At 45.8% G+C, this 57,671-nt stretch carries 44 protein-coding genes, 4 tRNA genes and 1 pseudogene (2 of these 49 running past the window's edge); 12 read left to right on the plus strand and 37 right to left on the minus strand.

The window, feature by feature from the left end:
- The 12 genes from holB to yceD form a co-directional block, all read right to left on the minus strand.
- A protein-coding gene (gene holB / locus ACTRWF_RS01095) for a DNA polymerase III subunit delta' (protein ID WP_462834967.1) crosses the window boundary here: on the minus strand, window positions 1-199 show its start. The gene continues 689 nt to the left of window position 1, outside the view; 199 of the gene's 888 nt are visible here — the first part of the coding sequence; it begins with the start codon at window positions 197-199; the stop codon falls past the left edge of the window.
- Window positions 199-867, minus strand: coding sequence for a dTMP kinase (gene tmk, locus ACTRWF_RS01100; RefSeq protein WP_020743429.1), 669 nt, complete (start codon window positions 865-867; stop codon window positions 199-201). Before tmk ends, holB begins: the two co-directional genes overlap by 1 nt.
- Before the next feature lie 66 nt (window positions 868-933).
- Window positions 934-1,953 carry an endolytic transglycosylase MltG gene (gene mltG, locus ACTRWF_RS01105; protein ID WP_287150230.1) on the minus strand — a complete coding sequence of 340 codons (1,020 nt, stop codon included), beginning with the start codon at window positions 1,951-1,953 and terminating at the stop codon, window positions 934-936.
- Window positions 1,954-2,045: 92 nt separating this feature from the next.
- Window positions 2,046-2,894, minus strand: a complete 849-nt coding sequence (gene pabC / locus ACTRWF_RS01110) for an aminodeoxychorismate lyase (RefSeq protein ID WP_287150228.1) — start codon at window positions 2,892-2,894, stop codon at window positions 2,046-2,048.
- A gap of 155 nt (window positions 2,895-3,049) precedes the next feature.
- Window positions 3,050-4,288: a beta-ketoacyl-ACP synthase II gene (gene fabF / locus ACTRWF_RS01115; RefSeq protein ID WP_012518212.1), complete on the minus strand. Its 1,239-nt coding sequence runs from the start codon at window positions 4,286-4,288 to the stop codon at window positions 3,050-3,052.
- Window positions 4,289-4,368: 80 nt separating this feature from the next.
- Window positions 4,369-4,608 (minus strand): acyl carrier protein, encoded by a 240-nt coding sequence (gene acpP / locus ACTRWF_RS01120; RefSeq protein WP_012518211.1) that lies wholly within the window; start codon window positions 4,606-4,608, stop codon window positions 4,369-4,371.
- Window positions 4,609-4,807: 199 nt separating this feature from the next.
- Entirely contained in the window at window positions 4,808-5,548 is a 741-nt protein-coding gene (fabG, locus tag ACTRWF_RS01125; protein WP_012518210.1) for a 3-oxoacyl-ACP reductase FabG, read from the minus strand.
- A 9-nt stretch (window positions 5,549-5,557) separates the two neighbouring features.
- The gene (gene fabD / locus ACTRWF_RS01130; protein ID WP_012518209.1) at window positions 5,558-6,487 is read right to left on the minus strand and encodes an ACP S-malonyltransferase; all 930 of its coding nucleotides are present in this window, start codon (window positions 6,485-6,487) and stop codon (window positions 5,558-5,560) included.
- Between the two features lie 71 nt (window positions 6,488-6,558).
- Entirely contained in the window at window positions 6,559-7,524 is a 966-nt protein-coding gene (locus ACTRWF_RS01135) for a beta-ketoacyl-ACP synthase III (RefSeq protein ID WP_012518208.1), read from the minus strand.
- A complete protein-coding gene (gene plsX, locus ACTRWF_RS01140; RefSeq protein WP_012518207.1) occupies window positions 7,521-8,546 on the minus strand; it encodes a phosphate acyltransferase PlsX in 1,026 nt (341 codons plus the stop codon). Before plsX ends, ACTRWF_RS01135 begins: the two co-directional genes overlap by 4 nt.
- Window positions 8,547-8,561: 15 nt before the next feature.
- Window positions 8,562-8,732, minus strand: coding sequence for a 50S ribosomal protein L32 (gene rpmF / locus ACTRWF_RS01145; protein ID WP_012518206.1), 171 nt, complete (start codon window positions 8,730-8,732; stop codon window positions 8,562-8,564).
- A gap of 3 nt (window positions 8,733-8,735) precedes the next feature.
- Window positions 8,736-9,269 carry a 23S rRNA accumulation protein YceD gene (gene yceD, locus ACTRWF_RS01150; protein WP_041702713.1) on the minus strand — a complete coding sequence of 178 codons (534 nt, stop codon included), beginning with the start codon at window positions 9,267-9,269 and terminating at the stop codon, window positions 8,736-8,738.
- A gap of 154 nt (window positions 9,270-9,423) precedes the next feature.
- Between yceD and ACTRWF_RS01155 the strand changes: the two genes are divergently transcribed.
- Window positions 9,424-10,044 (plus strand): Maf family protein, encoded by a 621-nt coding sequence (locus tag ACTRWF_RS01155; RefSeq protein WP_012518204.1) that lies wholly within the window; start codon window positions 9,424-9,426, stop codon window positions 10,042-10,044.
- Between the two features lie 18 nt (window positions 10,045-10,062).
- Here ACTRWF_RS01155 and ACTRWF_RS01160 read toward each other — a convergent pair whose 3' ends face one another.
- Entirely contained in the window at window positions 10,063-10,767 is a 705-nt protein-coding gene (locus ACTRWF_RS01160) for an HAD-IA family hydrolase (protein ID WP_012518203.1), read from the minus strand.
- Window positions 10,768-10,774: 7 nt separating this feature from the next.
- Window positions 10,775-11,716 carry a 23S rRNA pseudouridine(955/2504/2580) synthase RluC gene (gene rluC, locus ACTRWF_RS01165; protein ID WP_012518202.1) on the minus strand — a complete coding sequence of 314 codons (942 nt, stop codon included), beginning with the start codon at window positions 11,714-11,716 and terminating at the stop codon, window positions 10,775-10,777.
- Window positions 11,717-12,509: 793 nt separating this feature from the next.
- Here rluC and rne point away from each other — a divergent pair.
- The 3 genes and pseudogenes from rne to ACTRWF_RS01180 form a co-directional block, all read left to right on the plus strand.
- A complete protein-coding gene (gene rne, locus ACTRWF_RS01170) occupies window positions 12,510-15,914 on the plus strand; it encodes a ribonuclease E (RefSeq protein ID WP_012518201.1) in 3,405 nt (1,134 codons plus the stop codon).
- Between the two features lie 132 nt (window positions 15,915-16,046).
- Window positions 16,047-17,141 (plus strand): phosphotransferase, encoded by a 1,095-nt coding sequence (locus ACTRWF_RS01175; protein WP_012518200.1) that lies wholly within the window; start codon window positions 16,047-16,049, stop codon window positions 17,139-17,141.
- A 115-nt stretch (window positions 17,142-17,256) separates the two neighbouring features.
- A pseudogene (locus ACTRWF_RS01180) lies at window positions 17,257-17,712 on the plus strand (HAD-IA family hydrolase); the annotation flags it as partial.
- Window positions 17,713-17,763: 51 nt separating this feature from the next.
- Here ACTRWF_RS01180 and ACTRWF_RS01185 read toward each other — a convergent pair.
- Window positions 17,764-18,219, minus strand: a complete 456-nt coding sequence (locus tag ACTRWF_RS01185; RefSeq protein WP_012518198.1) for a GNAT family N-acetyltransferase — start codon at window positions 18,217-18,219, stop codon at window positions 17,764-17,766.
- Window positions 18,220-18,603: 384 nt separating this feature from the next.
- On the opposite strand from ACTRWF_RS01185, the gene ACTRWF_RS01190 reads away from it, so the two are divergent.
- Window positions 18,604-20,943 (plus strand): FdhF/YdeP family oxidoreductase, encoded by a 2,340-nt coding sequence (locus tag ACTRWF_RS01190; protein WP_012518197.1) that lies wholly within the window; start codon window positions 18,604-18,606, stop codon window positions 20,941-20,943.
- Here the strand turns inward: ACTRWF_RS01190 and fdhD are convergent.
- The 5 genes from fdhD to topA all read right to left on the minus strand — a co-directional run bounded on the left by fdhD (window position 20,876) and on the right by topA (window position 26,921).
- Window positions 20,876-21,682 (minus strand): formate dehydrogenase accessory sulfurtransferase FdhD, encoded by an 807-nt coding sequence (gene fdhD, locus ACTRWF_RS01195; protein ID WP_012518196.1) that lies wholly within the window; start codon window positions 21,680-21,682, stop codon window positions 20,876-20,878. The genes ACTRWF_RS01190 and fdhD overlap by 68 nt on opposite strands.
- Entirely contained in the window at window positions 21,672-22,298 is a 627-nt protein-coding gene (gene mobA, locus ACTRWF_RS01200; RefSeq protein WP_232363035.1) for a molybdenum cofactor guanylyltransferase, read from the minus strand. Before mobA ends, fdhD begins: the two co-directional genes overlap by 11 nt.
- A gap of 100 nt (window positions 22,299-22,398) precedes the next feature.
- Complete coding sequence (locus ACTRWF_RS01205; RefSeq protein WP_012518194.1) at window positions 22,399-23,208, minus strand: leishmanolysin-related zinc metalloendopeptidase; 810 nt, start codon at window positions 23,206-23,208, stop codon at window positions 22,399-22,401.
- 365 nt (window positions 23,209-23,573) lie between these two features.
- Entirely contained in the window at window positions 23,574-24,125 is a 552-nt protein-coding gene (locus ACTRWF_RS01210) for a DUF2058 domain-containing protein (RefSeq protein WP_012518193.1), read from the minus strand.
- Window positions 24,126-24,260: 135 nt separating this feature from the next.
- On the minus strand, window positions 24,261-26,921 hold the full coding sequence (gene topA, locus ACTRWF_RS01215) for a type I DNA topoisomerase (RefSeq protein WP_020744912.1): 2,661 nt from the start codon (window positions 26,919-26,921) through the stop codon (window positions 24,261-24,263).
- A 397-nt stretch (window positions 26,922-27,318) separates the two neighbouring features.
- Here topA and astB point away from each other — a divergent pair, with 397 nt between their 5' ends.
- Window positions 27,319-28,659 (plus strand): N-succinylarginine dihydrolase, encoded by a 1,341-nt coding sequence (astB, locus tag ACTRWF_RS01220; protein WP_015067035.1) that lies wholly within the window; start codon window positions 27,319-27,321, stop codon window positions 28,657-28,659.
- Window positions 28,660-28,714: 55 nt separating this feature from the next.
- On the opposite strand, the gene ACTRWF_RS01225 is transcribed toward astB, so the two are convergent.
- Window positions 28,715-31,252, minus strand: a complete 2,538-nt coding sequence (locus ACTRWF_RS01225) for an Ig-like domain-containing protein (protein WP_462834968.1) — start codon at window positions 31,250-31,252, stop codon at window positions 28,715-28,717.
- Window positions 31,253-31,366: 114 nt separating this feature from the next.
- Between ACTRWF_RS01225 and ACTRWF_RS01230 the strand changes: the two genes are divergently transcribed.
- A complete protein-coding gene (locus tag ACTRWF_RS01230) occupies window positions 31,367-32,713 on the plus strand; it encodes a dicarboxylate/amino acid:cation symporter (RefSeq protein ID WP_023559637.1) in 1,347 nt (448 codons plus the stop codon).
- A gap of 175 nt (window positions 32,714-32,888) precedes the next feature.
- On the opposite strand, the gene ACTRWF_RS01235 is transcribed toward ACTRWF_RS01230, so the two are convergent.
- The 9 genes from ACTRWF_RS01235 to dnaQ form a co-directional block, all read right to left on the minus strand.
- On the minus strand, window positions 32,889-34,115 hold the full coding sequence (locus tag ACTRWF_RS01235) for a lipoprotein-releasing ABC transporter permease subunit (RefSeq protein WP_023559636.1): 1,227 nt from the start codon (window positions 34,113-34,115) through the stop codon (window positions 32,889-32,891).
- Window positions 34,102-34,812, minus strand: a complete 711-nt coding sequence (gene lolD, locus ACTRWF_RS01240) for a lipoprotein-releasing ABC transporter ATP-binding protein LolD (protein WP_015067031.1) — start codon at window positions 34,810-34,812, stop codon at window positions 34,102-34,104. The genes ACTRWF_RS01235 and lolD overlap by 14 nt, the downstream gene beginning before the upstream one ends.
- A gap of 90 nt (window positions 34,813-34,902) precedes the next feature.
- Entirely contained in the window at window positions 34,903-36,453 is a 1,551-nt protein-coding gene (locus ACTRWF_RS01245) for an EAL domain-containing protein (protein ID WP_462834969.1), read from the minus strand.
- 284 nt (window positions 36,454-36,737) lie between these two features.
- A tRNA-Asp gene (locus ACTRWF_RS01250) sits at window positions 36,738-36,814 on the minus strand.
- A 31-nt stretch (window positions 36,815-36,845) separates the two neighbouring features.
- A tRNA-Asp gene (locus ACTRWF_RS01255) sits at window positions 36,846-36,922 on the minus strand.
- 30 nt (window positions 36,923-36,952) lie between these two features.
- Window positions 36,953-37,029, minus strand: a tRNA-Asp gene (locus ACTRWF_RS01260).
- Window positions 37,030-37,059: 30 nt separating this feature from the next.
- Window positions 37,060-37,136, minus strand: a tRNA-Asp gene (locus ACTRWF_RS01265).
- 216 nt (window positions 37,137-37,352) lie between these two features.
- Window positions 37,353-38,855, minus strand: coding sequence for a TIGR03503 family protein (locus tag ACTRWF_RS01270; RefSeq protein ID WP_278385878.1), 1,503 nt, complete (start codon window positions 38,853-38,855; stop codon window positions 37,353-37,355).
- Window positions 38,856-38,923: 68 nt separating this feature from the next.
- The gene (gene dnaQ / locus ACTRWF_RS01275) at window positions 38,924-39,643 is read right to left on the minus strand and encodes a DNA polymerase III subunit epsilon (protein WP_012518185.1); all 720 of its coding nucleotides are present in this window, start codon (window positions 39,641-39,643) and stop codon (window positions 38,924-38,926) included.
- Between the two features lie 97 nt (window positions 39,644-39,740).
- Between dnaQ and rnhA the strand changes: the two genes are divergently transcribed.
- On the plus strand, window positions 39,741-40,211 hold the full coding sequence (gene rnhA / locus ACTRWF_RS01280) for a ribonuclease HI (protein WP_015067028.1): 471 nt from the start codon (window positions 39,741-39,743) through the stop codon (window positions 40,209-40,211).
- Between the two features lie 75 nt (window positions 40,212-40,286).
- On the opposite strand, the gene ACTRWF_RS01285 is transcribed toward rnhA, so the two are convergent.
- Window positions 40,287-41,264, minus strand: coding sequence for an NAD(P)H-quinone oxidoreductase (locus ACTRWF_RS01285; protein ID WP_015067027.1), 978 nt, complete (start codon window positions 41,262-41,264; stop codon window positions 40,287-40,289).
- A gap of 151 nt (window positions 41,265-41,415) precedes the next feature.
- Here ACTRWF_RS01285 and ACTRWF_RS01290 point away from each other — a divergent pair, with 151 nt between their 5' ends.
- Window positions 41,416-42,609: a class I SAM-dependent rRNA methyltransferase gene (locus tag ACTRWF_RS01290; RefSeq protein ID WP_012518182.1), complete on the plus strand. Its 1,194-nt coding sequence runs from the start codon at window positions 41,416-41,418 to the stop codon at window positions 42,607-42,609.
- A 98-nt stretch (window positions 42,610-42,707) separates the two neighbouring features.
- On the opposite strand, the gene ACTRWF_RS01295 is transcribed toward ACTRWF_RS01290, so the two are convergent.
- The 6 genes from ACTRWF_RS01295 to ACTRWF_RS01320 all read right to left on the minus strand — a co-directional run bounded on the left by ACTRWF_RS01295 (window position 42,708) and on the right by ACTRWF_RS01320 (window position 51,738).
- Entirely contained in the window at window positions 42,708-42,959 is a 252-nt protein-coding gene (locus ACTRWF_RS01295) for a DUF2061 domain-containing protein (RefSeq protein WP_012518181.1), read from the minus strand.
- A gap of 270 nt (window positions 42,960-43,229) precedes the next feature.
- Window positions 43,230-43,532, minus strand: a complete 303-nt coding sequence (locus ACTRWF_RS01300; RefSeq protein WP_012518180.1) for a PilZ domain-containing protein — start codon at window positions 43,530-43,532, stop codon at window positions 43,230-43,232.
- A 221-nt stretch (window positions 43,533-43,753) separates the two neighbouring features.
- The gene (gene hrpA, locus ACTRWF_RS01305; RefSeq protein WP_462834970.1) at window positions 43,754-47,782 is read right to left on the minus strand and encodes an ATP-dependent RNA helicase HrpA; all 4,029 of its coding nucleotides are present in this window, start codon (window positions 47,780-47,782) and stop codon (window positions 43,754-43,756) included.
- 100 nt (window positions 47,783-47,882) lie between these two features.
- Entirely contained in the window at window positions 47,883-49,229 is a 1,347-nt protein-coding gene (locus ACTRWF_RS01310) for a Na+/H+ antiporter NhaC family protein (RefSeq protein ID WP_462834971.1), read from the minus strand.
- Window positions 49,230-49,503: 274 nt separating this feature from the next.
- Window positions 49,504-50,778 carry an AraC family transcriptional regulator ligand-binding domain-containing protein gene (locus tag ACTRWF_RS01315; protein WP_462834972.1) on the minus strand — a complete coding sequence of 425 codons (1,275 nt, stop codon included), beginning with the start codon at window positions 50,776-50,778 and terminating at the stop codon, window positions 49,504-49,506.
- A 48-nt stretch (window positions 50,779-50,826) separates the two neighbouring features.
- A complete protein-coding gene (locus ACTRWF_RS01320) occupies window positions 50,827-51,738 on the minus strand; it encodes a diguanylate cyclase domain-containing protein (RefSeq protein ID WP_462834973.1) in 912 nt (303 codons plus the stop codon).
- Between the two features lie 441 nt (window positions 51,739-52,179).
- Between ACTRWF_RS01320 and ACTRWF_RS01325 the strand changes: the two genes are divergently transcribed.
- The 3 genes from ACTRWF_RS01325 to ACTRWF_RS01335 form a co-directional block, all read left to right on the plus strand.
- The gene (locus ACTRWF_RS01325) at window positions 52,180-54,885 is read left to right on the plus strand and encodes a TonB-dependent receptor (protein ID WP_462834974.1); all 2,706 of its coding nucleotides are present in this window, start codon (window positions 52,180-52,182) and stop codon (window positions 54,883-54,885) included.
- Between the two features lie 78 nt (window positions 54,886-54,963).
- A complete protein-coding gene (locus tag ACTRWF_RS01330) occupies window positions 54,964-56,073 on the plus strand; it encodes a metallophosphoesterase (protein ID WP_462834975.1) in 1,110 nt (369 codons plus the stop codon).
- Between the two features lie 14 nt (window positions 56,074-56,087).
- Window positions 56,088-57,671, plus strand: the 5' portion of a protein-coding gene (locus ACTRWF_RS01335) for a phytase (RefSeq protein WP_462834976.1). It continues 741 nt past the right edge of the window; the window shows 1,584 of its 2,325 coding nt (coding positions 1-1,584); its start codon is at window positions 56,088-56,090; its stop codon lies beyond the right edge, outside the window.

Consider the following 57,671-nt stretch of genomic DNA (forward strand, 5'->3'; position numbering starts at 1 on the left):
AGTGACAACTTTGACACTGCTCACATGGGCCATCAACACTTGGGTGCTTGCACAGCAACGTATTACTTAAGCCTAGTGCAAGTTGGTTTTTGCCTATCCCACTCACCCCCGTTAGCAATAAGCCATGGTGCAGTTTTTTTGCTAAGTAACGGGAAATTAAAGAGGTATAGGTAGCTGTAAACCAAGGCAGCACTGGCATTAGTTATTCCCCTGATCGGTTTTGTGCGACTCGCTACCTTCGTCAATGTGCTGGCTTACATAATTAGCAATAATGGAAATGACATCTTGATGCACTTGTTCCATGGGCTGCATAGCATTAACAACAATGATGCTCTCATCATTTTCAGCCAAGGATAAATATCTGGCCCGCGTGCGCTCAAAAAAGCCTAAACCCGCTTGCTCAATTCGATCAAGCTTGCCGCGACCACGCGCTCTTTCTAAACCCACGGCTGGGTCTACGTCTAGATAAAGGGTTAAATCTGGCTTGAACCCGTTAAGAGCAATATCGCTAATTGCGGTCATGGTTTTTTCACTGACACCTCGGCCTCCGCCTTGATAAGCCTGCGAAGAAAGATCATGCCTGTCTCCCACCACCCAAGCACCTGCGTTAAGCGAAGGGTAAATTTTATTGGTCAGTAACTGAACGCGAGCCGCATACATAAGCAGTAATTCGGTTTCTTCGCTTACTGTTTCGTCCCAGTCGTGCTTAACACACTCTCTAATCGCTTCAGCCATTGGGGTACCGCCCGGCTCACGAGTTTGCTCCACGCGCATTCCAGCGTCTGTTAACGCTTTTACAATCAACCCGATTACCGAGCTTTTTCCTGCCCCTTCAAGGCCTTCTACTACAATAAACTTTCCGCGCATTGCTTTAAATCAACTCTGTTCTTTCTTTAGATTAAAACAGCAGGTATCTATCCACTACCCACCCGATTAACGCTTTAATTGATATTTTCTAACCGCCGCATTATGCGCTTTTAACGTGTTCGAAAACTGGTGACTGCCATCGCCTTTAGCCACAAAATATAAGGCGTCGGTCGCTAATGGATGAAGAGCTGCATGTATTGCCGCCTTGCCTGCCATTGCAATAGGCGTGGGTGGAAGCCCTTTAATAACGTAAGTATTGTATGGCGTAGCCGTACGTAAGTGCTTACGAGTAATATTGCCATCAAACTCTGACCCTATACCGTAAATGACAGTAGGGTCGGTTTGAAGTCGCATATTTTTATTAAGCCTATTTATGAAAACACCGGCTATCATATCGCGTTCTTTAGGTACCGCGGTTTCTTTTTCAATAATACTCGCCAAAATCAGTGCATCGTACGGTGATGATAAAGGCAGGTCTTCAGCCCGTTTCTCCCATTCTTGGGAAACGAATGTTATCAGTGCCCTATGTGCTCTGTTTAACACGTCACTCGCTTTCGTGCCCTTCGTGAAAAAGTAAGTATCTGCTAGAAACGCACCTTCTGTATGCTGTGCATTTTCACAACACCAATCAACACCGTTGCCCTGTGTTAAGTTGCTGAGGGTTTGCTCATTTACATCAAAAACCAAATCTTGATTCGCCCGTAGCGCCTCAAGCCACTGCGCGAGTGTCAGGCCTTCTACTAAACTTACGGCAAATAAATGCTCGTCGCCTTGTGTAAACAGAGTAAAGGCATCAACCAGTGATTGGCCAGGGCGCAACATGTAGCTACCAGATTTTACCGACGTACTGCCGGCAAAAAACTTAAGCCATACTTTGGCGATAAAAGGAGAAACGTCAACCATACCCGCGTTGCGAAGCTGTTTAACCGTGCGGTAGGCGTTACTGCCATTTTCAATGGTAAATAGCGTATCGTCCTTCAGCTTTATGGGGGCTGTCACTTGCGACGATACGTACATCACACAAGACGCACCCACAATTACGACGATGAATACAAGTGATAACATAAATACGACAGTACGCTTCATACTTGCGCGTACCCAATGTGCTGATTTTTAAATAACACGTCCATTTTTACTCTTTACTACATTGATTAAAATTAGTTAAACCGCTGTACACATTAACGTAGGGCGCGTGCCAACAAATTACTTAATTCAAGAACGCTTTCACTTGCCACGTCAAATTCTAACTTGCTGTGATCTGGCATACGCACGCTTTTCACCGGCATCACGCCCATCAACGCATTGGTGATCACCACGGCACTAGCATTGCCAATATGTGAAAGCTGATACTCACCTACGTGTAAGGTGTGATTATTGTTTAGCAGCGAATCAATCAAACACTGTCTGACCACGCCATTCACCCCACTTCCTTTGAGCGAAGGGGTATACCACTCACCCTGCGAATAGAAGAAGACGTTACCGGCACTTGCTTCAATTAAGTTATCGTTGGTGTCGCATACAAGGGCATCATCGGCATGTGCTTCATTAACTTCATGCTTTATCAGTACCTGCTCTAATCTATTCATGTGCTTTACACCTGCAAGCAACGGCTGAATAGCCAGTCGGGTTTGTGCACAAATTAATGACATACCTTGCTTAGCCATCCCCTCGTAATGTGCAGGATAGGGATGCTGACTGAACCTGACCAAAGGCACACTGTCTTCACTTCGTGCATAGCCTCTGCCCGCTTGTCCGCCCGAAACATGTACTTTTAATACATATTTTGATGGGGAAATATCATTCGACGAGTTACTGAACGCCGCTATCTGTTCGTTAATAGCGGTTTCCAAGGCACAGGTATCGACGGTAATTTTTATCGCGGCCGCATCGTGTTCTAACCGAGAAAGGTGATAAGAATACAGTTGTGGCTTTTGGTTGTGCACCAATAGAGTAGAAAATACACCATCACCATAATTGAAGGCCCTATCACTCGGTGAAATAGGCGTAGCGCTAGGGATTATTCTCACAGCCTACTCTTTTATGTCTTTTTATCGTGGGAGAAGTATACCAACTTGTACTAGCCAGACAACTTATAGCGTAAGGGCCATATCAAGCCGGTACAAAAAAAGGCAGCGAGTTGCTGCCTTTATATTTGAAATTACAACTACGTTTGAAACGCGTTTTATATACGCTTAAATATCAACGAGCCGTTAGTACCGCCGAATCCAAAAGAGTTACATAGCGCGTAATCTTCGCTGAAGGCTTTGGCTTTATTTGCCACGAAGTCTAGGTCACAGCCTTCGCCCGGCTCATCTAAGTTGATGGTCGGTGGCGCCATTTTGTCACGCAGTGCCAAAATAGTGAAGATGGCTTCAACTGATCCTGCAGCACCAAGTAAATGACCCGTCATCGACTTTGTTGAGCTAACCAGCAGTTTGTATGCGTGGTCGTTAAATACGCGTTTTACCGCGGCGACTTCGGCAATATCACCGGCAGGGGTTGAGGTACCGTGTGCGTTAACATAACCAATTTCGCTCGCATCTAACTTGGCGTCGTTAATTGCATTTTGCATTGACGCCGCGGCACCTTCGCCATCTGCTGGCGGTGATGTCATGTGATAGGCATCGCCACTCATACCGAAACCAACAAGCTCAGCATAGATAGTCGCACCACGGGCCTTAGCGGCTTCGTATTCTTCAAGCATAACTACGCCAGCGCCCTCACCCATGACAAAACCATCACGGTCTTTATCCCATGGGCGGCTTGCGGCTTGTGGATCGTCGTTGCGCGAAGACAGGGCTCGCGCAGCGGCAAAACCAGCCATTCCTAGCGGCGTAATTGACGCCTCTGCGCCGCCTGCAAGCATGGCATCAGCATCGCCGTAAGCAATGGTTCTTGCGGCAATACCTATATTGTGAACACCTGTAGTACAAGCAGTCACAATGTTCAAATTCGGTCCTTTCAACCCTTCCATGATAGACAAAAAGCCTGAAATCATATTGGTAATGGTTGATGGCACAAAAAATGGCGACACGCGCTTAGGACCGCTATTTGTCAGTTTTAAGTGGTTTTGTTCAATTTGCTCTAAACCACCAATTCCTGAACCAATAGCTACGCCTACACGGTGCGCATTGTCTGGTGAAACAGTAAAACCAGAATCGACCAAGGCTTGTTTGCCGGCAGCGATACCCAACTGGATAAAGCGGTCCATTTTCTTGGTTTCTTTCTTTTCTATGTATTCCTGCGGATCAAAGTCGTTAATTTGACCTGCGAAACGGGTTGAATAGTTACTGCAATCAAAATGGGTGATTTCACCGATGCCGCTCTCGCCCGCGAGCAATTTGCGCCATGTGTCTTCGCTATTAAGACCTAATGGTGAAAGCATTCCAAGACCAGTAACCACTACGCGACGTTTTGTCACAAAAAGCCCTCGCTTTGGAACTAAAGGTAGGAGATACAAAAACGGCTCTGTAGAAGAGCCGTTTTGTCGCTATTTAAGACTTAAGCGTCTTTGTTAGCGTTGATGTAATCAATGGCTGATTGAACAGTAGTAATTTTTTCTGCTTCTTCGTCTGGAATTTCAGTATCGAATTCTTCTTCCAAAGCCATTACTAGTTCAACTGTGTCAAGTGAATCAGCGCCTAAGTCGTCAACGAATGAAGCTTCTGCTTTTACTTCTTCTTCTTTCACGCCAAGTTGTTCAACGATGATTTTCTTAACGCGTTCTTCAATGTTACTCATAATTCTAGGTTTCCCTTAAACGTCACTAGATAATAAAAGTGCCGCTAGTTTATTTTGCAAGGTTGATCCTTGCAAGCACCAGTTTAAAGAAATTTTCTGGTCAAACCAGCGACATTCGAAATTCGTAAAATACTATTTTTACATCCAAGTTCGGGTAAATACCACCCCAAACTAGGGAAAATTCGCAATTTTTGCGAATTTACCCCATATACATACCACCATTTACATGGATAGTTTCGCCTGTAATATAGGCTGCGCCATCGCTTACTAAGAAAGCAACAGTGGCTGCAATTTCATCAGGCTCACCCAAACGGTTGGCCGGAATATCTTTAAAAATGGCTTCTTTTTGGTCATCGCTCAGCGCTTTTGTCATATCGGTATCAATAAAACCTGGCGCAACAACGTTGATAGTAATGCCACGAGAAGCCACTTCTCGCGCCATTGACTTAGAAAATCCAATGACCCCTGCTTTAGCGGCGGCATAGTTAGCTTGACCCGCATTACCCGCGCTGCCTACCACAGAGCCAATATTAACAATGCGACCAAAGCGCTTCTTCATCATACCGCGAAGTACGGCTTTTGACAGCGTAAATATCGATGTTAAGTTGGTATCAATAATATCTTGCCACTCGTCATCTTTCATACGCATTAGCAGATTATCACGTGTAATACCGGCATTATTGACCAAGATGTCGATACCACCATGTGCTTCGTTAATGGCTTTAAGTGTTGCATCAACGCTGTCTTTATCAGTCACGTTTAACGCGAAACCCTGTCCGCCGAACTCAGAAAGATAGTCGCTAATGGCTTGCGCACCGTTTTCACTGGTCGCCGTACCGATAACTGTTGCTCCTTGCTGAGCAAGCTGGGTTGCTATCGCTTTACCTATACCTCGGCTTGCACCGGTAACCAGCGCAATTTTACCGTCTAATTGACTCATTGCGATTCCTTATTGTTTTAATGCTTCAACACCGTCTGGTGTATTCACTGCAAGCGCTTCTAAGCCCTTACTAATACGTTTATTCAAACCTGTTAGCACTTTGCCAGGCCCTACTTCAATAACACGCTCTACGCCTGCTGCCGCTAAGTACTCAACGGTGCGGGTCCATTGAACCGGGCAGTAAAGCTGACGCACCAATGCATTTTTGATAGCGTCACCCTGAGTTTCAATGGTGACATCAACATTGTTTACTATGTTGATTGCAGGTTCATTAACGTTCAAAGAAGATAGTGCATCTTCTAATTTATCTGCTGCGGGACGCATAAGTTCGCAGTGAGAAGGAACGCTTACCGCAAGAGGAAGCGCACGCTTTGCTCCCGCGTCTTTACAGGCGCTCGCCGCTTGTTCTGCCGCATGTTTCTCACCAGCAATAACCACTTGACCCGGAGAGTTAAAGTTTACCGGCGCGACTACGTCGCCTGTGGCAATGGCAGTTTGCTGACAGATATCTGCTATAGTCGCATCGTCTAACCCAATGATGGCGTACATCGCCCCCGCGCCTGCTGGCACGGCTTCTTGCATGTATTTACCGCGGGCTTCAACAAGTTTAATGGCATCAGCAAAGTCCATTGCGCCACCGCATACAAGCGCCGAATACTCACCAAGGCTGTGTCCTGCCAGGTAATCTACGTCTATACCTTGTTCACGAATAACGCGCCAAATGGCAACACTTGCTGCAAGTAGCGCAGGCTGCGTGATATGCGTTTCGTTTAGTTTTCCATCTGTATCGTTTTGCACTAAGTCCCAAAGGTCATAACCGAGTACGTCAGAGGCTTCTTTGAACGTCGCTTCGATAATAGGAGAAGTCTCAGCGAGTTCTTTAAGCATGCCTACGCTTTGAGAACCCTGCCCTGGAAATACACAGGCTGTCTTTGTCATGTCGATTCCTTATTATTTTTCTTTACTAGAAACGAGAATACGTTAAAAAATTACAGTGAGAAAAGCAGGGCTTAATAGCGAACAAGCGCTGATGCCCAAGCAAATCCTCCTCCGAATGCTTCTAGTAATAAATGCTGTCCACGTTGAATACGTCCGTCTCTAATAGCCGTGTCTAGCGCGGTTGGCACTGTGGCTGCAGATGTATTACCGTATTGCTCTAATGTAAGCACCACCTGGTCAAGGGACATATTTAGCTTTTTCGCCGTAGCCTTGATAATTCTAAAGTTTGCTTGGTGTGGCACTAACCAGTCAAGATCAGATTTTTCCATACCGTTTGCCGCAAGCGTTTGCTCAACTACTTCAGAAAGTTTGGTTACCGCCACCTTAAATACTTCGTTACCACGCATTACGCCCCAATTTTCGTGAACGGATTGTTCATCACCTCGGGTTGGATTACCTACAGCCAATAAATCGCCATAAGACCCTGCAGCGTGGATATGCGTTGATAAAATGCCTGGTTCGTCACTGGCTTCTATAATGGTCGCGCCAGCGGCATCGCCAAATAGAATAACCATGGTCCTGTCTGCCGGGTCTATAAGACGGCTAAGGCAATCAGTACCCACCACTAGAATGCGTTTTGCCATCCCCGATTTTATATATTGATCGGCAACGCTCAACGCGTAGCAATAACCTGCACAGGCCGCCGCTACATCGAATGCTGGAATACCATCTAAATCGAGAATGCGTTGAATTTCACATGCTGTGCTGGGTAGCGCGTAGCGACCGCTAGTGGTTGCGCACACAATCATGTCGATAGATTTGGGGTCGATACCCGCCATTTCAATGGCTTTTTTACTGGCTTCTGCCCCCATAGTAGCAGCGGTTTCATCTGCTCCAATAATACGTCGCTCTTTTATCCCGGTACGGTCAGTGATCCATTCGTCACTGGTGTCCACCATTAGCTCTAAATCTGCGTTTGTACGCACGTCGCTGGGATAATAGCTACCTGTTCCTATAAAGCGTGAATATTTGCTCAAAGCTGCTCCAACAATACCGTTTCTATCTTCGTCTTTATCTTTTCAGGCAAATGCATCTTTGCTTCTTTCATTGCTTGCACGATGGCGTAATAAAAGGCGTCTTTTTGTGCATTTCCGTGACTCTTGATAACAATGCCGCGCAATCCTATCAGACTCGCACCGTTATACTGGTCGGGGTTCACGCTGTTATAGATAGATTTCAGTAATGGGAAGGCAATTTTTGCTAATAAGCGGGTATAGAAATTCTTTTGAGACTGGCGTTTTACTTCATTTATCACTAACTTAGCCAGTCCTTCACTCGATTTAAGTGCAACGTTTCCCGTAAAGCCGTCTGTCACGACAACATCCGCATAGTCGGTGAAAATGTCGTCACCTTCTACATAGCCAATGTAGTTAATACCTGGGGCGTCTTTGAACAATTGGTCGGCAGACTTTACTTGTGCATTACCCTTAATATCCTCTTCACCTACATTCAATAACGCTACACGAGGAGAAGGGATTCCTGCCACTTCTTGAGCTAAAACTGACCCCATTACGCCATATTGAAAAAGTATTTCAGGCGTACAATTCACGTTTGCGCCTAAATCTAACAAAAATACATTGTGATGGCTGGTAGTTGGCATCATGTTTATGAGTGCTGGCCTATCAATACCGGATAAGGTTTTTAACAGGTAAAACGATAGCGTTAATAGCGCACCGGTGTTCCCTGCACTTACGCACGCATCTGCCTCGCCGCTTTTGACAAGTTCAATAACGCGACGCATTGAAGAGTCTTTTTTATTTCGCAGTGCCGAGGTGGGGACTTCGCCCATTTCAACCACTTGTGAACAATGCTTAATTGTAACGCGACTGCGCTCTGCATCAGTGAGAGGTTGAAGGCCTGACTTGATAGTGTTTTCGTCACCGCACAACGTGAAGTGCACATCGGGATGAAGTTGGATAGCCTTGACGGCTGCAGAAAGGATAACAGGGGGACCATGATCGCCCCCCATGATATCTAACGCGATGGTTAGTGTAGACAAAATGTAGTCGCCGTATTACGCGCCGATTACTTTCTTGCCTTTGTAATAACCGTCAGCGGTCACGTGGTGACGACGGTGAGTTTCGCCTGACGTTGAATCGACAGACAAAGTCGCGCCTGTCAATGCATCGTGTGAGCGACGCATACCGCGCTTAGAACGCGTTTTACGATTTTGTTGTACTGCCATAACTTACTCCTGGTCTCGCTTAAGTTCTTTCAAAACCGCGAAAGGGTTTTGTCGCTCTTGTTCCGGTTCAATCTTTCCAAACGACATATCGTCTTGCTTCACTGTACACTCCGACTCTGCATGAAGGGGCACAATTGGCAAAGATAACAGTAGCTCGTCTTCAAAAATTTGAAGCAGATTAACTTCTCCGTGGTCGTTGACCTCTACCGGTTCATAAGCCTCGGGAATGATGTCGTCGCTTTCCTGCTCTTCTCCCTGCACTGGAGTAAAACAGAATTCCGCTTCCACGGGATAATCGAGTTCACCATTACACCTTTGACAGATAAGTGTTACCTGCGTGGCTAGATGGCCGTGAAAAACAGTAAGACCCTGCGCGTCTTTTTCGAACTGTACTTCTGCGTCCACGTAGTCATTGCATCGGACAACCGTCTCGCTCAATCGTTCCATATCTTTAGACACAATCACACCCCGATAATCGGAACGTTTCATGGCGCTTTTAGTCGGTTCAACCGAATGAGGGAGTTTCACTTTCTGCATAGGGCGCGCATGATATAGCGTCGCCCCCTTTCTGTCAAAGCAAAATTGTGATTTAACACACATTATAAGATTATGTGCCTCACAAGGTGATAATGTTACATTGCGCGATATAATGATGCTTTGCAACATATTGATTTTTAAATAAGGAGTATTTGTGGCTCACCTTATCTTGGCCTCCTCATCGCAATACCGGAAAATGCTGCTTGCAAACATCGGTATTCACGTCGATACCCACGCCCCCGATATCGACGAAACCCCTTTCAATAACGAAGCGCCTACCGCATTAAGCGTTCGACTTGCCGAGCAAAAAGCACTTAAGGTTGCCAGTGAGCTCGTCAATGTGCCCCGCGACACCCTTATTATCGGTAGCGATCAAGTCGCATTGGTTCAATCGGACGATGGACCACAGTTACTAGGAAAACCAGGGAATAGTGACAATGCGGTTAAGCAGCTTAAAGCATGCCAAGGAAAAGAAGTCACGTTTTATACGGCGCTTTGCCTTCATCAGCCCGCGACCAATAAAACCGTTACTCAAGTAGATGAAACCCGGGTGTACTTTCGCCAAAATAGCGAAGCTGCCCTTACCGCTTACGTGCAAAAAGAACAGCCCTTAGATTGTGCAGGCAGTTTTAAAAGCGAGGGTTTAGGAGTCTTGCTATTCGATAAAATTACAAGTCGAGATCCTAATAGCCTTATTGGTTTACCCATTATGCTACTTAACGAACTATTGGATGTGCACTTTAACGTTGACTTGCTGGCCATAGCAGCGCAATAAGCAATGCGCCGTTTTATTTTAAAACAGCGTCGCTTCTAACTCGCTAACTGAGTGAACCAATGCAACGGGGTTAAGTGCCTCTAAATGTACTTGGGCATGGACCCCATAAGATACCCCTATTCTATCCATGCCGATGGCTTTAGCCATTTGCATGTCATAGGTCGTATCCCCAACCATTACGGCATCTTTTACTTCTACACCGAGCTCGTCAAGAAGCTGCAACAACATATCTGGCGATGGTTTTGATTCAGCTTCATCAGCGGTTCTCGACGCGCTAAAATACACGCCTGTACCTGTTTGCGTCCAAGCGCGGTCTAAACCTCGACGTGCTTTGCCAGTTGCAACCGCTAGAATACACCCCGCCGCTTTTAAATTGGCCAACATGGTATTAACGCCGTTGAATAATGGACAAGGCGTTGTATCTACAGTAACAAACGCCGCTTTATAGGCCTTAACTAGACGCTCTGCCAATTCATCATCTTGAATATTGAATAACTGTTTAATAGCAGGCTTTAAACTAATTCCAATTATATGACCCACTTGTTCATAAGATGGTATGGGCATATCACACTGCTTAGCGGCAATTTGCATGCAGCTAACAATTTTATCTGCCGAGTCCATCAAGGTGCCATCCCAGTCAAAAATGACTAATTTATAACGAGGCAATTTACTGCTTGTATCCGCTGAGGTGACGTCCTCGGCTAGCGTTTTTTGTGAATGCATAAATTAATTACAGTGCGTTAAGCGTATTTGAAAGTATAGGGTCTAAAGGTGCAGAAAATGTCACCCGTTCTTCTGTTGCAGGATGTAACAACGAGATGCTGCGTGCATGAAGGAACAATCTATTTAGCCCCTTTTGTCTCATTGAAGCATCAAAATCCGCATCACCGTATTTAGGGTCACAAGCAATCGGATGGCCAGCATGTAAGCAATGAACACGAATTTGGTGTGTTCTGCCTGTTATCGGCGAAGCTTCTACCAATGTCGCCCCCGCATACTCTTCTAAAATGCGGTAGCGCGTTTCTGAGGGCTTACCATCGTCGCTCACGCTAACCATTCGCTCGCCAGATTGAAGCACATTCTTGCGAAGCGGCGCTTTCACCTTAAAACGATTCTTAGGCCATTCACCCGCAACAAGGGCGTTGTAGCGTTTGTCCATTTTCCCCGTGCGCAGTTGCTCGTGCATATGACGAAGTGCAGAACGCTTTTTTGCAATTAATATGCAGCCCGAGGTATCTCTGTCTAATCTATGGACCAGTTCCATAAACTTGGCGTCAGGGCGTAACGCACGTAAACCTTCTATTAAACCGAAACTTAAACCGCTGCCGCCGTGCACGGCCATACCTGATGGTTTATTCATCACCAGGATACGATCGTCTTCAAATAGAATATGAGACTCTAACGCAGCAATTTTGTCGAGTTTAGGCGAAGGCGCGGGCGCCCCTTCCGACACACGAACAGGCGGAATTCTAACAATGTCATCAGCTTGTAACTTGTATTCAGGCTTAACGCGGCCTTTATTCACACGCACTTCGCCTTTGCGCAAAATGCGATAGATCATGCTTTTCGGCACGCCCTTTAGCTGGGTGCGCAAAAAATTATCGATACGTTGACCAGCCAAATCGGCGTCAACCGTTACAAAACGTACTTTTATTGGGGCTTCTTCTTTCATGGGCCAAGTATACCCCATTGCTAATTCCCCCTGCTAACTGAAACGCACAAAATATTGAAAAAAGCATATTTCGCTGCAATTTTAGGCAAACCTAGCGTTTTGAACGCAGACCAGTTTGGAAATGCAGAGATATACACAATTTATTCACTTGCTTTCCTTGCTAAAATTGGGATTTTGGTGCGATAATTACCAACGTTTTTTGCACGGTAAAATTCACAGATTAGATTTTGGTAGTAAGCGGCTTTTTGTGCCCCTATCCAAAAAAAGTGAAACGCAGCGTTAGAAAAACAACAAACAAGACCGAATCAGCGAAAAATGACGATGCTGTTCAAACTTGTAAACGATAAAGCATGGCGCAGCGTTGGTAGCATCCGCAATGAAAAAGTGATTTTCATACCAACCTAGCTAGAGAGGCAACGACTACACTGCCGTAGAAAAGCAACCGCCATTGCTTGCGAACATAAAATAAGTTTGCCGTTAACTAACAGAATTAAATGACACGCGAGCAACAATGTTTGCTCGTATTAAAGAATACAGTAATAAGGGCTAGTCGCTCCCGACATCCTTAAAGCAGTGTGACCATAGAGATTTACTTACAGGTTCGTTTACATAACAAACGCAAGTAACATCCAGTAATTAGGGCGCTAAAAACGGCGCTAACATGGTCAACCACCAAGGATAATGCGACGTAACAACAAGGTCCCCGTCCAGCCGTGAGGTTGCGCGGTGAGGGTTTGCACATGTCACTTTAATTTTGTGTCTTAACGGCTGTACGAAAACAGAGTTAGATACAATGAAAAGAATGTTAATCAATGCAACTCAACAAGAAGAGTTGCGCGTTGCCCTAGTCGATGGGCAACGGTTGTACGATTTAGATATAGAGAGTCCAGGACACGAACAAAAGAAAGCAAATATCTACAAGGGTAAAATTACCCGTGTTGAACCCAGCTTAGAAGCAGCGTTTGTTGACTACGGCGCAGAGCGTCATGGATTCCTACCCCTTAAAGAAATAGCCCGCACTTACTTCCCTAAAGGTTACAAATTCGAAGGCCGCCCTAACATCAAAGATGTGATTAAAGAAGGCCAAGAAGTTATCATCCAAATTGATAAAGAAGAGCGCGGCCAAAAAGGCGCGGCACTAACCACATTTTTATCGCTTGCGGGAAGTTACTTAGTGCTTATGCCAAACAACCCTCGTGCTGGCGGTATTTCTCGCCGAATTGAGGGTGATGAGCGCACTGAGCTTAAAGAGTCACTAAGCAAACTTGACCTTCCAGATGGCATGGGCCTTATTGTTCGTACCGCTGGTGTAGGTAAATCTTACGAAGAATTAGAGTGGGATTTAAAAGTTCTTCTTAAGCACTGGGAAGCAATTTCAGAGGTTGCTGAAGGTCGTGAAGCACCGTTTTTAATTCACCAAGAAAGCAACGTTATTGTTCGCGCTATCCGCGACTATCTACGTCGTGATATTGGCGAGATTCTTATCGACAAGACCAGCATCTACGAGCAGGCACTACAGCATATTCAGCTAGTCCGTCCTGATTTCGCAAGCCGTGTAAAGCTTTATCGCGGTGAAGTTCCACTATTTAGTCACTATCAAATTGAAAGCCAAATCGAGTCAGCCTTCCAACGTGAAGTTCGCCTGCCGTCTGGTGGTTCAATTGTTATTGACCCAACGGAAGCGTTGACTTCCATTGATATCAACTCTGCCCGTGCTACTAAGGGTGGTGATATCGAAGAAACAGCCCTTAACACTAACCTAGAAGCGGCTGATGAAATTGCCCGTCAATTACGCCTTCGCGATCTAGGTGGTCTTGTTGTTATCGACTTCATTGACATGACCCCCGTTCGTCATCAGCGTGAAGTTGAAAACCGCATGAAAGATGCGGTAAGAAGCGACAGAGCGCGTGTACAGTTAGGGCGTATTTCACGCTTTGGTCTATTAGAAATGTCACGCCAGCGCCTGCGCCCTTCTCTCGGTGAGTCTGCGCATCACGTGTGCCCTCGCTGTTCAGGCCACGGTACTATTCGCGGGACTGAGTCTTTGGCGCTGTCTATTCTTCGCATACTAGAAGAAGAAAGTATTAAAGAAAATACAGGGCAAATTGAAGCGCAATTGCCTGTACCCGTAGCAACCTACTTACTGAACGAAAAACGTAAGTCTATTCAGCTACTAGAAAAACGTCACGGTGTAGATTTGCTGCTCATTCCAAACGCGAACCTAGACACACCGCACTACCAAGTATTGCGTCGTCGCCCTGACGATGTGGTATCTGAAGCCAGCTACGACGTTGAGTTAATGCCTGCGGTAGAAGCAGAAACTGAAACGACGACTACGACGCCAGTTAAACGCGAAGAACCTGCGCTTAAGGGCCTAGTTGCACCAACGGCTGCACCGGTTGTTGCACCTAAAGAAGAGCCAGCGAAGAAAGCTGAAGACGTGCCTTCATTATTTGCGCGTATTGGAAAGTGGATCAGCGACTTGTTTGGCTCTGAAGGTGAAGAAGAGAGCAACAAAGACAAGAAACAGCAATCTACTGACACAAATAAGAATAGAAACAATCGCAGCCGCAATAACGACGACCGTCGTCGTAAGCCACGCAATAAAAACCAGCGTCGTAATAACTCGTCTCAAAACAGAGACCAGAATAAAGACCAAGGTCGTGACGAGCAGCAGGATAATCGCAAAGCACGCGGTGATCAGCGCCAAGACCAGCGTCAAGATCAAGACGACAAGCGCAACAACAAAGGTCGCAAGCCACGTAAGGCGCAGCAGCCTCGCGACGAGCAACAAAAGCCCAAACACGAGAAGCAAGAAGGCGAACAGCAAGAAAACCAAGCGCAGAAGAAGCGTGAAGTTGCTGAACGCAGAAAGCGCCGTGACAAGCGTCGTAGCGTTCGTGTAAAGAAAGATGACAATACGCCAAGCATTGTAGAGCAAACAGAAGCGCAAGCGGTACCTGCCCAGAAGGGCAACGAAGCTGTAAAAGCACCTCAACAGGATGCAAAAGCGCAAAGTAAGCCGAAAGCTGACGCAAAGCCTCAAAAAGCGGTGAAAGCCGATGAGGTAGAAGCACAGTCAGGCAATACGGCTGCTCAGAAACAAGAAACGAAAAAACCAGCTAAAAAGCCTGTAGACAAAGCGTCTGAAGAAAAATCTGCACGAGAAGCCGACAAGGTTGAAGGCAGCCAAACAGATAGCGCTGACGCTACAGAGGCGAACAGCGAAGAAAACGGGCAAAAACGCGAAGGACGTGGTCGTTCGCGCCGTTCTCCTCGTCACGTACGTGCAGCTGGTCAGCGTCGTAAGAAAGAGTCTCAGCAAGTTGATGAAGCTGAAACACAAGCGAAGCAACCTGGCGAACTTGAGCCTCAAGAGCCAGAGACAAGCACAGTAGCTACGCAAACAGAAGCGCCGGCTGTTGAAGAAACTCAAGCACAGGAGCCCGGAAAGCTAGCGCCATCTGAAGAGCAACCAGCATCTAATCAAGAAAAGCAAGACACCGCGAACCTTGACGTTGAAGCGGTTCAAGACGAACTTCAGTTTGATGTAGAGCCTTCAGCGGGTAAGAAGCCTTTAGCGGAAGAACAGCCTTCAGCGGAAGAACAACCTTCAGCAGAAGAGACTCCTGTAGGAGGCAATACAACTTCAGCTGATGAGAACTCTGTCGCTAAAGCAGCCCCTCTTTCACAAGAAGAGGCGGTTGCAAAAGCGCAGGCTTCCACCGAGAGCAGCACCTCATCTGATGAATTAGCGTCTGAAGAGGCTGCCCCTTCTGAAGTGAAAGCGACGTCTGACAACGCGTCAGAACAAGCCGCAGAGGAAAGCGCTTCAGCATCGCCAGAGCAGGTTGAAATCAACCTTGCAGAAACAACCGAAGCAGCAGTAGAAACTAAAGCGAACGCACCGGTAGCGAAAGCGCCTGCTAAGCAACAGGTTTCAGAAACGTCAAGCTTAGCTGCAAGCGGTAAGGGTAAGCGCGGCGCATCTCATCCGATGGCGCTACCTGCTGAAGTTAACGACGCCTTTGTAGATCTTGCGTTAACGGCTAAAGCCGATAACGAACGTCCAGCGCTGGCCGTTTCGGGTAAAACAGCCGCAATGGCTCAGGCAGGCTCTCGAGCATCAGCGCCAACAACACTACCTAAGTCGGTTGACGCTAACGCAGAACCAAACGCCGACGCAGTAGCGCAATAGCTAACCCGTTTACGCTAACAGTTTGTTAGCGTTCAATTAGTAAAATGCATTAAAAGCCGCTTTCGAGCGGCTTTTTCATTAGCTAAATTATTTTGGAAAGTTGATTTTTTAATTTACTTCTTAAGGCGTGTAATGAGCGAAGTGGTAAGCGAAGCGTTTGTTCGGTGGTTAAGCGACGTAAGTGGCTGCGATGTGATAAACACCAGCATGATCCAGCCCCTATGGAGTGGCTACGGCGCATGCTTTAGGGCCCAACTAGCGACGAATTCAGCTGCCAAGCTTAAAAACGTCGCCGGCAATCATCACATTAAAGTGCCAGGAGACAACGGTATTAGGCATGTAGTGGTAAAATGCGCCACACCCCCTGATACCCTTGCTCACCCCAAAGGTTGGAATGGACAGGCCAGTGATGAGCGCAAACGCCACTCATTTCGTGTGGAAAATAGCTTTTATAGTGCATTACAGACGCTCACCGATGACACGTGTCGCACCGCCACTTGCGTAGCTGATGACCAAAAAGGCGATTCAACATTGCTTGTTATGGAAGACCTCGCCCAAAGCGGTTATACCCACACGACAATGTCACTTTCAGTAGAAAGCGCCAAAACCGTTTTAAAGTGGCTAGCCCATTTCCATGCGCGCTTTTTGAACATAAAGTTCGAGGAAAATAAAAAGCGAGTGTTGCTATGGCATGAAGGCTCCTATTGGCACCTAGCAACAAGAGAAGAAGAATATCAGGCAATGCCTGATAGCCGACTTAAGCAAAGTGCTAGGGCCATAGCTAACCGGCTTGCCAACGCACGCTATCAAACCGTAATTCACGGCGATGCAAAAGTAGCGAACTTTTGCTTTACTCCAGACTACGCCGCTTGCGCCGCCGTTGATTTCCAATATGTCGGCCATGGCATAGGCGTAAAAGACGTCGCTTACTTCTTAGGAAGTGCCCTCCCTACCCAAGCGCAAATAACACACCGTGACGCTTTGCTAGGCACGTATTTCGGTGCGCTTGAAAGCGCGCTAAATACTCGCTTATCGACAAACGATACCCTTTGCTCTTTCGACCGTGATGATATCAAGCACGTTATAGAAGAATGGAAAACCTTATACCCGTTCGCCTGCGCCGATTTCTATCGCTTTTTATCAGGGTGGAGCCCAACGCACTGGAAGATTGATGAGGAACTTCAGTATCAGACAGATATTGCATTATCTGCACTCGCAAATACGTAGTTCACCTCAATCACTCTACCTATAATAACAAGAAACATGTATAGCATCCCTTGTTTTGAAAACCTCTCGTGCTCCCTCCTATCTAGGTCAAGTGGAATACAAATAAATTGAAGGTATCGAATTAACCAAAGAGCAGGCTAAAACGGCTATTGTCACACCGCTACGTAGCCTTCCCCCACACCCAGACGTACGCGATGGCTTGCAGGCCCTAAAAGACAAGGGCTATAAACTGGTAAGCCTTACCAACTCTTCTAATGAAGGCGTGTATACCCAGTTTAAAAATGCAGACCTACTGTCTTACTTCGACGAGCGACTTAGCGTTGAAGACATTAACTTGTACAAGCCCGATACACGTACCTATGAGTGGGCTATTGAAAAAATGGGCATAGCAGCAGAAGACGCTATGTTAGTCGCGGCTCATGGTTGGGATATTGCTGGCGCTAAACAGGCCGGCTGGCAAGCTGCGTTTATCGCTCGCCCGGGTAAAGTGCTTTATCCATTGGCAATTGCACCAGATACCGTTGTAGGTGGTTTAGATGAACTGGTAACTCAACTGCCTGATGCCCAATAAATCGTTAGAACATCGACATACCGACCAGTCTAGCTAGATAAAGCCAGGGGTTTATGCCCCTGCCCTTTTCATATCAATATGGGGAATACCGTCTTCCAAGTACATCGTCGATGTGGCTTTGAATCCAAAGCTCTCGTAAAAGCGTCTTAAATACTCTTGCGCGCCAATTTCAATATCACAGCCCGGCCATAGCGCCTCACAGTGCTTAATAGCTTCGCACATAAGGGCCTTACCCGCTCCTTTCCCCCGAAAGGCTTCACTGGTCGCCACGCGGCCAATACTTACCGATGGATAACTTACGCCTTCGCCAAGTAACCGCGCACACGCCACTAGTTGATTATTTTCAAAGCCCATTAAGTGATGGGTTTGCGAATGACGGTCTTTTTCATCAAGTTCCGGATAGGGGCAGTTTTGCTCAACAACAAAGACATCGACGCGTAGCTTAAGTAGGTCGAAGAGTTGATGAGTAGTGAGTTCATTAAATGTAAGAGACTGCCAAGAAACCATGTTACCTCAATGGAATATTATCTTTAAAACGCTTATGTGCTGCGTTCATACAACTACTGCTTAGCCTTTGATGCACTAACCTTTCATCTGATTTTTCAACGAACGCTAAGCAACGCTTTTTGTACATAGTAAACAAATACATTGAGCGGGAACATACATTCACGTCTCTTTTTTATTAGGGCAGTGAAATTTAAATCGTTATTTTTGGCAACGTGCTAGTTTAGTTAGGCGATAAAAATTTTAACTTTTAAATAGCCTCGCAATATATCCGTATAGATCCTCGTTTAATCGAATTCAGAGTTTTAGGCTATAGCTTTCATCCGTTTGAATCATTAATGTGTATCTACACTATGTATTGACTAAACGACAGGTCCACCGAAGAGTATGAGCGATAAACGGAATATTAAGCAATACGGCAACCCTGCTGGCGGATGGGGTGCATTAAAAAGCGTAACCCAAAGTTGGCTCCAGAGTGAAAAGCCGCTCAAAAACCTTCGGGCCATGCTAAAAACCAATCAAGATAAAGGCTTCGACTGTCCGGGTTGTGCATGGGGTGAGTCGCCAGAAAGCGGTTTAGTCAAGTTTTGTGAAAACGGGGCGAAAGCCGTAAATTGGGAGTCAACCGGTCGCTACGTAGGCCCGGAATTTTTCGCTGACTATACGGTGAGTGCGTTGAAAAAACACACTGACTACTGGCTTGAGTCTCAAGGCAGACTAACCCACCCGGTCCGTTACAATAACCAAACCGACCGATATGAAGCCATTAACTGGGATGACGCGTTTGGCCTAATCGCTCAACACCTGAACGGGCTGAGTTCACCACATCAAGCCGAATTCTATACCTCAGGGCGGGCAAGTAACGAAGCTGCCTATCTCTACCAGCTATTCGTTCGCGCATTTGGCACCAACAACTTCCCAGACTGCTCAAACATGTGCCACGAAGCATCGGGTCAGGGAATGAAGCCCACCATAGGCGTAGGCAAAGGTACAGTCACGTTCGATGATTTCGAAAAGGCAGATACCATCTTTGTTATTGGACAAAACCCGGGCACTAACCACCCGCGCATGTTAGAGCCACTGCGCGATGCGGTGCGAAGAGGCGCCCAAGTCGTTTGCTTAAACCCGCTAAAAGAGCGGGGGCTAGAAAAGTTCCAACACCCTCAGCACCCTATTGAAATGCTCACCAATGGTTCAACGCCAACCAATACCGCTTACTTCAGGCCTGCCCTTGGTGGCGACATGGCAGTCATGCGCGGCATAGCTAAATGGCTGTTAGCCTGGGAGCAGGAAGCAAAAGCGAACAATGCCCCTCCCGTATTCGACCACGACTTTATCAATGCACATACGAATGGCATGGATGACTATTTAACTGCTGTTGAAGCGACCAGCTGGGAGCATATTGAAGCGCAGAGTGGTTTATCGAAAGAAGACATCCGCCACGCGGCAACTATGTACAAGCGCGGAGAACGGGTAATCATGTGCTGGGCTATGGGAATTACACAGCACAAACACTCTGTTGCTACGGTTCAAGAAATCGTGAATGTGCAGCTATTGCGAGGCAATGTTGGCAAGCCTGGCGCCGGTCTGTCGCCTGTTCGAGGCCATAGTAACGTTCAGGGTGACAGAACCGTGGGTATTAACGAAGTGCCGCCTAAAGCGTTACTCGACGCGCTGGAAAACAAGTTTAACTTTGTGGTACCACGAGAGAGAGGTCACAACACTATTCAAGCCATTCAGGCCATGGAACGTGGCGATGCCAAAGTCTTCATTGGCTTAGGTGGTAATTTCGCACAAGCCACACCGGATACGCCGCGCACCCACGCCGCATTATCAAAATGCGATTTAACCGTGCATATCGCCACTAAATTAAACCGTTCTCACTTAACGACGGGAAAAGATGCGCTTATTCTACCCTGTTTGGGTAGAACTGAAGTCGACATGCAGGCTAGCGGACAGCAAGGTGTTACCGTTGAGGATACCTTTTCAATGGTCCACCTCTCCTATGGACAACTACCGCCGAGCTCACCTGAACTTCGCTCGGAACCGGCTATCATTTCGGGTATCGCAAAAGCCACGTTAGGCAATACGCCTGTAGACTGGGATCATGTAGTCAGTAATTACGACAATATACGCGACCTAATTGCCGATACCATTGAGGGCTTTAAAAACTTTAATAGCAAAGTGGCGAACCCCGGGGGCTTTCATCTAGGCAATGCGGCGAGCGAAAGACGGTGGCTAACACCATCGGGTAAAGCGGAATTTGCAGCCAATACACTGCCAAGCTCGCTATTAAACGATGATGTAGTCGCTCGTGGCGAAAAACCAGACTTAATCTTACAGACATTGCGCTCGCACGACCAATACAACACCACGATTTATGGTATGGATGACCGTTACAGAAACGTGTTTGGCGCCCGTGATGTCCTTTTTGTTAACGAAAGCGATATCGAAAAACTGGGCTTCAATGACGGGGATAAAGTAGACATTACGTCTTTATGGAATGACGGAAGAACCCGTCAGATAAAGCAATTTATGTTAGTGGCTTATGATATACCCCAAGGACAAGCCGCGGCCTATTACCCGGAAACCAACCCGCTGGTACCATTAGAAAGTTATGGTGACGGAACCTTCACACCAACGTCAAAATTTATTGCGATCAAACTTTCAAAGTCCGAGTCGGATGGAGGAATTGCGGTGAATACGCTCTCGGTGAGTCATATTTAGGCACGTGGATAAGGGATACGCCATAGCGGTTGGCCCACTTAACTGATAATGCCGTAGGTGCTGAAAGGGTTACAAGCAAAGGTAATTTTGCTCTTATCGCTTTTTGCACGAGTTCTAAGCTACAGCGACTGGTTAGCACTACAAGGCAATCCTTCTGATAAAGTTTATTAGCCGCAATTGCCCCAATTAACTTATCAAAAGCGTTATGCCTTCCTATATCTTCACGACACGCAAGTACATTGCGCTCGGCATCAATATAGAGCGCGCCGTGCACTGCCCCACTTTGCTGCGCTAATGCTTGCGCTTGCGAAATTAGGTCTCGCAACCCTTCAAACCAGCTTGCTTCTGGTAGAGGCAATGGATCTACGGGTTGGAGTTGAGGCAAAGCGTTATCCAGCGCTTCGACACCACAAAGCCCACAGCCCGATGCACCTGCCAATTGCCGTTTATTTTCTTTTAACTTCCAAAAAGCCTGGTTAGCAATATCCACTTCAGCATTAATGTGCTCTTTGTGGTATGTCAACTCAATACCATAAAGCTGGCGGGGGTGCTCAATAATGTCGTTACTTAAACTGAAGCCAATAATAAAGTCTTCAATGTCTTTGGGCGTAACAAGCATTACTGCATAGTTGATACCGTTGTAACTAATGCTTAATGCGACCTCTTCAGCAAGAGTAAAACGTTGAGTTTCAGGTGTTCCATCTAAAACTAATGCGTGGTGTTCGGCGTTATATGTCATCAGGCCAATCACCTGGCGTATTAACATTAAGCCATTGTGCCTCATCCATACGGGTTATTTTTTCGTTCTGTTTTTCTTGCTCGCCATTTACCCTTTTAGGGCGCGCAAGATTAGCTTCTTCAAGAGCAATGGCTTCTAGGCTTTCTAAGAATCCCACTACACGTCGCTTGTTTTTTTCGACCAAGTAGTGCGTTAGCATGGCGTTAGTATTGTGCATAACTGACAAGTAAAAAGGCAAAAAGCGTTTTTTCACATAAACCGACCGCTGGGCTTCCCGCCCTGCTGATACTAGCGTTTTCAAAAGCTGAGGTGTCATCTGGGGCATATCCACGGGAAGGACAAGCAATTCAATAGCGCTACCTTTGCCCGCATTTGAATTACATAAAACATCCAGTGCTGCATGCACACCACCCAGTGGACCTGCATCATCAATTTTATCATTTAAAAAATTTGGCGCATTACGGCTGATTAATACCTCATCACACCCTGCAGCCTTTAATAGCGATGACGCATGCTCAATAAGCGTGCTTCCCTGATAACGCATAAGGGCTTTATCTTGTCCCATTCTGCGCGATTGGCCACCCGCTAACACTAGTCCGATAAGAGTTTTATTCACTTTATCCACTTTATGTTTCTCTCTTATCAAGCTTTCCCTCATTATTTATTCTAAAAATTCAAAACACTGCTTAGCAATAGAAAGCTAGGCCTTGATTAGGTTACACAGATTGCAGAAGGCGCGCACTAGTTCGTAGAGGCTTTTTTCTTAGTACTAACCCGAATGAAAGTAGAAACAGCCATACCGTAGCAGCCCCATCAACCGCATGAGTAACAGTAGTCAAATAACCAATATCAGCAAACGACGCAACAGTGGTGTCGCTTAGTGTAATCGGGTAAGGCCCTAAATACCCTGTCATTAAGTCCGACGAACCACCAGGCCAAGGCTCATCCCAATGACTGTTAGCAGTACCTGCTCCTCCGCCCAGCTCTACAGGAATAAAGGTGGCGTCTTCGACAAACTCACGGCGGTAGATTTCCAAAGCGTATTCTCCAGTGTAGCGCCCTGTGCCATTGTCGTAATTAGACTGGCTCCCTGCGATAAAAAAATCTGTCGTCCACAGAATGCCAAACCCGATAACATGAGCCATTTCGTGCACAATAACATCGAAAAGTGTGCCGTTATTTTCCATGTTATTAAGGTCTGCCGTATCAAAGCGCATGCGACCTTTATTCGCATAAACATAAGTACTATCGGAAAGCTGAGTAATACTAGAAGGTCCAGCATTACCTAACACCCCACCTGTACCATCAATCGGCGCTCCACTTGCCTCTATAATAATACTATGGTCAAAAGAGCTTTGAACACCTATTAAATATGATTCCCAATACGCGATTGCATCATCAAAGATGCTGGATTGTGAAGGTGTTAAGCCCCCAAGATCATTAATAGAAATTTTAAAAAGCCCTGCTTGTGTAGGAAGTGACAGACACAGTGAAACAACTACTAAAACCAACTTAGGTAAACCCATGATGGTTTCCCTCCAAATTTTAACAACCACGTGCAATACCGCTTATAACGGTGAGCAATACGAATACGCCCTACCAAATATAGTCTAGAAATCAAAAGAACGACGTTATCTTTAGTAATTTATGTAGCGGCAAAAATGAGGATTCTAAAAGTATTTCTCGCAAGAAAGATTAATAATTATAAAGCGTTACTATCAAGATAACGTTAGTAACACAATGGCTTCAAACTTGATGGTATTAAGCACGCTCAATCAAAAACGCCGTGCGAGTAGCAATACATTAAAATTTAATTTGGTTAGATAAATACTAGGTAAGATTACCCACCACCTGACTGCCTAACAACCATAAGGTGGTGAGTTTAGAAGGACTACCAGGTCAAATCGTCTGGAATTTCGTAATCGGCATACCAATCGTCTTCAGCCTCGTCTTTGCCGTCGCTACCACTTTTATCTAAGTCGGCGCGATAAATAACAGACGCTTCATCGCGCTGAGCTATTTTGTCTGCAACCGGAGTGGGAACCAGTTCGTACGCATCGTCTAGCATAACCACAGTTAAGCGACCTTTCGTCACCTGCTTGTGCATTTCTTCACTCACGTACATGCGTTTTACTACGTTGTCGTGGGTAAAATTAAGCAAGGTTTCGCCCTTACGTGGCTGCTTGTTTACGGTAATAAGTTGTCTTACTTGTGCGGCTATCGAGCGTCTTTCCCTTTCCTGTTGTTGAAGCTGATTAAGCTCTCGAGAGCGCGCTTTTTTCTCTTCAGCCGCTTGCTGCGCCGCTAATGCTGCTTCATCTACCACAGGCTGCTTTTGCTTATTTTTCTGTTTTTGTTTTTTGCGTTTATCTGCGCGCGCTTGTTTCGCAGTCGCTTTATCAGCCAATCCGGCTTTTAAAAGTTGATCTTGTAAAGAGGCCATAACTCACTCTCTATTAATGTAGTAATTAGCCTTGCATGAAATAGGTTGCAAGACCTAACAAATATTCAAGAAGTAATAAGCCCGAATAAATTCGGGCTTATTTTTTACGCTTCACAGTATTGTATTAGCTTTGAATTATTTTTTCTTCGCTTTCGACTTGGCAGCCGGCTTTTTAGCCGCCTGCTCTTGCCACTTGCCATCGTCATACCATGCTGACCAGCCCGTCGCTTTGCCGTTTTCATTTTCCGACATCACATATTGCTGCTTAGTCTTTCTGCTATATCGAACTATTGCAGGGTTTCCGTCAGGATCGGTTTTCGGCGCATCTGCAAGATAATAGAATTTTGGCGAAATTCTATCTCTAAAGCGTGCAAGTTCTTCCACTTTCGGCGCACGAGTTTCACGCGATTTAGGAAAGTTGTGGGCCGCTAAAAAGATGCCCGACGCACCGTCACGTAGCATAAAGTGAGCATCAGATTTTTCACACGGTAGCTCAGGTAAATCTACTGGGTCTTCTTTAGGTGGTGCAGCTTCGCCGTTTCGTAAAAGCTTACGGGTATTCTTACACTCTTCGTTGGTACAGCCAAAGTATTTACCGAATCGACCGTTTTTAAGCTCCATATCGCTGCCGCACTTATCGCATTCGATAATCGGGCCGTCGTAGCCTTTAATTTTAAAGGTACCCGCTTCAACCAAGGTTCCATCACAGGTAGGTGTATTACCACAAACGTGTAACTTACGGGTTTCATCTACCAAGTAACTGTCCATGGCAGTGCCGCATTTAGGACACCGCTTTTTAGAACGAAGGGCTTCGGTTTCAAGCTCTTCTTCGTCATCTACCTTAACGACTTCATCGCCAGGCGTTAAGTTCATAGTATTCGTGCAGCGCTCTTTAGGCGGCAAGTTATACCCAGAACAACCTAAGAATACACCCGTTGACGCGGTTCTTACGTTCATTTCACGGCCGCATTTGTCGCACTCAATACCCGCTGGTATCGCCTGATTTAGGCGCATACCGCCTTCTTCAGGATCTTTCTCTGCGTTTAGAAGCTTACCGTAAAACCCACTGTAGAATTCATTGAGTACGTCTTTCCAGTCTTTGTTGCCTTCAGCAATATCATCGAGATGTTGCTCCATGTTGGCCGTAAAGTCGTAACTCATTAAGTCGTCGAAGTTTTCCATTAAACGATCGTTAACGATCTCACCCATTTTCTCGGCATAAAAACGCTTGTTCTCTAAACGTACATAGCCGCGGTCTTGAATGGTTGAGATAATACTCGCGTAGGTCGACGGGCGGCCAATGCCGCGTTTTTCCAGCTCTTTTACCAAAGACGCTTCGTTAAATCGTGCCACTGGTTTTGTGAAATGCTGCTTAGGATCAAGTGCTTTCAAGTCAAGCACATCGCCTTTCTGCACATCTGGCAACATTAATTCTTCATCGCCTTTTTTGCGAAGCTGTGGCTGCACGCGCGTCCAACCGTCAAACTTAAGTACACGGCCTTTGGCGGTTAGCTCGTAATCACCCGCCGCCACTTTGATGGTGGTTGCGTCGTACTTCGCTGGCGTCATTTGACAGGCCAAAAATTGTCGCCAAATCAACTCGTAAAGACGCTGAGCGTCACGTTCCATATCACCTAAACTAGCAGCGCCGATATTAACATTAGACGGGCGAATCGCTTCGTGCGCTTCTTGCGCGCCTTCTTTGCTGCCGTAGCGAATTGGGGAATCTGGTAAATACTTGTTTCCGAAATTATCGGAAATATACGCTCGAGCACTGTCTAGCGCTTCTTGACTCAAATTTGTCGAGTCGGTACGCATATAGGTGATGTAACCCGCTTCATAAAGACGCTGCGCCATCATCATGGTTTTCTTAACACCAAAGCCTAGTCGCGTACTTGCCGCTTGCTGTAGTGTAGACGTGATAAACGGCGCTGATGGGCGGCTTTGCGTTGGCTTCGATTCGCGGCTTTCTACCGTGTATTTCGCACTTTCTAAATCAGCCAGCGCTTTGTCGGCTTCTGCCTTATTTTTTGGCTTAAACCCGTTGCCTTGATACTTAGCCACCAGCATCCGTAGTGCCGCTTTTTCTTGACTGGTCAGGTCGGCGTGCACATCCCAAAACTCTTCCGGCACAAACGCTTTAATTTCTCGCTCGCGCTCCACCACTAAGCGTACTGCTACCGATTGAACACGGCCTGCAGATAGGCCTCGGGCAATCTTTTTCCAAAGCAGGGGCGACACCATAAAGCCCACAACACGGTCTAAGAATCGGCGTGCTTGCTGCGCATTGACACGAGATATATTTAGCTCACCCGGGTCTGAAAACGCATCTTGAATCGCGTTTTTGGTAATTTCATTAAACACCACACGCTGATACGTTTTATCTTTTTTACCCAGCAACTCCTGCAGATGCCAAGCGATGGCCTCTCCCTCGCGATCCAAATCGGTTGCGAGATAAATGGTGTCTGCGTCTTTCGCTAATTTTTTAAGCTCGTTAACGACTTTTTCTTTACCTTGTAATACTTGGTAGTGCGCTTTCCAGTCTTTCTCTGGATCCACACCCATTCTGTCTACAAGTTTCAAATATTCATGACGTCGAAGGTATTCTTGACGCGCTTCTTCGCTTAAAGTTTTGAGTTCTTTAGCCGGTTTTTTAGGCTCTACTTTGCCTAACGCCTTCGTTGGAAGATCTCGCACATGGCCAACCGAACTTTTTACGATAAAATCTTTACCAAGATATTTATTTATCGTTTTTGCTTTGGCTGGTGACTCGACTATGACCAGTGATTTTGCCATATAATTGAACTAAACCTATTGATTTTAAATGACTATTTACGTCAATTTCTGAAATTTGGAGTAACCTTGCACTATATATAGGGTACTCGCTCTTTTTTAACATATATCTACAAAGTGAATGGAAAACAAGATCTTCTTCATACTTATTCTTCACTTCGCTCTAATCGCACCCAAATTCTGTACAATAAACAACCAGCGCGATTGGCATTGCCCTTAAAAGCCGTATAATGCCAGCCATTCCAACCTAGCCTAACAATGGTTACAGGTTCAAAAAGTGCATCGTTTAACTTAGCGCTACCGATTGTAAATATGGCTGTCGATGACAAACACTTCCGTCATATGAAGTATAAAAGTAGCACATAGGTCAAGCGTGGAAACACCAATAATGAGGGAAAGTATGAAGCAGTTTGAAGTTAACTTTGACGGTCTAGTAGGCCCAACCCACAATTATGCCGGTTTGTCTTTCGGTAATGTGGCTTCCCTGAACAACGCCAATGCAGTAAGTAGCCCTAAACAAGCAGCTAAACAAGGCTTGGCTAAAGCGAAGGCCCTAGCTGATATGGGTATGATGCAGGGTGTGTTAGCACCGCAAGAGCGCCCAGATATTGCAGCACTGCGCCGCCTTGGCTTCACCGGTAATGATGCACGTGTGCTAGAAAGCGCTGCAAAGCAGTCTCGCGAGATTTTTCTTGCTTGTTGCTCTGCCAGTAGCATGTGGACCGCAAATGCTGCCACTGTGTCTCCTAGCGCCGATACTGCCGATGGACGTGTCCACTTTACCCCTGCAAACTTGACGAATAAGTTTCACCGTTCGCTCGAACCACAAGTGACAGGTAATATCCTGCGTGGCACCTTTGCCAATGAAAAACACTTCGCTCACCATCATCACCTGCCAGACAACGAACATTTTGGCGATGAAGGTGCAGCCAACCATACGCGACTTTGCAGTAACTATGGACAAGCTGGCGTAGAATTGTTTGTTTATGGCCGTCATGCTTTTGATACCAGTAAGCCTGCGCCAACAAAGTACCCTGCCCGTCAAACCCTTGAAGCATGCCAAGCCATTGCGCGTTTGCATGGTCTGAATGACGATGGCGTAGTTTACATGCAGCAGAATCCAGACGTTATAGACCAAGGCGTATTCCACAACGACGTCATCGCTGTAGGTAATCAAAACGTGTTGTTCTTCCACGAACAGGCGTTTTATCAAAAAGACGCGGGCTTAAAAGAACTTCAAGCAAAATTTGGCAGTAAGCCACTTCATTTCATTGAAGTTCCAACGTCAGAAGTGTCGGTATTAGACGCGGTTAAAACTTACTTGTTCAACACCCAAATCATTACCCTTCCAAATGGCGACATGACCATTATAGCGCCAACCGAATGTCAGGAAAATGAAGCGGTTAAACGCTACTTAGACAAGGTGGTAACGCTAGGCACGCCCATTAAGTCGGTCAACTATTTTGACGTTAAACAAAGCATGCGCAACGGTGGCGGCCCGGCTTGCTTACGCCTGCGCGTAGCAATGAACGACCAAGAGCTTGAGGCCGTTAATCAGAACACATTAATCAACGACACTCAGTTTGCTCGCTTAAACACATGGGTAGATAAGCACTATCGCGATGAATTACGCGAGGATGACTTGCGCGACCCGCAGTTGCTAATTGAATCTCGCACCGCCCTAGATGAGCTTACGCAAATTCTTAAGATTGGCTCGGTTTACCCGTTCCAGCAGGGGTAAATGATATTAGTAAGCCCGTTACTCGAGAGAATAACGGGCTTTTTTTATTTCCGACTTAAGGTACAGGATCTTTTACGGGACATTCACCTGTTCCAAACGGATTAGCGGGAGGGCTTCTTCCTTCATCAGTTATATCATCAGCAAGAATTTCTAATTGATACTTCATAGAAGCTTGGGCTTCACTTCCAGTTGATTGCCCAAACACAGTAATTTCAGCAAAATACCATACCGCGTAGCTTTCAGGGTAACGGTATTCAAGCTCAGCAAAACCATTTTCGTCCGTTACTCCATTATTTGAAAGAGTTACAGTACCAACGATACCAGGAGTTAATTGCTGGTCTTCATTTGTGTCTTCCCCCTCATCGAGTATCCCATTGTCATTTTCATCCTCGTTGTCACACTGGAAAACATCTACAACGTTCCAGATCGAGTCTACATCGTTGTAAACCCAGCGACCTTTCAAATAAACTCCGTCTTCATTGTATTTAACAGGATTTATTGAAGCTGTAAGGTTAACGTTACTAACAGGACGACCTGACGAATCTGATACAAATACAGCAAACTTTTTGAGATATGACGTTGTGGAAGGCGTTTCTATTTCATTACCCGTCCCAATAACAATATCAAAAGCTCGCGCCCCAACGGTAAGTGCGACTTCATCAGAAATTGATTCGTCATCTGCTATCGAAGCAGTAATAATAACAGCCTCATTAGATGACACAGAACCTGAAGTAAACACCGTAGTTGCAATACCTTTGCTATCCGTAGTTGCTTGAGAAGGAGAAACAAAGCCTGTTGACACATCGGATACTGTAAAGTTGACCACGCTGTTTTTTACCAAGTTGTTATTGACATCCCTAACAACGGCGCTAATTGTACTCGTTTGCCCATCGGGGCCAAGGTTGTCTAATGTTGCATCAGCAATAATGGTAGCTGGCGTGGTTGCTATAAACTCAATTTGAGTAAGTGCTGAAACCAACACATTGCCGCTTCCGTCGCTTGCTGTCGCTGTAATTGAAGAGATGCCAGCATTGTTGGCGCTAATATCAATACTTGCTTGTCCTTCTGCATCGGTTTGTACTGTTGCGTTGCCGTCAATTACGCCACGAGATGCGCTAAACGTTACGTCTTGCCCAACTACCGGCGTATTGTTTTGACGCCACTGTACCGTAATGGTTTGAGACTGACTGAGGGGAACTTCTTCTGTTGGTAGGTTTACAAAATTAAATTCATCTTGCTGTACCTTCACCGTAAACGTTGTTTCTGCATTAAGTGCAGAGGCCGTAATAGTGTCTTCACCTGAGGTTGAAGCTGTGTACGTTACTGTTGCTTGACCGTTTGACCCCGTGTTAACAGAGGTGCTGCTTAACGCGCCGTTCGCAGCAGTCAGTACCACGTCTTGATTCGGAATAGACGTGCCATCAGAATCTTGTACGCGAATGGTATAATCCACGCTATCGTTCAAGATTACCGAAGATGCACCGTTTATAGTCACTTGCGTACCGGAAATCGTGATTTCAACCGTTTGAGAAAGGCTGCCAGCACCAGCAGTAATGGTAATAGTGCGGTTTGACTTGTCGTTTTGGGACGTCAGTATCGCTCGGGCAGTGCCGTCAGCCGTAGTTTCAGGCTGGGTTAATTGAAGCTCAACGCCATCGCCTGTTTGGGCTGAAAAGCTCACTTCAACCCCTTCCATCAATACGCTTTGTTCGTTTTTAACTAACGCAATCAACTCTACTTCATCGCTACCGCTTGAAGCCAATTGAATATTGTTAGCATAAAGTTCAAGAGAGGCCGGTTCTTCACTTACTGTGGTGCTGCCTTCAGAACTGAAGGTCGTGGAATCTGTCTCGCCAGTAGCTAAGGTAGCGGTAACTTCGCCGTCGCCAGAAGCACTACCCACCGACATGCCTAACGTTGCTACACCGTCAGCATTAGTCAACGCCGTGCCAGTATCGTTAGAAAACGTAGCCAGTTCGTCGTTGCTGAGTGAAAAGGTAAGTAGAAGATCTGCCTGTGGCTCACCTAACGAGTTCGTTACTGTTGCCATCGCAACCAATGAATTACTCGAAGAAAGGCTATTGTCGGCCTCGCCACTCTCATTTTGTAGCGTTAATGCAACGCTAATGGACGTGGGGTCTGTGCCACTAACCGCCGTAGCAGAAAAGGTCGTTGTGCCTGTTTCGCCACTTCCAAGTGCAGCGGTAATTTCACCATCACCCGACGCAGTACTTGCGTTTAGGCGCAGCCTAGCCACCCCACTTGAATTAGTACGCGCAGTACCGGTGTCATTGCCAAACTCGGCTAACGCTTCGTTACTTAGCGTAAATGTTAATAACGCATCGCTGTACGGGTTACCGTCTTCATCTGTTACCGTCGCGACAGCGAACAAGCTGTTGTCTTCTGATAAATTGTTATCGCTTGCTCCACTTTCGTTTTCCAGTGATAAGGAAATTGAATAAGAGGGTGTGGTTCCGCCGTCTCCGCTTCCGTTATCCGTGTCATCCCGAGAGACTGACGAGCCGCCTCCACCACATGCTGTTAGCATAAATAATGCGCTAATTAGGCTTAGCGTTTTCGCTAATGTCGACATAATTCGTTCCTGAACCTCTTTTATTGACAATTGCGTCGTTTTTTATGTTTAAAAATCAACTGAATCTGGCACACTACGAAAGATTAAAAATATAAAAATGCACAGGGAACATTAATGTCTTCATCTGCACATAAATATAGTTTAACCGCTCGAATATTTATCGGCATGGCTGCCGGTATCTTGACTGGTGTCTTTCTCCAATTATTGTTTGATGATAGCGGAGATTTTACTTTTTCGATATTCGGTTTCGAATTCTCAACGTATAACATTCTTGTAGAAGGTATATTTTCTACTCTCGGCCAAATATTTATCGCTAGCTTAAAAATGCTAGTGGTACCGCTGGTGTTTGTTTCCCTTATTTGTGGAACCAGTACGTTATCTGACCCAAGCAAGCTAGGCAGACTTGGAGCGAAATCTGTTGGACTCTATGTTGTCACAACCGCGATAGCAATAACACTAGCCATGAGTATAGCTTTAGTGGTTTCTCCCGGTGAAGGCCTAAATTTAACCACGGAAACATCGTTCCAGGCCAAAGAAGCTCCAAGCCTTTCTGATGTTATTGTAAATATGTTCCCTAGCAACCCCATTAACTCTATGGCGCAAGGTAACATGCTTCAAATCATCGTGTTCGCTGTGCTGTTTGGTATAGCTATGGCCATGACGGGCGATGCAGGCAAACGCCTTACTGCTGTTTTCGAAGACATTAATACCGTTATCATGCGCTTGGTTACTATCATTATGAACCTTGCACCCTATGGCGTTTACGTGCTGATGGCTAAGCTTTTCTCTACCATTGGTGGCGAAACTATTTTAAGCCTAGCCAAGTATTTCTTCTTAGTCTTCGGCGTGTTGATTCTGCACGGCCTGGTAACCTATTCGGTACTGCTTAAAGCGCTGGCAGGTTTGAACCCACTTATTTTAATGAAGAAGATGCGCGATGCAGCGCTATTTGCTTTTAGTACATCAAGCAGTAGCGCCACGTTGCCAGTTACCATGGAAACGGCAAAAAATAAATTAGGGGTAGGCAACTCAGTCTCTTCGTTTACCCTGCCGTTAGGTGCAACCATTAACATGGATGGCACCGCCATTATGCAAGGCGTGGCAACGGTATTTATTGCCCAGGTTTACGCGGTAGATTTAAGCTTAAGTGACTACATGATGGTAGTACTTACCGCTACACTCGCGTCTATCGGAACCGCTGGGGTACCCGGCGTAGGCCTTATCATGCTTGCCATGGTATTACAGCAGGTGAACTTACCTGTTGAAGGCATAGCCCTTATTATCGGCGTAGATAGACTACTTGATATGACACGAACTGCGGTTAATATCACGGGCGACTGTATGGTGTCGTGTGTGGTTGCGAAGAGCGAGGGGGCCTTAGATGAAAATGTCTATAACGACCCTAAAGCGGGGTTAAAACAAGAAGATGTTGATTTTGAACACGTCGAGAAGAATACGTAACACGTGTTTAAACAGTATCAATAAACGTAAGGCCAGCATACTGCTGGCCTTTTTGTTGATGGCTTATTGTAAAGGGAATAGAAGGTATTTAGACCCACACTGCCCTTAATGGAACTACGCGAATTTAAACGTTATAGAAGAGGTATACCGCCTTGCCCCTTTTCCATGTTGAAGCTTAATGCAGCGCTGATGACGGCGAAATATTCGCTGCTTTTTGCGCGGGATAAAGGGTTGCACCAACACTTAGGATCATCGCAACGATCATTGTTACAACTACATCTAGCCAATGCATGCTAGACGGTAAAAAGTCGATAAAATAAATATCGCCAGACAGAATTTCTACCCCAAGGCCTGACTCGATAAAGCGTACAATCTCTGACAAATTAGGAGCAACGATTACAGCCAGCGCTACACCAACCGTAACACCGACCACACCGTTTATTACACCTTGGAGCACGAAGGTATTGCGAATTAACGTATCTGTGGCTCCCATTGTTTTAAGTATGGCGATGGACGCCTGTTTGTCTCTCACTGCCATTACCAATGACGACACAATATTAAAACAAGCAACGGCGATAACCAGCGTAAGGGCAATATAAACCACTGCACGCACTAGCTGAATATCGCTATACAAGTGTCCTTGGGTACGTGTCCAATCAGACATATAAACCGCTTGCGGATAGCTATATCCGATATCGCGCATAGTATCGTAAGCCGAGAATGGGTCTTTCAATGTAAACTGTATGCCCTGAGCTTTAGAGGTTATGCCTATGGCCTGTGATACAGTTTTAAGGTGCATTAGGCCGAGCTGATTATCAAGCTCCCCTCCGACAGACAACACACCTGCTATTTTAAGGGTAATGGAACGCGGCGCTTTAAAGGTTAAGTCCTGCGTGGTTTGAGGGATCAAAATTTGAACCGTATCGCCAATAGCAAGGTCCATCGAGTCCAAAATCCCCTTTCCAACAATTAACCCATTTTCTTGGGTACTAAACCTTGCCCAGTCATTTTTCGTTACACGTTCGGCATACTTTTCTTTCACGCTATTAACGGGTATACCCGTTACGCTAATGGCTTTAAGCTCACCTTTCGACTGCAGCATGCCCGTTAAGCCAGTATAGGGTGTTACCCTGTCTAAACGGCTATCTTGAGAAAAGCGATATAGCTGAGCCTCTAGATTTTCGATACCGCTTTCACTTTTACTGTAAATCTCACCGTGGGGGACCACACTTAAAATTCGGCTAGTTAGCTCTTTTTCAAAGCCGTTCATCACACTTAGAAGCACAATAAGTACAAAACAGCCCAAGCCTATACCAATGGTAGAAGACATTGAAATAAAGGAAATAAAGCGCTGCTGTGAACGCGTTTTTCTAAACTTTTGGGCAAGCTCAAAAGCGAGCATCTTGGCGCTCCTTACTCTCAGCGTCACTGGCTAAGCGGCCATCTTTTATCTTAAGTACTCTGTCCATCTTTGCAGCCAGCGTTATATCGTGCGTTACCACAACAAATGATGTCCCTTTCTTCTCGCTCAAACTCGTGAGCAGCTTGTAAATTTGCTCACCCGTAGAATCGTCAAGGTTGCCTGTAGGTTCATCTGCCAGCACCACAGAAGGCTCGGTGACCAGCGCTCGGGCGATAGCCACTCGCTGGCGTTCTCCGCCAGACATGGCAGAAGGCAAGTGTTCAATACGGTGAGACAACCCCACTTCTTCAAGCATGTCTCGCGCCTTAGCTTGGGCTGCTTTTGGTGAAAGCCCCCTAATACGAAGTGGCATGGCTACATTTTCTAACGCTGTGAATTCACCTAAAAGATGGTGAAACTGGTAAATAAAGCCCATTTCGTCGTTGCGTAGCTTTGCTAACGCGTTACTCGACAACTGGCTAAGGGATTTTCCATTGAATTGTACGTCGCCACTTGTTGGTTTATCTAACCCTCCAAGTATATGCAAAAGCGTACTTTTACCTGAGCCAGAGCTTCCCAAAATCGCGACGTGTTCGCCGGCTTTTATTGAAAGTGATACATCGTGTAATACGGGGGTGGCGTTGCTGCCATCTTGATAGGTCTTATTTATATTACGGCAAATTAGCACGTCTTGCATGCGCGTTTTCTTCTACATTTTTCGGTCGGTGAATGGTAGCGTTAAACACTACCAACACCAACCGAAAAATAACAGAGATAAAACCCGTTATTAGGTATCTTGAACGCTTTTAGCAAGTGCGCTTGCAGATTGTGGCTTACCAAACAACCAACCTTGCCCAAACCCAATTGTTAAGCCCTTGAGTTCCTTCGACTGTTCGGCATTCTCAACCCCTTCTGCAATGAGTTCTACATTCAGACCTTCAGCAATACTCACAATGTGAGGAATAAGTGAAGAACGAATACTGTTATCTTCCATATCCATAACAAAGCTGCGATCAATTTTGAGGAAGTCACAGTTAAGGGTTTTTAACTGACTTAAATTCGAATAGCCTACACCAAAGTCATCAATAGCAAACAAGAAGCCTTTACTCTTAAGCGACTTAATATGTTTAACCGCGCTGTGCGTAGCAATCTGCTCGTCTTCGGTGATCTCTAAAACTAATTTGAAGTTTTTGTCGTTCATTCCTAGAGCAAAATCTAAATCCAGGCATCCTTCACGGGTAAAATCGAAGGGGAATAGGTTGAAAGACACCTTAAACCCTTCCGGTATATCGGGGTTTTCGTTAAGCTCTTTCATTGCTGTAGTGATCATGTCAACGGTGAATTCCCAGGTCATATCCTGCTCTTTTACCTGTGGGATAAATTCATCTGGGTAGATTGGACCAAACTCATCCTCAAACCGGCTTAGCACCTCACAACCAATAACCTTGCCCGTTTTTAGATCTACAAATGGCTGGTACAGGCAGTAAAACTTGTGTTCCTTTAACCCTTTGCTCACTCGTGATTCAAGCGAACGTCTGCGCCTTAAATAGTTAAACGTGAGCATATGAGTTAATGCTGCGGTCATCAACATAGCAAAAACAAATAACACGATTTTGCCCATATGCAGATCTAGCACCCTGCCATGATCAGAGCGTACTTTAAGGCACGTATTTGAGTAACGTTCATCGCACAGAATAAACCTTAAAGAAAAATACCCCGTGCGCGCGTCCATATCTTCTTGGCTAAGCGTTGAGTCGACAAGACCAGGATTGCCCGCCATGTGATAAAATTTATCGCCATTGTAGAAAAGCTGCCAGTCTTGGGTATAGCTGTAGCCAATCACACTATCCATGTCGAGTACGGCGTTATATCGGCCTCGCTTAACGATGGTACCCGTTGCTTGTTTGTCAAAAAGCTGTAGCGGTGTATTAATCCAAAAAGCATCATCGAGCTGTGTATAGAAATCCGGTTTATCTTCTTCAATAGGCTCGTCTAAAATACCTAAATAGGTACTACACAACAATTCGTCGTTTTGATAAAAGCCAATTTCCTTTACGAAGCGAGAGCGAAACAAAGTTTTTCGCATTTCGGAAAGGTTTGCTACATCACAAGATTCGTAGGGTAAGGCATTTAGATAGTCGAGGGTAATCTCTGCGTCTCTGAACACTACTCGTACGTTATCTAGGATCTCTTTAGCACGACTTTCTTCCTGTTCTCGTACAAATATGAACATGATGATGGCAAGAAGGACCGTCACACCTAATACACTGAGCAAAGAAACGCCGATAGCTTTCAGATTGTCTGCAAGAAAATATTGTTTTTGGTCGCTTTTATTCATAAGTCCTGTTGTTTTCAAAGCACTAACGGCATCACTCTAGTACAAATATAAAAAAAAACACTACGACTTTAGGGCATGTTGCTGTTTGTTTTGCAGTTTCTGTATAAAACAGGCACAGATGAGTAAATAGATAGCGATAGATACACGAATGTCAAATGACGAAAGCGCGAGCCATAGCACGAAGCATGTAACGACATTGAGAAAGAATTAATTAGTAGAAATAAGAGATTTAGTGCGTTGTTCCCCAGGAGGGGAAATAGGCTGCATAGAAAGCTTATCATTAATGGCGGAGCGGACGGGACTCGAACCCGCGACCCCCGGCGTGACAGGCCGGTATTCTAACCAACTGAACTACCGCTCCGCATAATGGGAAACGCGCTTTATTCGATTAATGGCGGAGCGGACGGGACTCGAACCCGCGACCCCCGGCGTGACAGGCCGGTATTCTAACCAACTGAACTACCGCTCCACATAATCGAGATTGCGCTGTATAACTAAATGGCGGAGCGGACGGGACTCGAACCCGCGACCCCCGGCGTGACAGGCCGGTATTCTAACCAACTGAACTACCGCTCCGAAGACCTTTTAGTTATACCATTGAAAGAGTGGCGGAGCGGACGGGACTCGAACCCGCGACCCCCGGCGTGACAGGCCGGTATTCTAACCAACTGAACTACCGCTCCACATCTTCAATGTTATCAGTGAGTTGGACTTGGCTGATGTTGCCCTGTCCCCTGACTGCGGCGCAGATAATACGTATTCCCCCATGTGGAGTCAACGCTTTTTATTAATAAAATTGTCATCTGCGGTTTGTTTGCCTGTTAAATAGGCATTATGTCGAAATAAAATTCAAACTGAACAAATTAGCGACGCTATTTCATCATATAACAACGAACGGCCTACGCGTCGTCTGATTTTTTACCTCGTTTAAAAATACCTAGCAGCTTACTGATGCCCTTTGGCGCAGTTTCCATGGTGAGATCCGCCTCAGTGAGCTGCTGCTTCTGCTGAGTCGTCTGTTTTTTAGCGGTTTGAGTAGCTTGTGGTGAAGAAGAGCGCTTGCGCACAATAATAATAACAACCGCTGCTATCACACCAATCAATATAATTGAGCCGTTTACCACTACCAAAATTAGCGTAAGCGTTCCCTCGTCCATGTCCTCTTCGGAAAGAGCGGGCTGCGTGTTAATCGCGTTAGACTCTATGGGTGCCATCATCGGTGCACTGCCATCTACAATAGGATCTTCGCCGTTTATTAATGGGTCCTCGACTTCAGGCTCAATGGGCCCATCTGCCACGAAGCTAAATTCTGGTACGTCTAAAATGAAGTCCCTTCCATCCACGGTAGAGCCATAGGCAGTGACTTTTACTCTGAAAATACCCTCTTCATAGGCCACTATTAGGTGTTCGCGAGCCTCTGCCCCTCCCTCGGTAAGCGAGAAGTTTTGCATGTCCGCGTTAGGAAATTTTACCTTGCCATCTACCAGTAAAGATTCGATATCAACCAGCTCGCGATTCACATCAATAATAATTTTGTGATAGCCCTCACCGCCCCCATCCATTTCTACATCAATAGTGACCGGGTTATCATGAAGAACAATGGGCGCACCTTCTTGCTCTCGCGTATACATAGGCGTGCTAACCCTAAAAATTGGTTTCCATTCACCGGCAGCAATTTTTAAGTTGAACTGCCCTGTAAATACCCCATCACCCGGTCGTTCATCCATTCCCCTGCCATCATCTTTAAATGTAGCGATGGTTTGATCGCCAGTTCCAAAATTACCAAAGTTAGGATTGTTAGTGCTTTTAAATTCAATATCTAACGCCACCACATCCCTAAAGCGCTTATTTTCAATAGGTTTACCATTATTGGTTAGGTACGCAGTTGACTTTAAAATTTCGCCCGAGAACAAGACATTAGGTAAGGGGTCGGCATGGAGTTCTACATTAGATAGCACCATAATGCGGCTTTCTGGCAGTACTTGTCCCACCGCTTGCCACGGTCCGGGGACGGGGTTCCTTATGGTTATCATGTCGAAGGTATCGGCATCAAACCACTGTACCTTGTCTTCATCTACTCTGCCCTGAAAAAGCTTAGAGCCGTCTGGGCGCACTAACACAACTGGCGCAGATCCATACTCACGGAAAAAAACCATCGTAATTTCCTCCACGTTATAGTCGACGCGGAAGCGGTTCTGTAAAAGCTTGATAGAATTCGTATAGTTATCGCCTAAGTCAGTAAGCGGTGAGGTATCGATTGACGGATTTTGCGCTTGGGTATCTTGAACGGCACTATCAGCGACTTGGCGCGCAGCGTCTCGTTCATCTTCCTGAGATTGCGCAGTAGCGCCAGTGTGAATAAACGATGATAATAATATTACCCAATAAAACCACACTCTCACGCTACGCTGCTCCTGCACTAAATTGTTCTGTTATATCGCTTTGCTAAAACGGGTTGTCGATGAAAAGTTTAAGACACCTCGTCAACATTAGGGCGCCACAAACATTTACCACCCGCCTTTTCAACGATGTCTAGACGAGCTTCGTGTTGTGTTAACTCATCGGCGGAGGCTTTGATAACCTTTAATTTATTTGTTTTGCGCTGCACTCGTCTGATTGCGGTGGAGTCAGTTTCACTACCACCTGATGATGCAAGTTTTAACTTAGTCTGACCGCCGGTCATCAAGAGATAAACGTCGGCTAATATCTCTGCATCCAGCAGCGCGCCGTGGAGCGTACGGTGGCTGTTGTCTATGCCGTAGCGTTTACATAGTGCATCAAGATTATTTTTCTGGCCCGGGTGCATTTGTCGAGCGAGGGTAAGCGTATCGAGCACATCACAAATTTGATTGGTGATAACCCCTTTAGTCGACGGCTCCATGCCAAATTCATGGTCCATAAACCCGACGTCAAACGGGGCGTTGTGAATAACTAACTGCGCCCCTTTTATAAAGTTCACGAACTCTTGTGCAACCTGCGCAAACGTTGGTTTATCGGTAAGAAACTCATTCGTAATGCCGTGAACTTCGATAGCCTCTTGTTCTATATGCCGGCCTGGGTTGATATACACATGGAAGTGATTCCCCGTTAACCGGCGGTTTACGACTTCAACACAGCCAATTTCGATAATACGGTGGCCTTCTTTGGGATCAATACCAGTGGTTTCAGTATCGAGTACAATTTGGCGCATGGAACCTCTACTATAATTACGCTTTCATTTTTTGATAGTATATCAACCCCTTCGCAATCCGCTAAGGGAAATGACAAGATAAATTAAAGGAAGTGCTGTGGCGCAAAAGACCATTCATATTTATACCGACGGCTCCTGTCTAGGCAACCCAGGCCCTGGTGGGTATGGTGCTGTATTAATTTATAAACAGCATAAGAAAGAGCTAAGCGACGGATTTGCGCATACCACAAATAACCGCATGGAGTTGCTGGCCCCTATCGAAGCGCTAAACAGCCTGACTGAGCCTTGTGCGGTAGAACTCACTACCGACAGCCAGTATGTAAAAAATGGGATTAACCAATGGATCCATAACTGGCGCAAAAACGGTTGGCGTACGTCTGATAAAAAGCCAGTGAAAAATGCCGATTTATGGCAACGGTTAGATGAAGCAGTGAAAAAGCATCAAGTGAATTGGCACTGGGTAAAAGGCCACTCGGGGCACCCCGAAAATGAACGCTGCGATGAGCTTGCTCGCGGCGCCGCTGAGGCGAAACCAACTCAAATCGATGAAGGTTTCGTTGGCACCTAATGCATAGAAATAAGGCTAACGATACATAGGCAATGAATTGGGCGCGCAACGCGATGCGCGCCTAACTTAATCGCTCTACCAAGAAACCACCAGCTTGCCTTGCGTGTCATTGTTTTCTAAACGCTCATGAGGTTTATCTATATCCTTAATACTATAATGCGTATCAATATTTACCGTTAACTCTTTGCTCTCAAACGCGGGTATACACGCCGTTTCGAACTCACCAATAAGGTTAGCTTTGTATTCATCACTGCGGTTGCGCAATGTAGTGCCAATAATTGACGCTCGCTTACCAAGTAACATCGCCATATCAAGATTATCCGCATAGCGGCCCGCGAGCATGGCAAGGTAAACCACGCTGCCATCTCGTTTCAGTACCTGTAAGTTGCGATTTAAGTAGTCGCCACCCACGATGTCTAGCACCATATCAACGCCTTCAGGCCATGCTTTTTTAAGCACCTCATCAAACGCCTGCTGTTTATAATTTATAAGTTGTTCTGCGCCATTTTTTTCGCACAACGACAGTTTCTCTTGGCTTGATGCGGTTACCGCACTGTGTACACCCCAGTAACGACACAATTGCGTAGCGGCAAGGCCAACCCCGCTCGCACCACCGTGGATCAACGCTCGCTGGGCCGGTTTAATGTGGGCTATCGTGCGTAAGCATTGAAACGCAGTGAGAAATACTTCAGTAAGACCGGCAGCTTCAAAAAACGGCATGCCCTGTGGAATGCGCATCAGGTGAGCAGGGTTGACCAGTGCTTCCGTTGCGTAACCGCCACCTGCTACTAAGCCACATACTCTATCTCCTTCTTTAAAGGAACTTACATCGCTTGCAACTTCAGACACGACACCAGCCACTTCCAACCCCAAAATCTCGCTTTCACCTGGCGGTGGTGGATAGTTACCTTGCCGTTGCAAGGTATCGGCGCGGTTAACACCGAACGCTTTTACCTCTACCTTTACTTTACCCGCCGTTAATGAATAACCCGCTTGCTCTTTTACCGTTAGCTCATCAGGTTTGCATCCTTTTGCGAAATCTACGTAGTGCATAGCTTTTTTGTATCCCTTAAATAAATATTTCAATACGCGAAAATCTTTTATTCAGTTTGGGTTTCTTTACTGTTTATTCAACACAGAACATACGAAATTGCGTATAATCGCGCCCATTCGCAATACTGTTTAACTAAATACGAGAGCCTACATGTCAGCACAGGTCATATTACAACCCTCCAGAGATAAATCACTTCGCCGTAAACACCCCTGGGTTTTTGAAAGCGCAGTAGCTGAATTGAAAGGCCGTGCTCGCATTGGCGATACAGTAGATGTGTTTGATGACGAAGGCGACTGGCTCGGTAGAGGGGCCTATTCACCTCATTCTAAGATTCGTGTTCGTATGTGGACGTTCAAAAAAGACGAGAGCATCGACAATGGCTTTTTCTTGCGGCGATTAGAAACAGCCTTAGCTTTACGTAAGCGCTTGTTCGACCCAAATAAAACCAATGCATTTCGCTGGATAGCCTCTGAAAGCGATGGCCTTCCAGGTGTAACTATTGACCTTTACGACAATGTGGCAGTCGTACAATTGCTTAGCGCTGGCGGGGAAAAGCACAGAGATAAAATAGTGTGGGCCATCACCAAACTTATGCCAGACGTTCATGTGTATGAACGAAGCGATGTAGATGTGCGTAAAAAAGAGGGCCTTGAGCCTGTTACCGGCGTGCTTCACGGCCAGCCACCTACGCAAGTTACTGTGAAAGAAAATGGCATTAACATTGTGGTAGACATAGAAAGTGGTCACAAAACTGGTTTTTACTTGGATCAGCGAGACAGTCGCGCTGCGGCCGCGCACTATGCAAAAGACGCAGATGTGCTTAACTGTTTTAGCTACACAGGCACCTTTTCTTGCTATGCCCTCTCTGGCGGCGCGAAGTCGGTTACCAATGTAGATGTATCGCAGCCTGCCCTTGATTTAGCCAAGCACCACGTGGCAATAAATGGTTTTGATGACAAGCGCACGCAGTATCTTAACAAAGACGTATTTAAAGCGTTGCGTGAATATCACGAGCAAAATAAACAGTTTGATATGGTTATTCTTGACCCGCCAAAATTTGTTGATAACAAAGCCTCACTAAACCGCGCTGCTCGTGGCTATAAGGACATCAACATGTACGGTATCCACGCGGTAAAATCCGGTGGATTATTGCTAACATTTAGCTGTTCTGGCCTTATGCCGGCCGATCTTTTTCAAAAAGTAGTGGCTGATGCCGCGCTCGATGCGGGCCGTACGATAAAAATTATTGCCCGACTTAATCAAGCGTCGGACCACCCTATCATCGGTAGTTACCCAGAAGGATACTATTTAAAAGGCTTGGTTTGTGAAGTAACAGACGACTGACAAAATCAAAAGCGCCTGTGTGAATGACATACAGGCGCTTTTTAGTATTTATTTAAAGAAAGTCTTTTTAAGCCAGCGTTTTTATTCGTTAACCGCGCTCATGAAGCAAATGAGATATCTTGGTTTCTTCGCACTGGCGCCGATGTTTCAGACGCTAATTCCGTTGTCGCCCCTTCTTTACGCGCTTCAATTTTTTTCCACACCATTTCGTGGAAGTAAAACGCAACAGTATTTATTGCGGGTTCTACAAGTGCCACAGCGCCACCTACAACCACACTACCTGTTAATAGGTAAGCTACAGTGAACGCGACCGCAAAGTGCATAACAGCAAAGGTAATCGTCTTTTTCATAATAATAACTCTCTTTAAAAAATAAAATATGGTTGCTTGCGCAGTAATGAGAATTATTATCAATTAGAGCATAAATTGAAAATAGAAAAAAGCGAACGGTCTGTTCAATTTAATTAATAAGAGAGGACAGCGTGATTTTTATGCTCAATGTTGGACTAGGGTTTTAACACAAACACACTAAGCTAAGAGGCATTTTGTAGAAGAAAAAGCCTGCCGGGTTTAACCTGCTTTAAGGCGAAGTTACGGCTTCGCCCCATTGCTTATATCACGCTATTTCATTTGAGAAATTTCAACACCGATAATGCAGCTTGACTCCGATTCCGGCTCACAGCGTACCACCGTTGCTAACGCAGCAAGAGAAGGGATTTGTGAACTAGAGGATTCAATAGCGACGCTTACTTGCGTACCTACCTCGATAGAAGGCTCATCAACTTCTAACGACATTCCCGTTGCGCTAATATCTTTGCACATTGCCTGCAAGGTTCGGCTCGACTCATCATCAGTTATTTGCAACTGACACGGCGAATTTACCATCATCCTGAAAAAATTTCGCTTATCGTCGTATCCCAACATGTCTACTTCTCCTGATTTTTAGCATTACGCTGACGACTACCCTTGTTGTTATAGGGTGATGCTGATAACTTGTCAATCAAACTGTATGATATTTGACCGCCAAAACTAAAAAGTAGTCTTTCGTTTAACTTTTCTCTTATACAGTGTTCATATTAACTGTAGTCAAAATTAGAAAAATTACCTTAGCCTTCTACTTTATAAGGCCACAACGCGTATTTTTGCTAATACTCTGCTAAATGCAGTGTGATGCGTTTCGCTGATATGGGATACGCCGTACCCAGTTGCTGTGCAAACAGTGAAACACGCAGTTCTTCTATCATCCAACGTACGTCTAATAGCGCTTGCGGCACTTTACCCTTAGGGTATTTACTACAGGTTTTTTCCCATTCTTTCGTCGATTTTTCCACCGTTACCTGATGCATTCTGTCTTTGTTAGGATCAATGGGTAGTTTTTCTAGTCGTCTTGCCAACCCTTTGATGTAACGATTCCAATCATCAAGTCTTGCTTCACCTATTTGTGAGACAAAGCCTGGAAATACTAATTGCGCCAGATGCGCTTTACAGTCGCCTAGCGCATTGATCATGGTTAATGGCACATTGCCTTTCATTTGCTTTTGGCATTGATGAGCAAGCGTGAGCCCCTGCTCTACTTGTTTAGCAATTTCAAGCACCTTATCGTTAATGCTTGCCCGGGCAATATCTAGACAGGCTTCGAAGTCGGCCTTGTTGCGAATATCGGTTTTATTCGCTTCGCAGTAGTCTGTCACAATGGCATCGATACCCGCAAAAATACAATCGTCAATTAACGCTTTAACTTGGCCAAACGGGTTAAAATAAAGGCCTAGTTTTGCTTTATTGGGCAGTTTACTCTGTAAGTAATTAAGCGGCGATGGCATGGCATTTTTAATTAATACATTCACGCCTTGTTTGTGTAAGGCTTGCGCTTTATCCGCTTCCTCTATAAGCGCAATATCAACTTTATCGCCCTTTTCAACTAACGCTGGGAATGCTTGTACTTCAAACCCGCCCACCTTCTGCACAAAAGTTTCGGGCAAGCTTTCAAAGTCCCACTGCTCTATGTTGCTGCGTTCTAACTCGGGCGTTGCCGCTTTTTCAAAGGTTTGTTTTACCTGCCCTGCACACTGCTGTTTAAGGGCGTGTAGGTCGTCACCCTTTGCAATATCGTCCCCGTTGTCGTTCACCACTGCGAAATGCATTTTTAAATGCTTATCAAGCTGGGCTAGGTTCCACTCATCGCTTTCAATAATGACGCCTGTCATTTTGCGAAGCTTATCGGTTACGGCTTCAAGCAAGGGCACAGGCCGGTTGTTTTTGTCCGTTTCACTGATATCAGCTAGACAGGCCTCGGCGAAATTAGGAGCTGGTACAAAGTTACGGCGCAAGCGTTTGGGCAGGGCCTTGATTAACCCTACAATTAAGTCGTGTCTTAACCCCGGTACTAACCAATCGAAACCAATGTTATCGACCTGGTTTAATACGGGTAGCGGGATCACTACAGTCACCCCGTCATCGACAGCGTTTGGCTCAAAATTATAGCGCAGCGGCAGTGTAATATTGCCCTGTCGCCATACGTCGGGAAATGCATTGGCCACTGACTGACCTGGCTGCTGACGATAAACATCCTCTTCCTTAAACGTTAGGCTGTCGTTGCTGCCGTGCTGTCTGAACCACTTCTTAAAAGCCGCATCGTTGTTTGCCTCAAGTGGGATACGTTTGGCGTAAAAGCTCACAAGCTCTTCGTCATCCACAATCAAATCGCGACGACGGGTCTTTTGCTCAAATTCATCCGCTTGCTCTAGTAGCGCCTGATTCTCCTCAAGGAAGCTGTAGTTTAGCTTAGTATTACCTTCAACCAGGGCTTCACGAATAAACAACTCGTGGCAAATTGGTGGGTCGATTAGGCTGTACACCTTGGCCCGCTTCATGACTATCGGCAGACCAAACAGCGTAACTTTTTCAAAGGCGATAACCGCACCGCGCTTTTTAGACCAGTGAGGCTCTGAGTAGCTTCGCTGTACCACGTGCTCGGCTAAAGGCTCTACCCAGGTAGGGTCAATTTTTGCCACCATGCGCGCAAACAATTTAGAGGTTTCCACCAGCTCTGCCGCCATGACCCACTTTGGCTGCGACTTCGACAAACCTGACCCTGGAAAGATTAAAAAGCGAGAGTTACGCGACCCCATATACTCGCGCTCTTTATCTTTAAAGCCCATATGTGAAAGCAGGCCGCTGGCGATAGCTTGGTGAATAGATTGATAATCCGCTTCTTGCTTTGAAATACCAAAGCCAAGCTCAGCAATCGACTTTTTAAGCTGGCTAACAATGTCTTGCCATTCGCGCATACGTAGGTAGTTGATAAACTGCTGCTTACACCATTTGCGCAGCTGGTTTTGGCTTAACGCATTTTGCTGCTCTCTAAACGCTACCCACACGTTGTAAAGGCTAATAAAGTCAGAGTCTTTATCTTGATATTCACTGTGCTTTTCGTCAGCTTGCTGGCGCTTTTCCTGAGGGCGCTCTCGCGGGTCTTGAATCGACAAGCCCGCAGCAATAACCATAACTTCACTAAGCGCATTCGTTCGCTCAGCTTCAATCACCATGCGTGCATAACGCGGGTCAATGGGCAGTCTAGCTATCTGTCTGCCAAGTGGCGTAAGCTGCATTTTCCCTTTTTGTTTACCTTTCCCTTTACCAATTGCCTGAATTTCCTCAAGCAAGCGAAAACCATCGTTAATATTGCGGTTGTCGGGTGGCTGAACAAATGGAAACGCAGCAATATCGCCTAGCCCCAACGCTAACATTTGCAAAATGACTGATGCTAAATTCGTACGCAGAATTTCAGGGTCAGTAAACTCCGGACGACCAAGGTAGTCATCTTCGCTGTACAAGCGAATACAAATACCGTCTGAAACACGGCCGCATCGCCCTGCCCGCTGATTCGCAGAGGCCTGCGAAATAGGCTCTATCGGCAGCCGCTGCACTTTACTTCTTGCACTGTATCGCGAAATACGGGCGAAACCAGGGTCGATAACATACTTAATACCAGGCACCGTTAACGACGTTTCAGCCACGTTCGTAGCAAGCACAATGCGCCTGCCGCTATGGGACTGAAAAATGCGGTTTTGCTCGGCGGCGGATAACCGCGCATAAAGAGGCACAATTTCAGTATTGCGATAATGCTGCTTACTGAGCGCATCTTGGGTGTCTCTTATTTCACGTTCGCCACTTAAAAATACTAAGATATCGCCTGGCGCTTCACGCATAAGCTCGTCAACGGCATGAATAATAGCATCGCTTTGATCGCGATCTTCATCAAAGTCTTCAGGGGCGTGATAGCGAACCTCCACTGGATAAGTCCGGCCACTTACTTCAATAATAGGTGCGTTATTAAAATGCTTAGAGAACCGCTCTGGGTCGATGGTCGCTGAGGTGATGATAAGCTTGAGATCAGGGCGCTTATGTAACAGCTGTCTAAGATAGCCGAGCAAAAAGTCGATATTTAAGCTTCGTTCGTGGGCTTCATCGATAATAATTGTATCGTATTGATTTAAAAAACGGTCTTGCTGCATTTCCGCGAGCAGCATACCGTCTGTCATTAGCTTTACATAACTGCGTTCACTCACCTGATCGCTAAAGCGAATTTTAAAGCCCACTTTTTCGCCCAATGGCGTATTAAGCTCTTCTGCAATACGGGTAGCCACACTTCTAGCAGCAAGACGACGCGGCTGCGTATGGGCAATCATGCCATTCACACCTAAACCTAGCTCTAAGCATATTTTAGGCAGCTGAGTGGTTTTACCCGAGCCAGTTTCACCCGCAACAATCACAACCTGATTGTTGGCTATGGCGTCTTTAATATCTTCTTTTTTATCGCTTACCGGTAGCGGTGGATACTCTACCTTTGGTAGGTTGGCTTTACGCCAGTTGCGCTTTTCAATTGACCCATTGATGTCTGCTTTAAGTTTTTCAAACTGCGTGCTTAAACTTTCTTCGGCCGATTTTTGTGCGTTTTTCTGACTTCCTTTATTTGCGCTATGCGACGTACTACCCCCGAGCGCTTTGCGTTTTGAAGCCTCGCTTTTGTCACCCGGTGCCGCGCCTTTAGACTCACCTAACCCCTTTGCTTTTTGTGCAAGCAGCGTAATGCGGCGCTTCAAGCGAAACTTATCGGCGCTTAAACAATCATCAAGTTTATTGTAGAGGGGTTTTATCGCGATTGGTGAAGACAAAATTGCATCCTAAAGAAGATTTCTAAACATCAATAAAATTCGGGCGGTGATCCTAGAAGATACCGCCCTAAAAAGCTAGCGTTGTAAGCGTTACGAGAAATTACGCGCTTTGGGTTAGTTCATCGTCTTGTGGCGTATTAAAACGCGGAAAACCAAACCAAATCGCCGCCACGCCAAACACAAAGATCAGCATGGGATACCAGCAGTACGGCGTAATTGCCAAGGGCGAAATACCGACTACCGCGGCAGCGCTTAACAATTGCGCGCCATACGGCACCAAACCTTGAAAACTACACGAAAATATATCTAAAAGCGATGCAGTACGTCGGGGGTCTACGCCATACTTTTCATTGAGGTCTTTTGCAATGGGGCCTGCGGTGACAATGGCGATGGTATTATTGGCAGTGGTTATGTCTAAGAAACTAACCAGCCCTGCAATACTAAACTCAGCCCCTTTTTTTGAAGTAACTCGGCGGGTTAGACGTTCAATTAACCACGTAATGCCGCCGTTGGCGTGAATCAGTGCCACAATACCGCCTATGGTTATAGCTATCATGGCAAGGTCTTGCATCCAGCCCATGCCCTTTTGAATACTCTGCATCATTGAAAGCATGGTAAAGCTGCCTTGTACCAACCCAACCACACAGGCACTTGCAATGCCGACAGCTAGCACGCTAATAACGTTAAAGCCTGTAAGCGCGAACGCGATAATACACAGGTACGGTACTATGCGCCAAAAATCATAGTTACCACCTTCAACAATGCCCGATGTGTCTACATCAACCATAAGCAAAAGCGCCATAGTGACGATACACGCAGGTACGGCCACCATCAGGTTTGCGCGGAATTTGTCTTTCAACTGCACCCCTTGAGTGCGGGTTGCAGCAATGGTGGTGTCTGAGACAAAGGATAAGTTATCGCCGAACATGGCACCGCCAACCACAATCCCTAATGCCATTTCTATCGGCAGCCCTAAATTCGTCGCAAGGCCTGCCCCAATAGGTGATAGTGCAGTGATAGTGCCCATTGACGTCCCCATAGAGAACGAAATAAAGCAGCATATAAGAAACAAGCCTGGCAGAATTAACGCTGATGGCACAAATTGAAGGGCCATGTTCACCGTGGCATCGCGCGCTCCGATATCTATCGTGACCGCGTAAAACGCCCCAGCTAGCAAAAAGATTAACACCAAAAGAATAATGTTCTTATCGCCGCCTCCCTGACAAAAGGTTTGCACTTTTTCAGAAAAGCTCACCTTTTTACCCTTGGGGTTAAGGCATAGACCATAGCCAGCACTGATAAAAAATGCCACTAATATCGGCATTGCAGTTATATCGTTGTTCGTTACCCCCGTAACCACAACAAGAACCACGAAGAGTAGTATTGGCGTTAGACCCATAGGGTTAGGTAATACAGAATTTGGTGCAGTAGCGTTATTTTCGCGCACAGAAAACTCTCTTTTGATTTTATGACTTATCTACAAATGATTAGCGACGACGCTAGAGCCTTTACTATAGACTCAATGTGTTTAGGCAATCACGTAAGTTAAACACGTCAGACCGCTAAATATATATTTCACTACCGTCTAAGCGTGTTTTACGTGAGTGGTGTAACCTGCATATAGCATGCATTTGTATGCTTTTACGTGATAAAAAACATAAGCGAAAGAGGATAAAAGGTTTTAACGCTATTGAAAAGGGAATTACACAGGTTTACACCACTTAGGCATTAGAAAGTCTAAGTTCACTTGGCGTCTTTCCTGTCAGCCGCTTAACCGTACGGCGAAAGTTAGGTAAATCGTTTATACCCATTTGTCGTGCTGCCTCTTCATTGTTTGCTTTATGCACAGACAGCAAAACTAAGGCATAGTTGCGCCATACTTCTTCTGACAGCTGTCGATAGCTGGTATTAAACTCCTTTAATTTACGTTTGAGCGTAGCCGGGCTGATAGCTAACTTTTCAGCAAGTTCAGGCAATGCACTCCCCATATTGTGAGCGCTTATGGTTTGATACACATGGCACCTAACATAATCGGGAAGCGAGATAAGAGGATAGCGTTCGAAAAGGCGATACCGCCCTAACTCTTTGTCAGTAACCATGTTTGGTGAGTGAATAACAGGTGTGGACATGGGTTCATTCAGGGCACGCTTTTCAATGCACATACTGTTGAAAGGGCAATTAAACGCAACCTTAAGCCCTAAATGGGTTTCAAAATCAGCAATATTTTTTGGTCTGGCGCAGGTAAAGTTAAACGAAACAGAGACTCGCTGCTTTGCAATCCCTTTTAAAAGCGCCACTATGCTGGCAAAGCTTACTTCTCTTACAAATTGTGCCAGTTTAGCGCCGCCGATGGTGAGTTGAGGAATTAACATTACCTTGTGGCTGGTGGTAAAGCACTGGAACTGACAAAAGGGAATACTACACCACCTGAAGGTTTGCTGGTGAACAAGGTGGGTCAGTAACGCTTCTAGGGTATCGCAAGTTTGCAGTACATGCATTGGACTATGTAACCACTGAGCAGCTAACGCACTTCCCAGCAAAAAGCTCACATCTGCCCCTTTCGTTTGACTTTGCACGTTGTTAAGCAATAAATGATATTGCTTAATGCTTATCAAAGAATCAGGCTCTAGTGCATCTTCAAATATCCCTGTACCTCTGAATAATTTGTTTTTATTCGCCCCACGATTAAGCGCCACATCGAGCACGGCTTTAACCAGCCAATAGCCAGCAATAACCTTATCATGCGTAGACTGCACAACATCTTCACTAGCGAAGACATCCACGCTATCTGCATCAACACCTTCTCTTACAGAGACACCCACGCTATCTGCACCAACACCTTCTCTTACAGAGACACCCACCCCAACATGTTTTTTTGCATGGACACCCAGATCATTTAGCTCTGCAAGAGGTTTCGTTTTTTCACCAAACGTATCACCGCCCTCACCTGAAGGTGACGACGCTGCTACTGTGAAATTCGATAAGCTTATTTCCATTGGGTTATAGCCGCGGTGAACATGGTCTATTTATTCATCATTAGTTAGTCACGCCGCACTTTTTTGAGGGCGCTCAAGCTCTGTCAACATGGCGTTCAATACCGTAGAAAGTGTCTGATTGGGTAACAAGGTTACGTGTGTACTTCGCGCTGAAGTATAAATGGCGTTGGTATTTAATTGATGTCTAAAGGCCAGATGCTGAATGCTCGCCTTTATCTCATCAATGATTATGTCTGCCTGTGTCGGCGATACATCCGGCAGTAAAATAGCAAAACGGTCTCCAGCATACCGACAGGCTAAATCATGTTGGCGTAAGTTCATTACCAATAGCTGAGCAATTTCGTGAAGATACCTATCACCTTCCGTATACCCATATTGCTGGTTAAACAAAGAAAAGTTGTTGATATCTATGATGGCAAGTACAGCCGACTTATTGAATTGCTGAAGCTTTTGAATCTGCTCTTTCCAATACTCAGCACGGTAAAGCTGTGTTATGGGGTCTATTTTATCGTGATCCCGATAATCCCATTCACGACGTCGCAACTGTAGGTTTAATGCTCTTTGCTCCAAATGCCACTGGTAAAGAGCCACGGTCATCACCACCATTCCTACTGCGGCAGGATAGGACTCTATCATGCTTATCCAATGTGCATCATCGGGGTAACGTAAAAACTCATCTAAGAAGTCTAGTGTTGCTGAAAAAAGAAAAAAACCTAATCCGAAAACAAGGAGGCTGGTGACTTTACCAGGAGGCCTACTCGCAAGCGCTGCAAGTATCCAGGCAAGGGTCAGCAGGACAATACTTCCCTCACCCACGATATCTAAACCCGATATATCAGCGCTTTGTTTTGGGTTACCTAAAAAAAGCGCTAAAGATATGGCAATTGCAACAATGCTTACCGTGAAAGCGAGCCACCACGTGTGGTGCCTAAATTGTGTAGTATTGGTAAAGGAAAACATAGCGCCTCTTAAAAAATATCCTGCTCGTGTACACTGCAAAATGTTTTAGCTTTTCCGGTGAGCGTGGCAAGTCAAACAGACCAAGCACGTACGGTACGGCATAGCGCCGTCATCTAACTTCCAAGTAAAACGAGAGTCTTGCCTAAATATGTTCGCAGTGTCGAGGGTCAGTTTGGCTCATTAATGTGACATCTTGATGGCGAATATTCTCTATTTCTCTTTTCTATCGCTAAAACCCGATGTAAATCAACGTGATAAGGCAGGGTCAAATTAGCTCAATAAATTGATAAATCTATGGCGTTGACCCCTTGGTCTTATTACTAACATCAAATCGTCATATAACTGTCATGCAGCGTTCTTAGGGTACTCACACATTAACTTCCTCACTAACTTAGTGCTGACTTAACACTCCTTTTGACTGCTTAATTGATTGGAAAATAAATGAAAATTAAAACCGCGTACTCTTCTCTTGCACTTGCTTGCGTAACGGCACTTGGCCTCAGCATTGCTTCTCCTGTTCTGGCGGCAGATGGCGTAATCATTGGCTCTGTAAAAGATGCCGCTAAGGCCCGAAGCTACAACGGCGCTAAAATAAAGCTTATTGAATTAGGACTTGTTACTGAGGCAGGCCGAGACGGCACTTTTCGCTTTCCCTCTATTCCTAAAGGCACTTACACGCTAGAAATTTCTTATTTAGGTGAAGATACCGTCACGCAAACCATCAAGGTGGAAGACAATGACATAGCGCGGGCCTCAGTCGAATTCGGTAGCGGTGAGACCATTGACGAGATACTGGTACGAGGGCAACGAAGCGGACAGGCAAGCGCCATTAATCAGCAGCGAGTTTCTGACCGCATATCTTCGATTGTTTCTGCAGATGCCATTGGCCAATTCCCTGACCAAAACGCAGCAGAATCGCTACAGCGCTTGCCCGGCCTCTCTATTGAACGTGACCAAGGTGAAGGTCGCTTTGTAGGGATCCGCGGTATCGATCCAAACTTAAACAATGTCACCATCAATGGGTTAAACATTCCTTCGCCTGAGTCTGGCGTGCGCTCTGTTGCCCTGGATGTCATTCCTTCAGAACTCATTCAAACACTAGAAGTATCGAAATCTGTCACACCTGATATGGATGGTGATGCCATAGGTGGTTCAGTAGCCGTTAAGAGCGTTAGTGCGTTTGACAAGGCTCGCGACACCGCAAGCGTTACTGTTCAAGCAAGCCAAAATGATTTGCGCGATGAAACCAGCCCAAAAGTATCAGGTACCTTTACCAAGAAACTTTCATCGAAATGGGGCGTTGCCGGTGCTGTTTCATATTTCGATAGAGACTTTGGTTCTGATAATGTAGAAAGCAACGGTGACGACGAACTTGAACAGCGCCACTACGCCATCACACGGGAGCGTTTAGGTAGTGCGTTGAACATAGACTTTCGCCCTGACTTCAACAACCAATATTTCTTACGCACTTTATACAGTGAATTTTCTGACGATGAATACCGCCAAGGCAACATCTTTACCTTTGACGGCGAAGATTCGGAAATTGAAAGAGAAAGTAAAGATCGTTTTGAAAGCCAAAGTATCTTCACGGTCGCGTTAGGCGGTGAACATCAGCTAGATACATGGGAAGCGAACTGGCAGCTAGGCTACGCAAAATCTGACGAAGATGAACCTGACGCTTTGTACTATATATTTAAAACAGAGAATGACAGCATTGATGCCGACTTAAACACCATGCGCCCTACTGTTTCACAGAATGCTGATGCCATGGATTTGTCGACCTATGAAGTAGATGAAATAAGCTTTGAAGATAACTACACCAAAGATACCGAAACCAGCATCAAATTTGATGCGGCGCGCCCTATTAATGTAGGTGGCTACATCGGTGAATTAAAATTTGGTTCAAAATACCGCAGCCGAGAGAAAGACCGAGACAGCAGTATCACTATTTTCGATGGTGACTTTGATGACCTAGATGCCGCTCAATTTGGCGCAGCAAGCCCAGATTATTCACTCGACAATTTCGGTCCAGGGCTTAACCGAGGCGTAATGCGCAGTTATTTTAACGATAACCGTGAGAGCCTTGAGGTTGATAGCCTAAACTCAGACGTTGAATCTCGCGGTGCTACGTACGTAAACGAAGAAGACATCTTTGCCGCTTATATCATGGGCAGCGTAGATATTGAAAAGCTTCACTTGGTCGCTGGTGTTCGCTACGAGCGTACTGACTTTTCAACTTCGGGCATGCGCGTAGAGCTTGTTGAAAACGAGCAAACTGACGTAGAAGAAGTGGTGAATACGCCTTGGGAAGCGGAGCGTGACTATGATCACTGGCTACCTAGCGTGAACGCTAGATACACATTTTCTGACAAGCTACAGCTTCGCGCTGCTTACACTCAAACCATTTCTAGACCTAAGTTTGAAGATGTCGCAGCATTTCAAATAATCGAAAGCAAAACAGAAGAAGACGATGGTGTATTTGTTACTGAACGCGAAGCAGAAGTAGGTAACCCAGAGCTTCAGCCTTACGAAGCTCAGAACGTTGACTTATCTCTTGAATACTACCCTGGCGACGTTGGCGTCATTTCAGCCGGTCTTTTTTATAAGAATATCGATAATTTCGTTGTTTATGCCGATGTTGCAGGTACCGCGGGCTGGGAAGGCTTCGAAGAGGTCATTCAACCCATCAACGGCGACTCTGCAGATTTGACCGGCTTAGAGCTCTCTTGGGTAAAAGCCTTTAACAACGGTTTTATCGTGTCTGCCAACGCTACTTTCACCGACTCTGAAGCAACCACCTTTTTGGATGGCGAGAAGTTTGAAACGCAGCTACCGAATCAGTCTGATCGCATTGGCAACTTAACCATAGGCTATGAGGCCAATGATTTTAGCGTACGACTTGCCACCACCTATAAAAGTGAAAACTTTGAAGAAATTGACGGCGATATGCTGAGATTTGAAGATGACCATGTACAAATGGACTTCATGGCACGTTACTACATTAACGACACCATGCAGGTATATTTTAACGGCATTAACTTAGGTGATGAACCTTTCTACAACTACTTCGATACGCGCAGTCAAAACGCGCAGTACGAAGAGTATGGCCGTACGTTCGAGCTAGGTTTTACTTGGCAGCTAAACTAGTTACGTTAATTTGTTGTTTATAATCAGGCGCGCAGGCCGCTAAAAAAGGCCTGCAGCACCTGCTTTAGAGAGTCTTTCATGCACGTTTTACCCACATCACCCGCTACATCAAAGCCGTCTTTCGTTACTTTGTTAATTATCATGCTTTGTTTCGCTTGTTTCTTTAACTCAGCTTGGGCGCAGGCAAAGCAACAAGGCCCCTCTCAAATCGGGCCTACGGATATTGCGCCTATCAATACGGGGCCCACCCAAACCGCCCCTCACTCGCACGCCTACTATGAAAAAACGACCATTGCAGATTTGTCGGTGCCGGATGAAGCGGTCTCCTTCTTAACGTTGGGAGACTGGGGGCGCAACGGGCACTTTTATCAAAAACACGTAGCCAAATGGCTTGATATTGCCAGCTACCAGCTAGATGCTGAGTTTATCGCCACCACAGGCGATAATTTTTACGACAACGGGATAGCATCGGTTGATGACCCGTACTGGATATCGTCTTACGAAGCCGTCTATCACCAGCCTCATCTTTTCATCAACTGGCACCCAGTACTGGGTAACCACGACTACCGCGGAAATTGGCAGGCACAAATAGACTACAGCGTAAAAAGCCGACGATGGGAAATGCCAGCTCAGTATTACAGTAAGACGTTAGCGTTAGATGATGGAGCAACGGCACTGTTGTTGTTTATCGATACCTCACCCCTTAACCCTGACTATGCGAGAGAAGCTAAATATCAAGAAGCCTATGAGCAAGGCACCTCTGAGCAGCTTTCTTGGATAAATACAATGTTGGCACAAGACCAATATACGTGGAAGGTAGTTATTGGCCACCACCCCTTGTACTCAAGCGGTAAACGTTACGGTAAAACAAACTCGATCAAAGAGGTACTTGAGCCCGTTTTTCACAAACACAACGTTAACCTATACATCGCGGGGCACGAACACGACCTACAGCACAATCAGCTAGCCGGCGATGAGTTAGTTCATGTGGTATCGGGAGGCGGCTCTGAGGTGCGCCCCGTTGGAAATTACGAATTTACTCAATACGCTAAATCTACTGGTGGTTTTGTTAGCGTGAGCATGACGGCCAAAAGCATATTCCTTAATTACATAGACCACCAGGGGAAGAAGGTTTATGCCCACACAATAAATAAGCCTAACACTGCATCTTCATCCAGCACGCTTTAAGGTAACTAATCACAATGGATAAACAAAAAATTACACGCATATACCCCACAATGGGCAAAACCTTTTTCCTTACCGGCATGCTGGCCACACTTTTTAGCTGTGCAACTGCAGGCAAAGCAAGCCATCAACCACAGGCTGATATACAAGAACCTGTGTTAAAGCTCAAACAACTTGCAAATGGGTTTAGCCAAACGCTTTACTATCGTAGCGATAATCAACAAACAGCTTACAAAGACACCCATGCTAACGAGCAAGAAACACCGAAGGCCTTGAACAAATCTTACAAAGACACCCACGCTAACGAGCAAGAAACTCCAAAGGCGTCGAACAAATTTTACAAAGACACCCACGCTAACGAGCAAGAAACTCCGAAGGCGTCGAACAAATCTTACAAAGACACCCATGCTACCGATAATGAAAAATTGGCCCCAGCGTTAAATGCACAAACTAACGATGACACCCACACTATTGAACTTCAGTTAAACGAACACCAAGGAATTTCAATCAGTAATAGCCAAGGAAAAGCCAGGTTTATTGCGGGTAGTTTTGTTCTTGCGAGTGCGGAAATAGCCGAGTTTGAAAATAAACAATGGGTGTCCATGGTAGTGTTTAATAACAATACGCAACACATTGAGACATATCGACTCGCCCCTGATACCCTCAATATACAACAACAGCTTACCCAGTCCGCCAAAGGCTCAGAAGCCATATGCGCGGCCGTCACTGCCCAAGGTGCTCCGCATATTGTAAATATTGATGCCACGGGCACGCTCAACCAGTTCGAAATACACGATAATCAATTTTTACCGCTTCGTAATTTTGCCATAGGCCCGGGCATGAAAAGCTGTAGCCTTGATATGCTTACTCACTCTATTTACTTAGCCGATGAATTTGCGGGCGTTTGGAAAGTTAATGCCGACATTGAAAGTGAGTTAGAAAAAGAATTGTTTTTTCATAACGCTAATATCGCTATCGAAGGTGTGAGCACTTTATCGAGCAACACATCACTTTTTAAAGGCAGCCTGCTGGGCTGGGTAAGCCCAAATAAAAGCGGCGTATGGTTACAAAGCCAATGCCAGACAGAATTCATAACCTTGCAGTATGACTTAGCTGGAGTACCGCAAACCATTGAGCCCGAATTTATTCATTTAGCGTTTTATGAATATGAAAAAGGCCCGCGAATTTCTGTGATAGTTGATGATGATGCCTCAGGCAATTTCTTTTCGGCAGAGCTATCTAGCGAATTAAGCGCAGCTTATTTTAACCATGGGTGTCTTTCTAAAGATGAGGAGCCAATAGCCAATGCTGGAAGCCGTTCGCCGAAGTACGCGCTTGCGCGTGTATTACCTTCCGCCGAGACCCAGCCTGTGAAAAACTACGGTGACGCCGCTGACGACCCGGCTATTTGGGTCAACGCCCAGTCTCCTTCGCAAAGCCGCATACTAGGCACCGACAAAAAAGGTGCACTCAATACTTATGATCTTTTAGGTCATCAACAACAAAGCTTAGCTGTGGGAAGAGTAAATAACGTTGATGTGGGGTATAACGTAGCGATAGCCAATATGAACAACAGCGGCGAAACCACGTTTACCGATATT

This window comes from Alteromonas sp. G5_S2_22_S1 (assembly GCF_054968525.1).

Coding starts and splice junctions, on each gene's coding strand:
- tmk (WP_020743429.1), bottom strand. CDS start 867: ATGCGCGGAAAGTTTATTGTAGTAGAAGGCCTTGAAGGGGCAGGAAAA.
- mltG (WP_287150230.1), bottom strand. CDS start 1,953: ATGAAGCGTACTGTCGTATTTATGTTATCACTTGTATTCATCGTCGTA.
- acpP (WP_012518211.1), bottom strand. CDS start 4,608: ATGAGTAACATTGAAGAACGCGTTAAGAAAATCATCGTTGAACAACTT.
- fabG (WP_012518210.1), bottom strand. CDS start 5,548: ATGAGTCAATTAGACGGTAAAATTGCGCTGGTTACCGGTGCAAGCCGA.
- fabD (WP_012518209.1), bottom strand. CDS start 6,487: ATGACAAAGACAGCCTGTGTATTTCCAGGGCAGGGTTCTCAAAGCGTA.
- rpmF (WP_012518206.1), bottom strand. CDS start 8,732: ATGGCAGTACAACAAAATCGTAAAACGCGTTCTAAGCGCGGTATGCGT.
- yceD (WP_041702713.1), bottom strand. CDS start 9,269: ATGCAGAAAGTGAAACTCCCTCATTCGGTTGAACCGACTAAAAGCGCC.
- ACTRWF_RS01160 (WP_012518203.1), bottom strand. CDS start 10,767: ATGCATTCACAAAAAACGCTAGCCGAGGACGTCACCTCAGCGGATACA.
- rluC (WP_012518202.1), bottom strand. CDS start 11,716: ATGAAAGAAGAAGCCCCAATAAAAGTACGTTTTGTAACGGTTGACGCC.
- rne (WP_012518201.1), top strand. CDS start 12,510: ATGAAAAGAATGTTAATCAATGCAACTCAACAAGAAGAGTTGCGCGTT.
- ACTRWF_RS01175 (WP_012518200.1), top strand. CDS start 16,047: ATGAGCGAAGTGGTAAGCGAAGCGTTTGTTCGGTGGTTAAGCGACGTA.
- ACTRWF_RS01185 (WP_012518198.1), bottom strand. CDS start 18,219: ATGGTTTCTTGGCAGTCTCTTACATTTAATGAACTCACTACTCATCAA.
- ACTRWF_RS01190 (WP_012518197.1), top strand. CDS start 18,604: ATGAGCGATAAACGGAATATTAAGCAATACGGCAACCCTGCTGGCGGA.
- fdhD (WP_012518196.1), bottom strand. CDS start 21,682: ATGACATATAACGCCGAACACCACGCATTAGTTTTAGATGGAACACCT.
- ACTRWF_RS01205 (WP_012518194.1), bottom strand. CDS start 23,208: ATGGGTTTACCTAAGTTGGTTTTAGTAGTTGTTTCACTGTGTCTGTCA.
- ACTRWF_RS01210 (WP_012518193.1), bottom strand. CDS start 24,125: ATGGCCTCTTTACAAGATCAACTTTTAAAAGCCGGATTGGCTGATAAA.
- topA (WP_020744912.1), bottom strand. CDS start 26,921: ATGGCAAAATCACTGGTCATAGTCGAGTCACCAGCCAAAGCAAAAACG.
- astB (WP_015067035.1), top strand. CDS start 27,319: ATGAAGCAGTTTGAAGTTAACTTTGACGGTCTAGTAGGCCCAACCCAC.
- ACTRWF_RS01225 (WP_462834968.1), bottom strand. CDS start 31,252: ATGTCGACATTAGCGAAAACGCTAAGCCTAATTAGCGCATTATTTATG.
- ACTRWF_RS01230 (WP_023559637.1), top strand. CDS start 31,367: ATGTCTTCATCTGCACATAAATATAGTTTAACCGCTCGAATATTTATC.
- ACTRWF_RS01235 (WP_023559636.1), bottom strand. CDS start 34,115: ATGCTCGCTTTTGAGCTTGCCCAAAAGTTTAGAAAAACGCGTTCACAG.
- lolD (WP_015067031.1), bottom strand. CDS start 34,812: ATGCAAGACGTGCTAATTTGCCGTAATATAAATAAGACCTATCAAGAT.
- ACTRWF_RS01245 (WP_462834969.1), bottom strand. CDS start 36,453: ATGAATAAAAGCGACCAAAAACAATATTTTCTTGCAGACAATCTGAAA.
- dnaQ (WP_012518185.1), bottom strand. CDS start 39,643: ATGCGCCAAATTGTACTCGATACTGAAACCACTGGTATTGATCCCAAA.
- ACTRWF_RS01285 (WP_015067027.1), bottom strand. CDS start 41,264: ATGCACTACGTAGATTTCGCAAAAGGATGCAAACCTGATGAGCTAACG.
- ACTRWF_RS01290 (WP_012518182.1), top strand. CDS start 41,416: ATGTCAGCACAGGTCATATTACAACCCTCCAGAGATAAATCACTTCGC.
- ACTRWF_RS01295 (WP_012518181.1), bottom strand. CDS start 42,959: ATGAAAAAGACGATTACCTTTGCTGTTATGCACTTTGCGGTCGCGTTC.
- ACTRWF_RS01300 (WP_012518180.1), bottom strand. CDS start 43,532: ATGTTGGGATACGACGATAAGCGAAATTTTTTCAGGATGATGGTAAAT.
- ACTRWF_RS01315 (WP_462834972.1), bottom strand. CDS start 50,778: ATGGAAATAAGCTTATCGAATTTCACAGTAGCAGCGTCGTCACCTTCA.
- ACTRWF_RS01320 (WP_462834973.1), bottom strand. CDS start 51,738: ATGTTTTCCTTTACCAATACTACACAATTTAGGCACCACACGTGGTGG.
- ACTRWF_RS01325 (WP_462834974.1), top strand. CDS start 52,180: ATGAAAATTAAAACCGCGTACTCTTCTCTTGCACTTGCTTGCGTAACG.
- ACTRWF_RS01330 (WP_462834975.1), top strand. CDS start 54,964: ATGCACGTTTTACCCACATCACCCGCTACATCAAAGCCGTCTTTCGTT.